This window comes from Pseudomonas sp. rhizo66 (assembly GCF_031931925.1).
Classification (GTDB): Bacteria; Pseudomonadota; Gammaproteobacteria; order Pseudomonadales; family Pseudomonadaceae; genus Aquipseudomonas.
The window spans coordinates 113,920-171,037 of record NZ_JAUJWZ010000013.1 but is presented as its reverse complement, the minus strand read 5'-3'; the positions used below and the strand labels follow the sequence as shown (position 1 = coordinate 171,037).

General features: G+C 60.4%; 51 protein-coding genes and 1 tRNA gene (1 of these 52 cut by a window edge). 39 read left to right on the top strand and 13 right to left on the bottom strand.

The features are described 5' to 3' along the window. The first annotated feature begins 14 nt into the window (after nucleotides 1–14). From QZR14_RS17140 to QZR14_RS17115, 6 genes are read left to right on the top strand one after another with little or no spacing between them, the layout of a single operon-like run. Complete coding sequence (locus tag QZR14_RS17140) at nucleotides 15–860, top strand: sulfotransferase family protein (RefSeq protein ID WP_250606506.1); 846 nt, start codon at nucleotides 15–17, stop codon at nucleotides 858–860. Between the two features lie 56 nt (nucleotides 861–916). Beyond that, nucleotides 917–7,306, top strand: a complete 6,390-nt coding sequence (locus tag QZR14_RS17135) for an Ig-like domain-containing protein (protein ID WP_311997198.1) — start codon at nucleotides 917–919, stop codon at nucleotides 7,304–7,306. A gap of 46 nt (nucleotides 7,307–7,352) precedes the next feature. Next, complete coding sequence (locus tag QZR14_RS17130) at nucleotides 7,353–8,870, top strand: TolC family protein (protein WP_250606504.1); 1,518 nt, start codon at nucleotides 7,353–7,355, stop codon at nucleotides 8,868–8,870. Further along, nucleotides 8,854–9,459, top strand: coding sequence for an adenylyl-sulfate kinase (cysC, locus tag QZR14_RS17125; RefSeq protein ID WP_311997197.1), 606 nt, complete (start codon nucleotides 8,854–8,856; stop codon nucleotides 9,457–9,459). The genes QZR14_RS17130 and cysC overlap by 17 nt, the downstream gene beginning before the upstream one ends. Continuing rightward, complete coding sequence (locus QZR14_RS17120) at nucleotides 9,456–10,241, top strand: aspartyl/asparaginyl beta-hydroxylase domain-containing protein (RefSeq protein ID WP_311997210.1); 786 nt, start codon at nucleotides 9,456–9,458, stop codon at nucleotides 10,239–10,241. Before cysC ends, QZR14_RS17120 begins: the two co-directional genes overlap by 4 nt. Then, on the top strand, nucleotides 10,229–11,191 hold the full coding sequence (locus tag QZR14_RS17115; RefSeq protein WP_311997196.1) for a sulfotransferase family protein: 963 nt from the start codon (nucleotides 10,229–10,231) through the stop codon (nucleotides 11,189–11,191). The genes QZR14_RS17120 and QZR14_RS17115 overlap by 13 nt, the downstream gene beginning before the upstream one ends. Here the strand turns inward: QZR14_RS17115 and QZR14_RS17110 are convergent. Both QZR14_RS17110 and QZR14_RS17105 read right to left on the bottom strand, forming a co-directional pair. Further along, nucleotides 11,186–11,944: a slipin family protein gene (locus tag QZR14_RS17110; protein ID WP_007917711.1), complete on the bottom strand. Its 759-nt coding sequence runs from the start codon at nucleotides 11,942–11,944 to the stop codon at nucleotides 11,186–11,188. The two genes, QZR14_RS17115 and QZR14_RS17110, sit on opposite strands and share 6 nt — an antisense overlap. 2 nt (nucleotides 11,945–11,946) lie before the next feature. Next, nucleotides 11,947–12,498, bottom strand: coding sequence for an NfeD family protein (locus QZR14_RS17105; RefSeq protein ID WP_250606500.1), 552 nt, complete (start codon nucleotides 12,496–12,498; stop codon nucleotides 11,947–11,949). A 153-nt stretch (nucleotides 12,499–12,651) separates the two neighbouring features. Between QZR14_RS17105 and QZR14_RS17100 the strand changes: the two genes are divergently transcribed. Continuing rightward, nucleotides 12,652–13,113 carry an aminoacyl-tRNA deacylase gene (locus QZR14_RS17100; RefSeq protein WP_311997195.1) on the top strand — a complete coding sequence of 154 codons (462 nt, stop codon included), beginning with the start codon at nucleotides 12,652–12,654 and terminating at the stop codon, nucleotides 13,111–13,113. Nucleotides 13,114–13,241: 128 nt separating this feature from the next. Then, nucleotides 13,242–13,487, top strand: coding sequence for a DUF2789 domain-containing protein (locus QZR14_RS17095; protein WP_311997194.1), 246 nt, complete (start codon nucleotides 13,242–13,244; stop codon nucleotides 13,485–13,487). A gap of 3 nt (nucleotides 13,488–13,490) precedes the next feature. On the opposite strand, the gene QZR14_RS17090 is transcribed toward QZR14_RS17095, so the two are convergent. Both QZR14_RS17090 and QZR14_RS17085 read right to left on the bottom strand, forming a co-directional pair. Beyond that, entirely contained in the window at nucleotides 13,491–13,772 is a 282-nt protein-coding gene (locus tag QZR14_RS17090) for a type II toxin-antitoxin system RelE/ParE family toxin (RefSeq protein ID WP_134176147.1), read from the bottom strand. Continuing rightward, entirely contained in the window at nucleotides 13,769–14,047 is a 279-nt protein-coding gene (locus QZR14_RS17085; RefSeq protein ID WP_311997193.1) for a CopG family ribbon-helix-helix protein, read from the bottom strand. The genes QZR14_RS17090 and QZR14_RS17085 overlap by 4 nt, the downstream gene beginning before the upstream one ends. Before the next feature lie 201 nt (nucleotides 14,048–14,248). Between QZR14_RS17085 and QZR14_RS17080 the strand changes: the two genes are divergently transcribed. From QZR14_RS17080 to pgaD, 11 genes are all read left to right on the top strand, one after another. Beyond that, entirely contained in the window at nucleotides 14,249–14,677 is a 429-nt protein-coding gene (locus QZR14_RS17080; protein WP_250606530.1) for a MarR family winged helix-turn-helix transcriptional regulator, read from the top strand. Next, the gene (locus QZR14_RS17075) at nucleotides 14,674–16,737 is read left to right on the top strand and encodes an FUSC family protein (RefSeq protein ID WP_311997192.1); all 2,064 of its coding nucleotides are present in this window, start codon (nucleotides 14,674–14,676) and stop codon (nucleotides 16,735–16,737) included. Before QZR14_RS17080 ends, QZR14_RS17075 begins: the two co-directional genes overlap by 4 nt. Beyond that, a complete protein-coding gene (locus QZR14_RS17070) occupies nucleotides 16,734–16,943 on the top strand; it encodes a DUF1656 domain-containing protein (protein ID WP_034151805.1) in 210 nt (69 codons plus the stop codon). Before QZR14_RS17075 ends, QZR14_RS17070 begins: the two co-directional genes overlap by 4 nt. Further along, nucleotides 16,940–17,842, top strand: a complete 903-nt coding sequence (locus QZR14_RS17065; RefSeq protein ID WP_250606494.1) for an efflux RND transporter periplasmic adaptor subunit — start codon at nucleotides 16,940–16,942, stop codon at nucleotides 17,840–17,842. Before QZR14_RS17070 ends, QZR14_RS17065 begins: the two co-directional genes overlap by 4 nt. After that, nucleotides 17,839–19,281 carry an efflux transporter outer membrane subunit gene (locus QZR14_RS17060; protein ID WP_311997191.1) on the top strand — a complete coding sequence of 481 codons (1,443 nt, stop codon included), beginning with the start codon at nucleotides 17,839–17,841 and terminating at the stop codon, nucleotides 19,279–19,281. The genes QZR14_RS17065 and QZR14_RS17060 overlap by 4 nt, the downstream gene beginning before the upstream one ends. A 93-nt stretch (nucleotides 19,282–19,374) precedes the next feature. Continuing rightward, on the top strand, nucleotides 19,375–20,010 hold the full coding sequence (locus QZR14_RS17055) for an NADH:ubiquinone oxidoreductase subunit N (protein ID WP_250606492.1): 636 nt from the start codon (nucleotides 19,375–19,377) through the stop codon (nucleotides 20,008–20,010). A gap of 248 nt (nucleotides 20,011–20,258) precedes the next feature. Further along, nucleotides 20,259–21,764, top strand: a complete 1,506-nt coding sequence (locus QZR14_RS17050; RefSeq protein ID WP_250606491.1) for a YdgA family protein — start codon at nucleotides 20,259–20,261, stop codon at nucleotides 21,762–21,764. A gap of 249 nt (nucleotides 21,765–22,013) precedes the next feature. Continuing rightward, nucleotides 22,014–24,494 carry a poly-beta-1,6 N-acetyl-D-glucosamine export porin PgaA gene (gene pgaA / locus QZR14_RS17045; RefSeq protein ID WP_311997190.1) on the top strand — a complete coding sequence of 827 codons (2,481 nt, stop codon included), beginning with the start codon at nucleotides 22,014–22,016 and terminating at the stop codon, nucleotides 24,492–24,494. 12 nt (nucleotides 24,495–24,506) lie between these two features. Continuing rightward, nucleotides 24,507–26,504, top strand: coding sequence for a poly-beta-1,6-N-acetyl-D-glucosamine N-deacetylase PgaB (pgaB, locus tag QZR14_RS17040; RefSeq protein ID WP_250606489.1), 1,998 nt, complete (start codon nucleotides 24,507–24,509; stop codon nucleotides 26,502–26,504). Nucleotide 26,505: 1 nt separating this feature from the next. Continuing rightward, nucleotides 26,506–27,861, top strand: a complete 1,356-nt coding sequence (gene pgaC / locus QZR14_RS17035; protein WP_311997189.1) for a poly-beta-1,6-N-acetyl-D-glucosamine synthase — start codon at nucleotides 26,506–26,508, stop codon at nucleotides 27,859–27,861. Continuing rightward, the gene (pgaD, locus tag QZR14_RS17030; protein ID WP_250606488.1) at nucleotides 27,858–28,391 is read left to right on the top strand and encodes a poly-beta-1,6-N-acetyl-D-glucosamine biosynthesis protein PgaD; all 534 of its coding nucleotides are present in this window, start codon (nucleotides 27,858–27,860) and stop codon (nucleotides 28,389–28,391) included. Before pgaC ends, pgaD begins: the two co-directional genes overlap by 4 nt. Nucleotides 28,392–28,487: 96 nt before the next feature. On the opposite strand, the gene QZR14_RS17025 is transcribed toward pgaD, so the two are convergent. Continuing rightward, nucleotides 28,488–30,011, bottom strand: a complete 1,524-nt coding sequence (locus QZR14_RS17025) for an FAD-dependent oxidoreductase (RefSeq protein ID WP_311997188.1) — start codon at nucleotides 30,009–30,011, stop codon at nucleotides 28,488–28,490. Nucleotides 30,012–30,150: 139 nt separating this feature from the next. Between QZR14_RS17025 and QZR14_RS17020 the strand changes: the two genes are divergently transcribed. The 5 genes from QZR14_RS17020 to QZR14_RS17000 all read left to right on the top strand — a co-directional run bounded on the left by QZR14_RS17020 (nucleotide 30,151) and on the right by QZR14_RS17000 (nucleotide 33,960). Then, nucleotides 30,151–30,711 (top strand): YbhB/YbcL family Raf kinase inhibitor-like protein, encoded by a 561-nt coding sequence (locus tag QZR14_RS17020; RefSeq protein ID WP_250606486.1) that lies wholly within the window; start codon nucleotides 30,151–30,153, stop codon nucleotides 30,709–30,711. An 86-nt stretch (nucleotides 30,712–30,797) separates the two neighbouring features. Continuing rightward, a complete protein-coding gene (locus QZR14_RS17015) occupies nucleotides 30,798–32,477 on the top strand; it encodes a vWA domain-containing protein (RefSeq protein WP_311997187.1) in 1,680 nt (559 codons plus the stop codon). A 30-nt stretch (nucleotides 32,478–32,507) separates the two neighbouring features. Continuing rightward, on the top strand, nucleotides 32,508–33,089 hold the full coding sequence (locus QZR14_RS17010; protein WP_250606529.1) for an RNA polymerase sigma factor: 582 nt from the start codon (nucleotides 32,508–32,510) through the stop codon (nucleotides 33,087–33,089). Next, nucleotides 33,086–33,673 carry a hypothetical protein gene (locus QZR14_RS17005; RefSeq protein WP_311997186.1) on the top strand — a complete coding sequence of 196 codons (588 nt, stop codon included), beginning with the start codon at nucleotides 33,086–33,088 and terminating at the stop codon, nucleotides 33,671–33,673. The genes QZR14_RS17010 and QZR14_RS17005 overlap by 4 nt, the downstream gene beginning before the upstream one ends. Nucleotides 33,674–33,693: 20 nt before the next feature. Then, nucleotides 33,694–33,960: a hypothetical protein gene (locus QZR14_RS17000; RefSeq protein ID WP_311997185.1), complete on the top strand. Its 267-nt coding sequence runs from the start codon at nucleotides 33,694–33,696 to the stop codon at nucleotides 33,958–33,960. 249 nt (nucleotides 33,961–34,209) lie between these two features. Here QZR14_RS17000 and QZR14_RS16995 read toward each other — a convergent pair whose 3' ends face one another. Beyond that, on the bottom strand, nucleotides 34,210–35,211 hold the full coding sequence (locus QZR14_RS16995; protein WP_311997184.1) for a restriction endonuclease: 1,002 nt from the start codon (nucleotides 35,209–35,211) through the stop codon (nucleotides 34,210–34,212). Nucleotides 35,212–35,498: 287 nt separating this feature from the next. Further along, nucleotides 35,499–35,575, bottom strand: a tRNA-Arg gene (locus tag QZR14_RS16990). A gap of 443 nt (nucleotides 35,576–36,018) precedes the next feature. Between QZR14_RS16990 and gabD the strand changes: the two genes are divergently transcribed. The 3 genes from gabD (at nucleotide 36,019) to QZR14_RS16975 (ending at nucleotide 40,270) form a co-directional block, all read left to right on the top strand. Further along, entirely contained in the window at nucleotides 36,019–37,461 is a 1,443-nt protein-coding gene (gene gabD / locus QZR14_RS16985) for an NADP-dependent succinate-semialdehyde dehydrogenase (RefSeq protein ID WP_093440380.1), read from the top strand. A gap of 185 nt (nucleotides 37,462–37,646) precedes the next feature. Then, complete coding sequence (gene gabT / locus QZR14_RS16980) at nucleotides 37,647–38,924, top strand: 4-aminobutyrate--2-oxoglutarate transaminase (protein ID WP_007917687.1); 1,278 nt, start codon at nucleotides 37,647–37,649, stop codon at nucleotides 38,922–38,924. Between the two features lie 134 nt (nucleotides 38,925–39,058). Next, nucleotides 39,059–40,270, top strand: coding sequence for a response regulator (locus tag QZR14_RS16975; protein WP_311997183.1), 1,212 nt, complete (start codon nucleotides 39,059–39,061; stop codon nucleotides 40,268–40,270). 143 nt (nucleotides 40,271–40,413) lie between these two features. Here QZR14_RS16975 and QZR14_RS16970 read toward each other — a convergent pair whose 3' ends face one another. After that, complete coding sequence (locus tag QZR14_RS16970) at nucleotides 40,414–41,403, bottom strand: GGDEF domain-containing protein (protein ID WP_311997182.1); 990 nt, start codon at nucleotides 41,401–41,403, stop codon at nucleotides 40,414–40,416. 218 nt (nucleotides 41,404–41,621) lie between these two features. Further along, a complete protein-coding gene (gene desA / locus QZR14_RS16965; RefSeq protein WP_250606479.1) occupies nucleotides 41,622–42,806 on the bottom strand; it encodes a delta-9 fatty acid desaturase DesA in 1,185 nt (394 codons plus the stop codon). A 146-nt stretch (nucleotides 42,807–42,952) separates the two neighbouring features. Between desA and dibA the strand changes: the two genes are divergently transcribed. From dibA to QZR14_RS16935, 6 genes are all read left to right on the top strand, one after another. Continuing rightward, nucleotides 42,953–44,872 (top strand): phosphodiesterase DibA, encoded by a 1,920-nt coding sequence (gene dibA, locus QZR14_RS16960; RefSeq protein WP_311997181.1) that lies wholly within the window; start codon nucleotides 42,953–42,955, stop codon nucleotides 44,870–44,872. 237 nt (nucleotides 44,873–45,109) lie between these two features. Further along, a complete protein-coding gene (gene oscA / locus QZR14_RS16955) occupies nucleotides 45,110–45,292 on the top strand; it encodes a sulfur starvation response protein OscA (protein WP_007917682.1) in 183 nt (60 codons plus the stop codon). A gap of 135 nt (nucleotides 45,293–45,427) precedes the next feature. Continuing rightward, the gene (locus tag QZR14_RS16950) at nucleotides 45,428–46,441 is read left to right on the top strand and encodes a sulfate ABC transporter substrate-binding protein (RefSeq protein WP_250606477.1); all 1,014 of its coding nucleotides are present in this window, start codon (nucleotides 45,428–45,430) and stop codon (nucleotides 46,439–46,441) included. A 155-nt stretch (nucleotides 46,442–46,596) separates the two neighbouring features. After that, nucleotides 46,597–47,415, top strand: coding sequence for a sulfate ABC transporter permease subunit CysT (cysT, locus tag QZR14_RS16945; RefSeq protein ID WP_007917680.1), 819 nt, complete (start codon nucleotides 46,597–46,599; stop codon nucleotides 47,413–47,415). 13 nt (nucleotides 47,416–47,428) lie between these two features. Continuing rightward, nucleotides 47,429–48,301, top strand: coding sequence for a sulfate ABC transporter permease subunit CysW (gene cysW / locus QZR14_RS16940; protein WP_007917679.1), 873 nt, complete (start codon nucleotides 47,429–47,431; stop codon nucleotides 48,299–48,301). A 3-nt stretch (nucleotides 48,302–48,304) separates the two neighbouring features. Next, nucleotides 48,305–49,294, top strand: coding sequence for a sulfate/molybdate ABC transporter ATP-binding protein (locus QZR14_RS16935; RefSeq protein ID WP_110720850.1), 990 nt, complete (start codon nucleotides 48,305–48,307; stop codon nucleotides 49,292–49,294). Nucleotides 49,295–49,381: 87 nt separating this feature from the next. Here the strand turns inward: QZR14_RS16935 and QZR14_RS16930 are convergent, their stop codons facing one another. Further along, nucleotides 49,382–49,909: an Mpo1 family 2-hydroxy fatty acid dioxygenase gene (locus tag QZR14_RS16930; RefSeq protein WP_311997180.1), complete on the bottom strand. Its 528-nt coding sequence runs from the start codon at nucleotides 49,907–49,909 to the stop codon at nucleotides 49,382–49,384. 84 nt (nucleotides 49,910–49,993) lie between these two features. Here QZR14_RS16930 and QZR14_RS16925 point away from each other — a divergent pair, with 84 nt between their 5' ends. Continuing rightward, nucleotides 49,994–50,671: a Crp/Fnr family transcriptional regulator gene (locus QZR14_RS16925; protein ID WP_250606475.1), complete on the top strand. Its 678-nt coding sequence runs from the start codon at nucleotides 49,994–49,996 to the stop codon at nucleotides 50,669–50,671. Between the two features lie 195 nt (nucleotides 50,672–50,866). Here QZR14_RS16925 and uraH read toward each other — a convergent pair whose 3' ends face one another. Both uraH and QZR14_RS16915 read right to left on the bottom strand, forming a co-directional pair. Continuing rightward, complete coding sequence (gene uraH, locus QZR14_RS16920) at nucleotides 50,867–51,277, bottom strand: hydroxyisourate hydrolase (protein ID WP_250606474.1); 411 nt, start codon at nucleotides 51,275–51,277, stop codon at nucleotides 50,867–50,869. Nucleotides 51,278–51,289: 12 nt separating this feature from the next. Next, nucleotides 51,290–51,775, bottom strand: a complete 486-nt coding sequence (locus tag QZR14_RS16915) for a GlcG/HbpS family heme-binding protein (RefSeq protein WP_311997179.1) — start codon at nucleotides 51,773–51,775, stop codon at nucleotides 51,290–51,292. Nucleotides 51,776–51,911: 136 nt separating this feature from the next. Between QZR14_RS16915 and QZR14_RS16910 the strand changes: the two genes are divergently transcribed. From QZR14_RS16910 to QZR14_RS16895, 4 genes are all read left to right on the top strand, one after another. Next, on the top strand, nucleotides 51,912–52,592 hold the full coding sequence (locus QZR14_RS16910; RefSeq protein WP_016987597.1) for a heavy metal response regulator transcription factor: 681 nt from the start codon (nucleotides 51,912–51,914) through the stop codon (nucleotides 52,590–52,592). After that, nucleotides 52,582–53,970: a heavy metal sensor histidine kinase gene (locus tag QZR14_RS16905; RefSeq protein WP_311997178.1), complete on the top strand. Its 1,389-nt coding sequence runs from the start codon at nucleotides 52,582–52,584 to the stop codon at nucleotides 53,968–53,970. Before QZR14_RS16910 ends, QZR14_RS16905 begins: the two co-directional genes overlap by 11 nt. A gap of 112 nt (nucleotides 53,971–54,082) precedes the next feature. Then, the gene (locus QZR14_RS16900) at nucleotides 54,083–54,331 is read left to right on the top strand and encodes a helix-turn-helix domain-containing protein (protein ID WP_311997177.1); all 249 of its coding nucleotides are present in this window, start codon (nucleotides 54,083–54,085) and stop codon (nucleotides 54,329–54,331) included. Beyond that, nucleotides 54,324–55,547, top strand: coding sequence for a type II toxin-antitoxin system HipA family toxin (locus QZR14_RS16895; protein WP_311997176.1), 1,224 nt, complete (start codon nucleotides 54,324–54,326; stop codon nucleotides 55,545–55,547). The genes QZR14_RS16900 and QZR14_RS16895 overlap by 8 nt, the downstream gene beginning before the upstream one ends. Before the next feature lie 3 nt (nucleotides 55,548–55,550). On the opposite strand, the gene QZR14_RS16890 is transcribed toward QZR14_RS16895, so the two are convergent. Next, on the bottom strand, nucleotides 55,551–56,555 hold the full coding sequence (locus QZR14_RS16890) for an AraC family transcriptional regulator (protein ID WP_311997175.1): 1,005 nt from the start codon (nucleotides 56,553–56,555) through the stop codon (nucleotides 55,551–55,553). A gap of 100 nt (nucleotides 56,556–56,655) precedes the next feature. Here QZR14_RS16890 and QZR14_RS16885 point away from each other — a divergent pair, with 100 nt between their 5' ends. Continuing rightward, on the top strand, nucleotides 56,656–57,118 hold the start of the coding sequence (locus QZR14_RS16885; RefSeq protein ID WP_311997174.1) for a fatty acid desaturase. It continues 608 nt past the right edge of the window; the window shows 463 of its 1,071 coding nt (coding positions 1–463); the start codon lies at nucleotides 56,656–56,658; its stop codon lies beyond the right edge, outside the window.

Here is a 57,118-nt window from a genome sequence, read left to right as displayed (position 1 = left end):
GACTTTTGATCAGGGTGAAGGGATTGCAGCAGTTCCACTTTATCTCCGGCTTGCCGCGCTCAGGCTCCACCCTGCTTTCTGCGATTCTTTTGCAGAATCCGCGCTTTCACGCGGGCATGAGCAGCCCGGTCGGATCGCTCTTCTCCAGCGTCCTGGAGCAATGCAGCGCCGGCAGTGAATACGGCGCGGTGATCGACACCGACATGCGCCGTCGCCTGTTGCGCGGTCTGTTCGACTCCTACTATGCCGACAAGGCCGACAAACCGGTGGTGTTCGACACCAATCGGCAGTGGAGCTCGCGGCTGCCGGCGCTCAACGACCTGTTTCCGCAAGCCAAAGTCATCGCCTGCGTGCGCAACGTTGCTTGGGTCATGGACAGTCTCGAGCGCCTGTACCGCGCCAATCCTTTCGAAAACACCAAACTGTTTAGCGATGCCGTCGAGCGCAACACGGTGTACAGCCGTTGCGAAACCCTGGCTCAGCGCAACCGGCTGGTGGGTTTTGCCTGGGCGGCACTCAAGGAAGCCTATTACGGCGAGCACGCCGACTCGCTGCTGATCATCGATTACGACCTCCTGACTCAGGCGCCGGAGCGTGTGCTGCGGCTGGTCTACGAGTTCATCGGCGAACCGTGGTTCGAACACGATTTCGAGCATCTGGCCTATGACGCGCCAGCGTTCGACCAGGGCCTTGGCCTGGCCGGGCTGCACAAGGTCAAACCCAAGGTGGCCTTGCAGTCGCGCCGCAGCATTCTGCCGCCCGACCTGTTCAAGCAATACGCCGATTTGTCCTTTTGGCTCGATGGCTCAGCCAGCGCCGCCAATGTCATTCGTATGAAGTCCGACGCTGCGATCAACTGATCGCGGCATTTTTTATTGATGCGTCACGTACATTCGTTCGAGTTCGGGTGAGCAACATGTGGTGGTCTCTTTTTGGCAGTGCGAAGGTCAAGTCACGGACAACCGAGGGTCAGCGTTCGCTGGCATCGCCGATGATCATGTCTCTGGAACCGCGCATGCTGTTCGACGGCGCAGTGGCTGCCACCGTGGCCGATACGGCTGCACAGGCTGACAGCCACCCTGCGGCAGATGCCGCCAAGGCGCCGACCGCCGATCACCCGGTCGCCAGCAAGGACACCCATGGTCAGGCCGATGCCACGCCGGCCGCCAGCCCCGTGGCGGTGACGGGCCAGAGCGTGGTGTTCGTCGATTCGCGTGTGAAAGATGCCGACAGCCTGGTCCAGGGCGTCGCCCCTGGCACCCAAGTGGTGAAACTCGACGCCACCAAGGATGGTTTGCAACAGATCGCCGATTACCTCGATCAACATCATGGCGTCAGTTCAGTGCAGATCATTGCCCACGGCAACGCTGGCGATCTGTGGTTGGGCAACAGTTATCTGTCTGCGGACAACGTCGCGCAACGCAGCGCCATCCTCGGCGAAATCGGCAAGGACATGAACGCTGGCGGCGACATCCTGATCTACGGCTGCTACACCGCCGAGGGCGATCGCGGCTTGAGTTTCGTCGACTCGCTGGCGCAGTTGACCGGCCGTGATGTAGCCGCTTCGAATAACCGCACCGGTGTCGGCGGCGACTGGGACCTGGAAATTGCCACCGGCACCATCGAGAGCGCCAATGTCTTGTCGACCAAGGCGATGAGTGAATATCAATGGGGCCTTGCCACCTGGACCGCGACTAACAACCTCGACTCGGGCGTAGGCTCGTTGCGTACGACTCTGGCGTCTGCGCAAAACGGCGACATCGTCACGTTCAACGCCGGTATGACCGTGCAACTCAACTCCGAGTTATTGATCAACAAGAACATCACCGTCGATGGCGATCTGAACAACGACGGCGTGGCCGACGTGACCCTCGACGGGCAATACAAGACCCGCGTGGTGGAAATCACTTCCGGCGCCACCGTGACGCTGGACGGGCTGGTGATCACCAAGGGATTGGTGGCCGGCAATGGCGGTAATGGTGGCGCGGCGGCGGCAGGCGCCATGGGCGGCGGGATTTTCAACGCCGGCATTCTTACGCTCAATAACGTCACGGTCACTGCCAACGCCGCTTCCGGTGGTGGCGGCGGCGGTGGGGTGGCCGGAGGTTATTCCGGCGGCGGCGGCGGCGGTGGTGGCGGGATCGGCGGCGGTAACGGTGGCCATGGTGGTTCGACAGGCCCGGGCAACTCAACCTATGCCGGTGGGGTCGGCACAGCGAATACCGGTGGTTATGGCGGCGGCTACACCTCGAACGATATGGGCGGGCGCGGCGGTACCAGCACTGGCGGCCTCGGCGGCAATGGCGCCGCCGGTTACAGTCAAGGCGGCAACGGCGGCTCAGCGACCAATGGCACGTTGTCCATTGGTGGTGGCGGCGGTGGTTCGGGCTGGAACTCGGTTGGCGGCGTCGGTGGCAATGCGGCCGGCGGTATCTACAACGCCTCGACCGGCACCTTGAAAGTCATCGGCACATCGGTCATCAGCAATAACCTCGCGGCGGGCGGTGGCGGCGGCGGTGGTGGCAGCGGCGGCAACATTGCCAACGGCGGTGACGGTGGCCGTGGTGTCGGGGCTATCTGGAACAACGGCGGCACGGTACTGATCACCGCTGCCAACTTCGCGGCGATCACCGGAAACGCTGCGGCCAGTGGTGTCGGAGGCCCGTCAAACGGCGGCGCGACGGGTAGCTCGCCGAGTGCCACTGCTGCGGTTTACAGTGTCGGCGGCACGCTCAATACCAATTACGTCGAACCACCGACCGCGACCATCGTCCTGGCGGACAGTGCGCTGAAAATTGGCGAAACCTCGCTGGTAACCATCACCTTCAACAAGGCGGTCACTGGCTTCACCAATGCCGACCTGACCATCGCCAACGGAACGTTGACGGCCGTGAGCAGCAGCGATGGCGGGATCACCTGGACCGCGACTTTTACGCCGACCAACGGGATTACCGACACCACCAACGTCATCACTCTGGACAACACCGGTGTGGCGGCGGTCTCTGACGGTACCGTGGGTGTCGGTACCACCAATTCCAGCAATTATGTGATCGATACCCAGCGCCCGACGGCCACTATCGTTGTCGCTGACACGGCCCTGAAAATCGGTGAAACGTCGCTGGTGACCATTACCTTCAGTGAAGCGGTCAGCGGATTCACCAACGCCGACCTGACCATCGCCAACGGCACGTTGTCCGCCGTGAGCAGCAGCGATGGAGGCATTACCTGGACGGCGACGTTTACGCCCAGTGGCGGTGTCACCGACACCACTAACGTGGTGACGCTGGATAACACCGGGATCGCTGACCTGGCCGGTAACGCCGGCAGCGGTACAACCGATTCCAATAACTACGCCATCGACACCGTGCGCCCGACGGCCACCCTTGTCGTCGCGGACACCGCGCTCAAGGCAGGGGAAACCTCGCTGGTGACCATCACGTTCAGCGAGGCCGTGACCGGTTTCACCACCGCCGACCTGTCCGTGGCCAATGGCAGCGTGAGCGGTTTGAGCAGCAGTGACGGCGGGATCACCTGGACGGCCACCCTCACGCCAACCAACAACGTCAGCGATACTACCAACCTGATCACCCTGGCCAATACCGGCCTCTCCGATTTGTCCGGCAATGTCGGCAGCGGCACCACCGACTCGAACAATTACGCCATCGACACGCAGCGCCCGACGGCGACTATTGTGGTCGCCGACAACGCCTTGAGAATCGGCGAAACGTCGTTGGTGACCATCACCTTCTCCGAAGCCGTGACCGGCTTCACTAATGCCGACCTGACCATCGCCAACGGGACGCTGAGCGCCGTGAGCAGCAGTGATGGTGGCATCACCTGGACAGCAACCTTCACGCCGGCCGCCAACATTACCGATGCCACCAACCTGATCACCCTGGACAACAGCGGGGTCAGTGACGTCAACGGCAACCAGGGCAGCGGCACCACCGACTCCAATAACTACGCCATCGACAACCAGCGCCCAACGGCCACCATCGTGTTCACGGACACGGCCTTGAAAATCGGCGACACATCGCTGGTGACCATCACCTTCAGTGAAGCGGTCAGCGGTTTCACCAACGCCGACCTGACCATCGCCAACGGGACCTTGAGCGCAGTAAGCAGCAGCGACGGAGGTATTACCTGGACCGCAACGTTCACTCCGGGCGCCAGCGTCAGCGACACCACCAATCTGGTGACGCTGGACAACACCGGCATCGCTGACCTGGCCGGCAACGCTGGCAGCGGCACTACGGATTCGAACAATTACAGCATCGACACCCAACGTCCGACAGCGACCATCGTGGTCGCCGACACGAGCCTCAGCGCCGGTGAAACCTCGTTGGTGACCTTTACCTTCTCCGAGGCGGTGACGGGCTTCACCAACGCCGATCTGAACATACCCAACGGCACGTTGACCGCCGTGAGCAGCAGCGACGGCGGCATCACCTGGACGGCGACATACACGCCCACTCTCGGGATCAACGACACCAGCAACCTTATCAGCCTGAACAACACCGGCATCGCTGACCTGGCCGGTAACGCCGGCACCGGCGTCACCAACTCCGGCAATTTCGTGATCGACACAATGGTACCGACCGCCACTATCGTGGTTGCCGACAACAGCCTGAGCATCGGCGAAACCACCACGGTGACCATCACCTTCTCCGAAGCCGTGACCGGTTTCAGTAACGCCGACCTGACCATCGCCAGCGGCACGCTGAGCGCCGTGAGCAGCAGTGATGGAGGCATCACCTGGACGGCAACCTTCACGCCGACCACCAACATTACCGACGCGACCAACCTGATCACCCTGGACAATACCGGGGTGCAGAATGGGGCCGGCAACGTGGGGGTGGGCACCACTGATTCGAACAATTACGCCATCGACACCCAGCGCCCGACCGCGACCGTTGTGGTGGCCGACACGGCGCTGGGCGTTGGCCAGACCACCACGGTCACTATTACCTTCAGCGAGGCGGTGACCGGTTTCACCCTGGCAGACCTGACCGTCGAGAACGGCACACTTTCCGCGCTGAGCACCTCGGACAACATCACCTACACCGCGACGTTTACCCCATCGGCCGGCGTCACCGACACCAGCAACCTGATCACCCTGGACAACACTGGAGTGGTCGACGGGGCCGGCAACACTGGCAGCGGTACCACCGATTCGAACAACTACGCGGTCGACAGTCAGCGTCCGACCGCCACGATTGTCATGAGTGACAACGATCTGCGTCCTGGTGAAACAGCGACCGTGACCATCACCTTCAGCGAAGCCGTCACCGGTTTCGACAATTCCGACCTGAGCGTCGCCAATGGCACGTTGAGCAACGTCTCGTCCAGCGACGGCGGCATCACCTGGACGGCGACGTTCACGCCGACCATCGGCATCAGCGATACCACCAACCTGATTGTTCTGAACAACACCGGCATCAGCGATCTGGCCGGCAATGCTGGCACTGGCACCACCAACTCGGCCAACTACGCGGTGCAAACCGAAGTGCCGACCGCGACCATCGTCGTTGCGGACAGCTCGCTCAAGGCCGGGGAAACCTCGATCGTGACGATCACCTTCAGCGAGGCGGTCAGCGGTTTCAGCAACGCTGACCTGACCATCGCCAACGGCACCCTGAGCAACGTGGCCTCCAGCGACGGCGGCGTCACCTGGACGGCGACGTTCACGCCGACCGTGAACATTAGCGATACCACCAACCTGATCACCCTCGACAACAGCGGGGTCACCAACGCCTCTGGCAACAGTGGCGTCGGCACCACCGACTCCAACAACTTTGCCATCGACACCGCGTTGCCGACCGCCACTATCGTGGTCGCCGACAATCGCCTGGGCATTGGCGAAACCACCACGGTGACCATCACCTTCAGCGAAGCCGTGAGCGGTTTCGATCTGTCGGACATCAGCGTCGCCAATGGCACCTTGGCGAACCTGATCAGCAGCGACGGCGGCATCACCTGGACCGCCACGCTGACACCAACCGCCAACGTCAACGATGCGACCAACCTGATCATCGTCGACACTGCCGGCGTGCAGGATCTGGCCGGCAACCCTGGCGCGAGCATCGCCATTTCCAACAACTACGCGCTCGACGCGACCCGGCCAACGGTGGACATCGTGGTCGCCAACCCGCATCTGGGCATCGGCCAGACCACCACGGTGACCTTCACTTTCAGCGAGGCGGTGAGCAATTTCGATTTGTCCGACCTGAGCGTGACCAACGGGGATCTGAGCAACCTGAGCAGCAGCGATGGCGGAAAAACCTGGACCGCGACGTTCACGCCGACGGCCAACGTCAGCGATCCGAGCAACTTCATCGCGCTGGACACCAGCAACGTCACGGATCTGGCCGGTAACGTCGGCAGCACGGTGGCGGTGTCGAACAACTACGCACTCGACAGCGAACGGCCCACGGCGACAGTGGTGATTGCCAATCCGAATCTCGGTCTCGGCCAGACCTCACAGGTGATCATCACCTTCAATGAGGCGGTCAGTGGTTTTGATCTGGCGGACATCAATGTCGGCAATGGCACCTTGTCCAACCTGAGCAGCAGCGATGGCGGCAAAACCTGGACCGCGACCCTGACGCCGAATGCCAACGTCAACAGCGCCAGCAATGCCATCAGCGTCAACAGCGCAGGCGTCAGTGATCAGTCAGGCAACAGCGGCAGCGGCGTCAGCAACTCGAACAATTACGCGATCAACACCGTACCGCCGGTCGTTCCGCCAACGCCGTCCACCAGTGTGGTGATTCCCGATCCGCTGATTCGCAGCAGCGATCCGGTGGTGCCGCCACCGCCGCCGAACGTCCCGCTGCAACCGATCATTTTCACAGCGCCCACCGGCGATCTCGGTTCACCGCTGACCTTTGCACCACTGTTCGAGCAACGGGTGATCGGCAATGGCATCCGTCCGCTGGGCGATATTTTCATGAACCACGGCGCCCTCAGCCCGAGCTTCATCGCGCAGGTGTTCAGCAGTAGCGACAGCGGCGCTGATGGATCCGGCCACGGCTTCCTCGGTTTTGGCGGCGGTGACGGTGGCGTATTCGGGACCAGCACGCTGTCGAGCCTGTTCAATCAGGACAGCGCCGCCGACCGCGATTCGTTGAACGCGTTCGGCAGTCAGTCACTCAAGGCTGGCGATGTTTCTCAAGGCCTGCGCGGCGTGTTTGGCGCGCCGACGCTGGGCCAGCAACTGCAACAACTCAAAGACAACGAACAGCACCGGGTCGACAACCTGGCGGCAGCACTGCAACAGGTCGGCATCAGCGAAATATCGGCCTGAACCAACCATTACTCAACACTGTGCGGGACCTAGGGGCGATCCAGGGATGAAGAGAAGTCAGAAGTTGTTCGGCGCCAGCCTGCTGGCGCTGGCGATCAGCGGATGTGCAGTGACCAGTGAACCGATTGAGCGCAGCGTCAGTGAACAGCGTGCCAAAAGCGACCTGCAAGGCATGTACAAGGATCAGGAACCGCTGCGCGGTCCGTTGACCCTGCATCAGGCCATGGCCCGCGCGGTGAAATATAACCTCGAAGGCCGCTTGAAGATCATGGAGGAGGCGCTGGCCAAGCGGCAGCTCGACCTCGCCAGTTTCGACATGCTGCCGCGCATGGCGCTGGACGCCGGCTACGTCGGGCGCAACAACGTCAACGCCTCCAGCAGCCAGAGCGTACGCACCGGCACCCAGTCGCTGGAACCGTCGACCTCGCAGGATCGCGACCGCGAGGTCGCCGACCTGACCATGGTCTGGAACGTCCTCGACTTCGGCGTCAGCTACATCAGCGCCAAGCAGCAGGGCGATCAGCGCCTGATCGTCCAGGAACGGCGCCGCAAAGTGATCAACACCATCGTTCAGGATGTGCGTTCGGCCTATTGGCGAGCGATGGCTGCCGAGCGCCTGCTCAAACAGATCGACAGCCTGATGGCGCGGGTCCAGACCGCTCGGGACAACAGCCAGACCCTCAGCGATCAACGCATTGGCGACCCGGTGCAATCGCTCGGTTACCAGCGTTCGCTGATCGAAGCCACCCGGCAACTGGAAGAACAACGCCGTGCCTTGTCGCTGGCGAAAACCGAACTGGCGACGTTGATCAACTTGCCACTGGGCACCAATCTGACCTTGGCCACCGATGATGGTTATCAGATTCCTGAACTCAAGGTCGATCTGGCCAAACTGGAACAGGAGGCCTTGACCAGCCGCCCGGAACTGCGCGAGCAGGATTACCAGACGCGCATCAGCGCCGCTGAAACCCGCAAGGCCATGCTGCGCTTGCTGCCGGGCCTGGAGTTTTCCGCTGGCGGGCACTACGACAGCAACTCCTTTCTCGTCGAACAGGGCTGGGCCGACTACGGCGTCAAAGTCACCTGGAACCTGTTCAACGTGATCTCTGCTCCGGCGGCGATCAACGTCGCCAAGGCCGGCGAAGAAGTGGCCACTGCGCGGCGACAAGCAATGTCGATAGCGGTGCTCGCGCAACTGTATGTGGCGAATGCCAACTATCAAGAAGCCATGCGCCAGTTCAAGACCAACCAACAGTTGTCGGACATCGACGGGCAAATCGTTGGCCAGTTACGCAACCGTCATCAGGCTGCCGGGATTGGTGAGCTGGAGTTGATTCAGGGCGAGTTGAACAATCTGCAAGCCGACTTGCGCCGTGATTTGTCGTACGCCGATCTGCGCAATGCCTACGGTCAGATCTTCGCCAGTGCCGGCCTCGATCCGCTGCCGGATCAGGTGCAGTCGACCGAAGTGCAGTCGATCGCCACCGCGCTGGCCAACCGCGAGTCGGCGTGGGCGTCGGGGGATATTTCGGTGCCGGTGGTGGCGCATGCCCCTGCGCAGTGATGTGCTGGCGCCCGTTGCCAGCGTCAGCCGCACGCAACGCGAGGCCCGCAATGGTCATCGGGGTGCGGCGATCCTGCTGACCGGTTTGCCGGCGGCAGGCAAGTCGACATTGGCGCAAGCGCTGCAGGCCACCTTGTTCGGGGATGGCCTGCAAACCGTGGTGCTCGATGGCGACACTTTGCGTACCGGGTTCAACCGGGATCTGGGCTTCAGCGATGCCGATCGCCAGGAAAACATTCGCCGCGCCAGCGAACTCGCGGCGCTGCTGGTGGACAACGGCCAGATCGTGATTCTGGCGATGATTGCGCCGTTGGCCGAGCTGCGTGAGGTGTTTGCGCAACGCTTGGGGGACGATTATCGCGAAGTCTGGTGCAGCGCTTCGCTGGCGGTGTGCGAGCAACGTGATCCGAAAGGCCATTACGCCCGCGCCCGACGCGGCGACCTGCCCGGGTTTACCGGCATTTCCGCGCCCTACGAGCCACCGGCGCAACCGTCATTGGTGCTCGACACTGGCGCGCAGTCGGTCGATGCCTGCCTCGATCGGCTGCTGACCTGGCTCGGCGAGTGTTCGGTGTTGCCCAGGACATGAGCCGCCCGGCGTATTCGCGATTGCCGGTGACCGTGGATTTGCCCTTGCTGTTGCAGGCGCTGGCAGCGATTGCCGACGACGCCTGGCGCAGCCATTTCAATGTCGGTTATTTTTCCGGTGACTGGAGCGGGGTGGCGCTCATTTCGGCGGTCGATGCGCTGACCGAACTGTCCCCCGGACGCGGTGAACCGGTGCAGCGCGGCCCTTGGCTGCGTGATGAGCGCTGGCAACAAGGGCTGCAAAGTCTCTCACTGGACATCGTCAGCGCGCGATTGCTGCGCTTGGGGCCGGGCGGACGAATTCACCAGCATCGCGATTACGACCTTGATGGCCCGCAGGCCGATCGGCGTTTGCACATTCCATTGCTCAGTCCGCCGAGCGTCGATTTCTGGCTCGATGGGCAGCGCATGCCCATGCAGGCCGGGGAGTGCTGGTTTCTTGATCTCGCTCGCCCACATCGCGTGGATAACCGCGATACCTCGGCGCGGGTTCATCTGGTGCTCGATTGCCGGCCCGGTGCCTGGCTTGAACAGATGATCAGCGACGGATTGCACAGTACCCCTGAGCCTGGTTTGGCCGACACACCTTTGCAGCGCTTTCAGCGGCTGGTGGCTGAAGATGTTTCGCTGTCTCTGGCCTTGCGTACGCTGCACGATCCAGACGTCTTCATCAGTCGAGCGCTGGAATTGGGCGCTGAGCGTGGTTTGTCGTTCTCTTACGAGGAATTGCGTGCGGCGATGCGCGACGGCCGTCGACAATGGAACGAACAATGGAGCGGTTGAATTTCGACGGCTGGTTGCCGATTCGTGTCTGGCCGGTTGACGGGCAGTGGCAGGTGGATTGGTGCTGGTTCGGTGACACGGCGCTGCATCAGCCGTTCTTTCGCGATGCGGTCGAGGATGCATTACGGCTGCCGTTCAATCAGGCGTTTCGGCGCCAGACGTCTTTGGCAGCGCTGAGTGAATGGCAAACGCAGAGCCCTGGGCTTGCACCGAGTGCATTTGTGCTGCACGCCTCGCGTTGCGGTTCGACGCTGATCAGCCAGATGCTCGCCCGACTCGACGACCACATCGTCGTGTCCGAGCCACCGCCGCTGGACGCCTTGTTACGCAGTGATTTACCCGCCGCCGAACGCCGGGCCGCCATCGTCGGGTTGCTCTCGGCCTATGGTCAGCGCCGACGCGGTGTGGAACAGCGCCTGGTGATCAAACTCGACGCCTGGAACATCGGTGAATGGCCGCTGCTGCAGGACTGTTTCGCAGATACGCCGTGGCTGTTTCTCTATCGCGATCCTTTGGAAATTGCCGTTTCTCATCTGCGCCGGCCGGGGATGCACATGGTGCCGGGGATGCTCGGTGATTGCGTATTGGAGGATGGTTTGCCGTTCGAAGGGCGCGAAGAATTCATCGCCCGACGCTTGGGGCGATTGTTGGCGGCGGGGGTGATGCATTGCCGTGACTCGGGTGGTTTACCGGTCAGTTACAGCGAGTTGCCCGAGGCGATGGTGGGGCGGTTGGCCAGGTTTTTCCGCCTGAACGATGAACAGTGCAAACAGGTCTTTGCCGCGACCGCGCAGCATGCGAAACAGCCCTCGCAAGCGTTCATTGCCGATGGCGACGACAAACGCCGCGAAGCTTCAGCAATGTTGCGAATGCACGTACAGAATTACACTCGAGCGCCCTACGAGGCGTTGGAAAAGCTTCGTCTGTGCGCCACAGGGTTTGCTTCATGACTTGCCGGACAAATCCGCCATGCCTTTGAGCAATTCGATCGGCAGCGGAAAGACAATCGTCGAACTCTTGTCCCCGGCAATCGAACTCAAGGTCTGCATATAGCGCAACTGCATTGCCCCGGGCTGGCGACCGAGCATTTCTGCTGCCTGCATGAGTTTTTCCGAGGCTTGCAGTTCGCCTTCGGCGTGAATCACCTTGGCCCGACGTTCGCGTTCGGCTTCGGCCTGTTTGGCGATGGCGCGGACCATCGATTCGTTGAGATCGACATGCTTGATCTCGACGTTGGCGACCTTGATCCCCCAGGCATCGGTCTGCGCGTCGAGTACCTGCTGGATGTCGATGTTCAACTGTTCGCGTTCGGCCAGCAGCTCATCCAGTTCATGTTTGCCGAGTACTGCACGCAGGGTGGTTTGCGCCAATTGGCTTGTGGCTGACAAATAATCTTCAACCTGAATGATCGCCTTCTGCGGATCGAGCACGCGAAAATACAGTACGGCGTTGACCTTCACCGAGACGTTGTCGCGGGTGATCACGTCCTGCGGCGGCACGTCGAGCACCACGGTGCGCAGGTCGACCCGGACCATTTGCTGGACCACCGGGATCAGCAGGATCAGGCCTGGGCCTTTTACCTGCCAAAAGCGGCCGAGCTGGAACACCACGCCGCGCTCGTATTCACGCAGGATACGAAACGTCGAGCCGGCCAAGGCAATGACCAGTAACAGCAGCGCAACAAAACCGATTTGCAGACCCATGATCACTCTCCGAGTGGCGCCGCGTCAGTCGCGGCCACTTGCAGCAACAATCCCTTGCGCGCCACCACGCGTACCGGTTGCCCGGTGTGCAGCGGCGTGGCGCTGAGCACTTGCCAGCGCTCACCTTGCAGTTGCACCCAACCATTACGCGCATCGCCCGGTTGCACCGTGGTGATCGCGGTCACACTGCCGAGCAGGCCGGCGTCGCCACTGACGGCGTGGCGCGGACGAGTTTTCAGGGCGCGGATCAGCAGCGCGATCAACAGCAGGGCGCTGATCAGGCCGAGGCCGATCATCAGCGGCACGGGCAGTTCGGCGTTGCTGAGAATCAGCGCGCCGATGACGAACATGATGATCCCGCCCAGCCCGATCACTCCGTAGTTGGGCAGCGCGGCTTCGGCGATCAGAAGAACGATGCCCAACGTAATCAACCACAACCCGGCCGGACTCATCGGCGGCAACGAACTATCGGCGGCGAGGGCTGAGCCGCTGACCAGCAGGAGCAAGGCAAACGCACAACATCGACTGTTCACGTGACCCTCCGCGAGCGTCATGTCTGGTTCTTACAGTCTAGTTGAGGGTGGCACTGGCTGAATGTTGATCAATGTGCGGATGTGTCCAGTGAGCGGAATTTCCTGCGCCACCCCCTCGCCGAACTAGACTCAAAGACACGGCAACCACCGTTCAGCGCAACACCGAGGTGCATCATGCGTATGGCTAAAAAGGTGCAGAGCAGCCTGAACCGGGCGCACTGCGAATACGACATCGTCGCCCACCGACATTCGTCCAGCAGCCTGGAAACCGCACGGGTCGCCGGGGTGCCCGCCGAGCGCGTGGCCAAATCGATCATCCTCGACGATCACCACGGGCACTACTTGATGGCCGTGCTGCCGGCCAGCCGTCATCTGGACCTGAGCAAGGTACGCGCCCGCGGCGAATGGCAACTGACCCGCGAAAGCAATCTGGCGCACATCTTCGATGACTGCGAACGCGGCGCGGTACCGCCGCTGGGTGGCTCCTACGGCCTGGACATGGTCATCGACCCGTTGCTGACGCGGCAGAAGGATATTTATCTGGAGGCGGGCAACCACAATTATCTGCTGCACATGAGCATGCCGGAGTTTCTGAAAATGGTGCCGCATGCCGAGGTGCGGGAGTTGAGTGATTAGGCTCTGTGGCGCCGGCACTGACGCCTTCGCGAGCAGGCTCGCTCACACAGGTTGATCGCATTCCCCTGTGGGAGTGAGCCTGCTCGCGAATAATCTTCCACACACCAGGATTTTGAAGGAATAGCTCAATGGAAAACCCAAATCACAGCCTGCCCTCCCTGTTCAAACAACTCGGCCTGGACAACGACCCGACCAGCATCGAGCAATTCATTGCTACCCATTCCCCGCTAAAACCCGAATTGCATTTGGCTGATGCGTTTTTCTGGTCGAAGAGCCAGTCGCAGTTTTTACGGGACGAAATTCTGGATGACGCCGATTGGGCGGAGGTGGTGGATCAGTTGGATGTGTTGTTGCGAAAGGGGAGAGCGGGGTAATCGCTACTTTGGAAAAGGCCAGGCCCGTGCTGTATGAACCAGCGCCATAATCCAGATCACATCCTGATCTGACTGGTAGACAAGACGGTAGCTGGGATGGGGAATTAATTCGCGAGTGCCAGCAATGATGCCGACCGGGCCAATCTTGGGGTTCTGGGATAGGCGCGAAGCCGCTTCGGTGAAGCGGCGATCCATGTCGAGCGCTGCGCCTGGATTTTTTGCGTGAAGGTAGTCCCAGATTTTTTCGCGATCCTGTACGGCATTTTTACTCCAGATAATCTTCATCCTTGATTTTCTACCTGGCTGCGCCTGGCGGCGAATTGTGCTTCAACTTCCTCGTTGGACACACCTTCACCGGCTGCCATCGATTCTCTTGCAAGGTCGACTTTTCGTTGCAGGAAGGCTTCGTACTCTCGGGCTTCCTGTTGTGTGCGAACAAACTGACGCATCATTTCTCGCATGATCTGCGAAGCAGGACGATGGGAGGCCTCTGCCTCCGCCATGAACTGCTCACGCAGCTCTGGTTCAAGCTTCATTGTAAAAACGGCTTGTTTTGACATCTGCAGATTCCTTCAAGGTTCTCGGTACTGACGAGGTATATACATCGTCATCACATGAATTAGAAAGCTTCAGTTCGTGCGAGCGACCAGTGGAGCAATTTGTTTCAAAACTTGACTGAAATTCCCCTCCAATGCGATATTGATAGTTAGCAAACTAACAGTGTGCATTGTCTCGTGCCGAACGATCTCGACGCTCTCCAGATGAACATCAGCAGTGCCATGGTGGTGGCCGCCAGGCATTGGCGGAAGATCTGCCAGACCACGCTGGTCAACTATGGAATCTCCGAAGCCTGCGCCGTGCCGCTCTTGATGATCGGGCGTTTGGGTGAGGGTGTGCGCCAGGTGCAAGTGGCGCAGGCCGCCGGGATGGAGAGTCCGTCGCTGGTGCGTCTGCTCGATCAGTTGTGCCATTCCGGCTACGTCTGCCGCACCGAAGATGCCCAGGATCGCCGCGCCAAATGTCTGAGCCTCACCGACACCGGTCGCGAACTCGTGCAAGCGGTCGAGATCGAACTGGTGCGCTTGCGTCATGAGGTGCTCGAAGGCATCGAGCAAAGCGATCTGGAAGCTACGCTTCGGGTACTCAGGGCTTTTGAAGCGGCTCATTCGCCTGTGGTGATTAATTCTTGAACGGTTTTTTCTCCGGCATTCCGCCCGCCCGTGACTGGTTCTACGGGATCCGCACGTTTGCAGCGTCGATGACCGCGCTGTACATCGCTCTGCTCATGCAAATGCCGCGCCCGTATTGGGCGATGGCCACGGTGTATATCGTCTCCAGCCCGTTTCTCGGGCCGACCAGTTCCAAGGCGTTGTACCGGGCAATCGGTACGTTTCTTGGTGCGGCGGCAGCGGTACTGTTTGTGCCGATGTTCGTGCAGAGTCCGTATGTGTTGGTGGTGGTGATCGCCTTGTGGACGGGGATTTTGCTGTTCATGTCCCTGCACCTGCGCACGGCCAACAGTTATGCGTTGATGCTCGCCGGTTACACCTTGCCGCTGATTGCCTTGCCGACGGTGGATAACCCGCTGGCGGTGTGGGACGTGGCGGAAGCGCGCACGGAAGAGATTTTCCTCGGCATCGCCGTTGCTGCCGTGGTCGGTGCGATGTTCTGGCCGCGACGGCTGGCGCCGGTGTTCAACGACGCCGTGGGCAAGTGGTTCGCCGACGCCACGACGTACAGCCTGAAATTTCTCAGTCGCGACGTGCAGCCCGAAGAAGTCACCGCGCTGCGCATGGCCATGGTTGCCAATTTCAACAGCCTTGAGCTGATGATTGGCCAACTGCCCCACGAAGGTGCGCGGCCGCAAACCGTGCGCAACACCAAGGAACTGCGTGGGCGGATGATTCACCTGTTGCCGGTGATCGATGCGCTGGAAGATTCGCTCTATGCCCTTGAGCGACGCACGCCCGAACTGGTGGAAAAATTCTCACCGCTGCTCGCCGCGACCCGGGAATGGCTCGGCCATCAGGATGCCGATCTCCAGCGCTGGCAAGCACTGAAAGACCAGCTCGAAGCCCTGCAACCGAGCGCCGAGGCGCTGGAAGATCGCAAGCAACTGCTGTTCTCCAACTCGATCTACCGCCTCGGCGAATTCATCGATCTGTGGCAGGACTGCCGCAGTCTGCAGGACGCCATTCTCTGCGAGCGCCAAGGCAGCTGGCGCGCGGTGTATCGCCACTGGCGCCTCGGTCGCCTGACACCGTTTATCGATCGCGGGCTGATGCTGTATTCGGTGGTCTCGACGATTCTGGCGATCATCGTCGCCTCAGTGCTGTGGATTCTGCTGGGCTGGCCCGACGGCGGCAGCGCGGTGATTCTGGCGGCGGTGGCGTGTAGCTTCTTTGCGTCGATGGACGACCCGGCACCGCAGATCTACCGGTTCTTTTTCTGGACCGGCATGTCGGTGCTGTTCGCCAGTCTTTATCTGTTTCTGATTCTGCCCAACCTGCACGATTTCCCGATGCTGGTGCTGGCGTTTTCCATCCCGTTTATTTGCGTTGGCACGTTGACCGTGCAGCCGCGCTTCTACCTCGGCATGCTACTGACGCTGGTTAACACCTCATCGTTCATCAGCATTCAGGGCGCTTACGACGCGGACTTTTTCGCCTTCGTGAACTCGAACCTGGCGGGGCCGATAGGTCTGTTGTTCGCGTTTATCTGGACGCTGGTGGCGCGTCCGTTCGGTGCGGAGTTGGCGGCCAAGCGCCTGACCCGTTTCAGCTGGAAAGACATTGTCCACATGACCGAGCCGGCCAACCTCGCCGAGCACCGGCAATTAGGCGTGCAGTTGCTCGATCGGTTGATGCAGCACCTGCCGCGTCTGGCCCTCACCGGCCAAGACACCGGCATCGCCATGCGCGAAGTGCGCGTTGGCCTGAACCTGCTCGACTTGCTCGCCTACACCCCAAGGGTGACGGGCGCACCGAACGCTTTGTTGCAGCAAGTGGTCAGTGAAGTCGGCGCGTATTTCCGCGCCTGCCTAAAGGCCGGCGAACGCTTGCCGGCACCGCCAGCGTTGCTGATGACCATGGACCGCGCGCGCCGTGCACTCAATGGCCAGGGCGATGATGAAACCCGTCTGAACCTGTTGCACGCCTTGAGCGGTTTACGTCTGGCGTTGTTGCCCGGCGTCGAATTCGTCTCCAGTGCCGAGCCCGAAGAACCGCTGCCCGAAGGAGCGCCCCTATGATCGGTGATCTGGACATCAGCGGCATTTTCCTGCCGACCCTGCTGGTGTTGATGGGCATCACTTATGTGCTGTTTCTGTTAGTGCATGGCGTACTTCAGCGCGTGCACTTTTACCGTCTGGTCTGGCACCGGGCATTGTTCAACGTGGCTCTCTACGCGGTACTGCTGTACGGCGTGGACTCACTCAGTCGATACCTGATGACATGAAAAAACCGTTTTTGACCATCGGTCGCGTGGTACTGACCCTGCTGATCGTGACTTTTGCCGTTGTCCTCGTCTGGCGCATGGTCATGTATTACATGTTCGCGCCATGGACCCGCGACGGCCACATTCGCGCCGACATCATCCAGATCGCCCCGGACGTATCCGGGTTGATCCAGCAGGTTGAAGTGAAAGACAACCAGTTGATCAAGCGCGGCCAGGTGCTGTTCAGCATCGACCAGGACCGTTTCAAACTGGCGCTGCGTCAGGCCAAAGCCGCAGTCGCCGATCGCGAAGAAACCCTCGCCCAGGCCCAGCGTGAAGCCAAACGTAATCGTGGCCTCGGCAATCTGGTGCCGGCCGAGCAACTGGAAGAAAGCCTGTCGAAGGTCGCCCGGGCCCAGTCGGCGCTGGCCGAAGCGGTGGTCGCGGTGGACAGCGCGCAGCTCAACCTCGACCGCTCGGTGATCCGCAGCCCGGTGGACGGTTACGTCAATGATCGTGCGCCGCGTCCGCAGGAATTCGTCACCGCCGGGCGTCCGGTGTTGTCGGTGGTCGACAGCAATTCATTCCACATCGATGGCTATTTCGAAGAAACCAAACTCGACGGCATTCACGTCGGCCAGTCGGTGGATATCCGGGTGATCGGTGACCGCGCCAAACTGCGCGGGCATGTCGAAAGCATTGTTGCCGGTATCGAAGACCGCGACCGGACCAGCGGCAGCAACCTGTTGCCCAACGTCAACCCGGCGTTCAGCTGGGTGCGGCTGGCGCAGCGGATTCCGGTGCGGATTGCCTTTGATGATGTGCCGGCAGACTTCCGCATGATCGCCGGGCGTACCGCCACCGTTTCGATCATCGACGACCAGAAAGCCGACGACCGCAAGCAGGAGCCCGCGCAATGAACCGGGCGCTGATGATCGCCGGGTTGGGCGTGATGCTCTCGGCCTGTCAGATGGTCGGGCCGGATTATCATGTGCCTGAGGATGCTGCAGTGCAGCGCAAGGATTTTCAGGGCGAACTGGCAGTGGCCGGCAAACCGGTGGTGTCGGCGCCCGTACCGGCGGACTGGTGGCGTCTTTATAAGGATGCGCGGCTGGATCAACTGGTGCAGCAGGCCATGGCCTCCAACACCGATTTGCGCGTCGCGGCGGCGAACCTGCAACGGGCTCGAGCTCAGGTCGATGAGGCCGAAGCAGCGGGCGGCTGGAGCGCTGGTGTGAAGATGGGCGCGCAGCGTTTGCAAGAGTCTGGTCAGGCCTTCTTGCTGCCGGAAAAAGTCCCGGTCGATAACGTCGGCGACATCGGCATCAGCGCTTCTTATCAGTTCGATCTGTGGGGCACCTTGCAGCGTGGCATCGAAGGCGCCAAGGCCAATGCCGATGCGACCCAAGCCGCGGCAGACACAGCGCGGATCACTTTGGTGGCGGACGTCGTCCGTGCCTACACCCAGGTCTGCGCGGCCAACGAAGAACGCGAAATCGCCGAGCATTCCCTCGATCTGCAATCGCAAAGCACCACGCTGATCCAGCGCCTGCGTGACGCCGGGCGTGGCGACGAAACCCAGGTCACCCGCTCGCAAACTCAATTCAAATCCCTGCGCGCCGACCTGCCGCGTTATGAAGCGGCGCGTCAGGCCGGGCTGTTCCGTCTGTCGATGCTGCTGGCGAAACCGGTCGATCAATTGCCGGCCGGTACCGCCACCTGCGCCGAATTGCCGAAAATCGCCCAATTGGTGCCGGTCGGCGATGGCGCTGCGCTGCTCAAACGTCGCCCGGACATTCGTCAGGCCGAACGTCGTCTGGCCGCTGCGACCGCCGGGATCGGCGTCGCCACTGGCGAGTTGTATCCGGACATCAGTATCGGCGCGACCATCGGCACTGTTGGTCTCATCGATGACCTCGGTGATCCGTCGACCAACCGCTGGGGCTTCGGCCCGTCGCTGAGCTGGAAAGTACCGACCAACGGCGCCCGCGCACGCATCCGCGAGGCTGAAGCCACGACCCAAGGCGCTTTGGCGCACTTCGACGGCGTGGTGCTCAACGCCATTCGCGAAACCCAGACCGGTCTGGCCCAGTACAGCGCACTCCTGCAACGCCGCGATGCGCTGGCCGATGCCGAGCAGTCGGCGAAACTGGCGGCCGACCAGACCCACCGCTTCTTCCAGGCCGGTCGCGAGTCGTTCCTCGCCGACCTGCAGGCGACTCGCACCTACACCGATGTCACCGCGCAACTGGCCGCCGCCAACACTCAGGTTGCCATGAGCCAGATCGATTTGTTCCTCGCCTTGGGCGGCGGTTGGGAAAGCGGACGAACGCACGCCACAACCGCCAGCAAACCCTGAGGCCGTTGCTATGCTTTGAAGTGTTGGAAGGGTGCCCCGAGCAAGGCGCCCTTTCAGCGCACATTGCTAGCGCTGGTCTAGGGGAAACCAATAATGAAAAACCCTTACGCTCTCGGCTTCTGGTGCGCCCTCACAGCGCTGGTGCTGCTCTCGGCCACCTATTTCTACGGCATCATGCTGGCTCATCAGATCGACAAGGCCATGGTTTTCCTCGATAGCGCCGTCGCGTTGATCGCGGTCATGGCAATCGTCGTCGTGGCGTGGGCGTCGGTTCAGGTGCAGCGGGTCAAGAAAAAACACCTCGAACAGGGCAAGACCCTGGTGCTGATCTGGGACACCAAAGTTGCCCTGCGCCGGGTCGAAACCGTGTTCGACCGATATTTCTGGGGCAGTTACTGGCAGCCGGGACGGACCTTCGCCGAAGTCATGGGCGAACTCACCGGCACGCCGCTGGAAAAAAGCCTCGAAGCGCTGAAAAAGCAGTGCCTGGAACTCGACAAGCAGATTGAAGGCGAGGGCTGGCATTGGTTGAACAACGCCCGCGAATTGTCGGATGTCGCCACGGCCATGGCCCGCGAGCGCTATCAACTGGACTTTTGCGACCCGCGCGCCGACGGGCCGGGTGGGGCGGTGATCGATCGGGATTTTGAGGTTCTGGTTTACACCTGGACCGCGCGGCTCAAAAGCTTTGATCATCAGCTGGATGAGATTGAGGTTCAGTATTCCTGAACAGCAAAAGATCGCAGCCTGCGGCAGCTCCTACATTGGAACGCGTTTCTCTGTAGGAGCTGCCGCAGGCTGCGATCTTTTTGCTTTCCCGAGTGTCCATAGACACTCTTTAACCTTTAAACATTGGGCCAGCTCGCGCGCCCGGTGCTAATCTCCACCGCTGAATTCAGCGCAGTCGAGCCGCGACCCGGTCACGGGTTCAGGGAAGACGACCACACTCACAGCCACGGAAATCGATCAGGTCATTCATGAATAAATCAGCAGGCGTGCTTCTCGGAATTGTTGTTGCCATCGGCGCGATCAGCGCAGGCGGGGCCTGGTACACCGGGACCAAGATCGAAGGCGTGTTGAACAACGCCGTCAGCAATGCCAACCAAGAGCTGCAAACCGCCATGGCCGGCTCCAACGGCACCGCGTCGCTGGAACTGGTGTCGCTGGAACGCCACACCTTCACCAGCACCGCGCACTACCGCCTCAAAGGTGAAGGCGAGATGTTCGGTGATGCGCCGGTCGAGCTGCTGTTCGTAGACCACATCGAACATGGCCCGCTGCCGTTCTCGCGTCTGGTTTCACTGAAGTGGCTGCCGGTCATGGCCACCAGCAACTATGAGCTGGAAAAGAATCCGGCCACCGAGAAATGGTTCGCCGCGACCAAGGGCGCCGCGCCGCTCAAAGGTGTGACCAGCATCGGCTACGACGAATCGACCACCAGCACCCTCGACCTGCTGCCGTTCGAAACCGCGCTGGATGAACAGTCGAGCCTGAAATTTTCCGGCCTGACCATGAACATCTCCGCCAACGCCAAAGCGCAGAAGGTCAAGGCAGACGGCTACATGGACAACCTGAAACTGGTGACCGTGGCTGAAGACCAGGCGCCGGTGCAGGTCGAGCTCAACGGTCTGACCCTGGCCAGCAACCTCGCCAAGAGCAGCTACGGCTACTACACCGGCGAAAACACGCTGGAACTGAGCAACAGCAAGACCACCTTCGGCATCAAGCAATCGGTACTCGGCGTGAAGAACTTCGAAATGAAGAACCTCACCGAAGAAACCGGCAGCAATGCCTCTGGTCGTGCGGACTACAAGATTGGCGAAATCAGCCTCAACGACAAGAAAATCGGCTCGGCAAACATGGCCATGAGCCTGAAAAACCTCGACATCCCGTCGACGATGTCGCTGATGCAGATCTACCAGACCAAATTGCAGCCGTATGAAAAGGCTGCCGCCGAGGCTGCAGCTCAGGGCTTGCCAGCGCCGGAGTTGAACCTCACCGAAGCTGAAAACGCGCAAGTCAAAGCCGATCTGCAGAAACTGCTGGCTGCCGGCCCGCAGATCGCGCTGGAAAATCTCTCGTTCAATACCGCCAACGGTGAGAGCAAGGCCAATCTGGTCATTGACCTGACCAAACCGCAATCGATGGATCTGCCACCGGATCAACTGGGCAAGCAACTGATCGCGCTGCTTGACCTGAACATTAAGGTGTCCAAGCCTATGCTGGTCGATCTGCTCAGTGTGCAGGCGCAACTCGACGGTCAGACCGATGCCAAAGCCATTGTCGATCAGTCCAAGGAAGCGGCCGACATGTTCGCCGGGATGGCGGTCGGTTCGCAGTTGGCCGTTGTCGATGGCACCAACGTGGTGACCAAGCTGCATTACGCCGCCAATCAGGTCGAATTCAACGGCCAGAAGATGACCGTTGAGCAGTTCGTCGGCTTCCTGATGAGCAAGTTCGCAGGCGTCACGCAAGTGCAGTAATCCTGCGCTCTTAATAGCAACGCCCGGCCTCTGTATCGCACAGACGCCGGGCGTTTTGCTGTCTGGCGTTCGGGTTTTCAGCGTTTCCGGAGCACGATTCTGAACAATTATTGTGTTCCGGAGATTGGTCTACGCTTGCGTGCAAGACTGCCTGACTAAGCTTGGCCGTTGCATGTGCATTGGCGGCCACCGTTACGAATGGGCAAGGAGGGCATTGCGACCCGGCTGGCCATGTAAGGATGCTGACGAATGCCGCGTATTGATGTTCCTGTATTACATCGTGGTTTACGCCCTTTGTTCCGAGTCGCGCTGTGCAGCCAATTGCTCTGGCCGGCACTGGCGTTTGCCGACACCCCCTACGATCAAATGGTGCGCGACGCCCGTGCCGGGCAGTACACGCCGGCGCTGACGGTCTTGCGTCAGGTGCCACCGGGCCAGTCGACCACCGGGCAGATCAGCGATCATCTGCAAATCGCCAGTTGGGCCGGCCTCGATGCCGAAGTGGTGCAGGTTTATGAAACCCAGGGCCGCGACCGCGCCCTGCCGGTTCAGGCGCTGACCGCCACCGCCCGCGCCTATCGCAACCTCAAACGCTGGGATCAAGCCACGCAGGTCTACAACAAGGCCTTGGCGCTGGAGCCGGATAACGCCGACTTGCAACTGGGCCTGGCCTTGACCCAGGCGGATGCCGGCAAACCCGACGAAGCGGTGACCCGCGCCAAAGCGCTGGTCGCGGCCAAGCCAGATGATCCTGCCCGGCGCCTGGCTCTGGGCTACGCCCTGACCCGCAACAACAAACCTTACGATGCCCTGTTCGAATACGATCAGGCCTTCAAGCGCGCCGGCACTAAACCGGAAGTCGCTCGCGAATACGTGGTCGCCCTGCAAAAGGCGCGTCTGCCGGAACCGGCGCTGCGTCTGGCCAATCAACGTCCGGGGTTGATCGATCCGGTCACGTTGCGTCGCCTCGAGGGCGATCTCGCCGCCGAGCGTGTGCGTCTCGCCGAACTCGCCACCCGCAGCGAAAAAGAACGCTACGTCATTGCCGACCGCGCGCTGGCCGATTACGACAAACTGCTCGCCACCTGGACGCCGGATGCCACCGCTCACGACGACGTCATTCGCTGGCGCATCGACCGCATGGGCGCACTCAAGGCCCGGGCGCGCACTGCTGACGTCATCACCGAATACCAGAAGCTGCAAGCCGAAGGCGTGAAGATTCCGACTTACGCCCTGCGCTGGGTGGCGGCGTCGTATCTGGATCAACGCCAGCCGGAAATCGCCACCGACCTGTATCGCCAAGTGCTGGCGGCGCCGGACGCCGATGTCGGTGATCGCCTCGAAGACAGCACCGCGCTGTACTACGCGTTGCTGGAAAGCGACCGCGCCGATGAAGCGCGCAAAGTCGCTGAAGACGCCGCCAGGTCCCAGCGTCCGCGTGTCGAACTGAAAGGATTGCCAATCGGCAACCCCAACGATGAATGGATGGACGCCCAGCAACTCGCGGCGCAGGCCGGCACCTACGGTTCCGACCTGCCGCACGGCGAGGAACGCTTGCAGACTCTGGTCGATCAGGCCCCCGGCAACATTGGTTTGCGTCTGGCTCAGGCTGATCTGTACCTGGCCCGACAATGGCCGCGCCGCGCAGAAATGCAGCTCAAGGAAACCGAGAGCATGGTGCCGCGTGACATGGGCCTGGAAATTGGCCAGGCCCACACAGCCATGGAACTGCAGGAATGGCGGCAAATGGATGCGCTGACCGACGACGTCGTCGCCCGTTATCCGGATAACCGCCAGGTTCAGCGTCTGGCCCGTGAACGCGAAGTGCATGACATGTCCGAACTGCGCGTCGAAGCCTACGGCGGCAAGGCCAACGGTGGCGGCAGTGGCGATACCGGCGCCGTCAGTGGCAGCCGCGATTTTGGCATCCAGACCACCCTGTACAGCCCGCCCATCGATGAGGACTGGCGCGTGTTCGCCGGGGCCGGCTATGCCACCGGCGACTTCGCCGAAGGCACCGGTCACCACCGCTTCCAGCGTGTCGGTCTGGAGCGGCGCACCCGCGACATGACCCTCGAAGCCGAAGTCTCCAACCACTCCTATGGTTTCGGCGACAAACAAGGCGCGCGGCTGGCGATCGCCCGTGACATCAACGACCACTGGCAATACGGCGGCAGCCTCGAATACTTGTCGGCCGAGACGCCGTTGCGCGCGCTCAACAGTGACATCAAGGCCAATGGTGGCAGCGGTTTTATCCGCTGGCGCGCCAACGAAAGCCGCGAGTGGCGTCTGTCGGTGAGCCCATCGCACTTCAGTGACGGCAACAACCGCGTCGAGGCCTTGCTCACCGGTCGCGAGGGCGTCTACAGCGCGCCGAACGTGCAGGTCGATGCCGGTCTGGAAGTCGGCACCAGCCACAACTCCAAGTCCGATGACGTGCCGTACTTCAACCCCAAATCCGACTTCAGCGTGATGCCGCTGGTCAACGTCAATCACGTGCTCTACCACCGCTACGAAACCTCCTGGAGCCAGCAGTTCCAGGCCGGTGCGGGGACGTACAGCCAGCGTGATCACGGCACAGGTGGCATGGCCCTGCTCGGTTACGGTCAGCGTTATGCCTGGAACGACGTATTCGAAGTGGGCGGTTTGTTCAGTGTGATCAACCGGCCTTACGACGGTGATCGGGAGACCGATCTGCGTCTGCTCGTCGACCTCACTTTCCGCTTCTAGAAGAGTTTGAAGATGCCTTTGATTTCGCGTTGCATCCTTCTGCTGGGAGTGCTGCTGGTCAGCGCCTGTGCCCAGCAAGCTCCGGCCTTCGCGCCGCCGTCCGAGCGTCCGCTGGCGGCCAGTGAAAAACCCTGGCCGAAAAATCACGTGCTCGGCATCGCCTATCACGATGTTGAAGACCGCGATCCCGATCAGGCCGTGGTGGCGGTGCGCACCGAGCGCATGATCGAGCAGCTCGCCTGGTTGCGCGAAAACGGCTACAAACCGGTGACGGTCGACCAGATCATGGCCGCGCGCAAGGGCGGCCCGGAGCTGCCGGCGAAAGCGATCCTGCTCAGTTTCGACGATGGTTATGCGAGTTTCTACACCCGCGTGCTGCCGGTACTGCGCGCCTATAACTGGCACGCGTTGCTGGCGCCGGTCGGCGTCTGGATCGACACGCCGCTCAATCAACCGGTGGATTTCGCCGGCGCTCCGCGCGCACGTTCCGATTTCCTGACCTGGGATCAGGTGCGCGAGATCTCGCAATCCGGTCTGGTGGAAATCGCCGCGCACACCGACGCCAACCACAAAGGCATTCTGGCCAACCCGCAGGGCAACCTGCAGCCTGCTGCCGCGACCCGGCGCTACGATCCGCTGACTAAGCGTTATGAATCCGAGGCCGAATTCCAGGCACGGATCCGCACCGACGTGAACAACATCTCGGAAAAAATCCGCAAGGTCACCGGCAAGAAACCCCGCGTCTGGGTCTGGCCGTATGGCGCGGCGGACGGCACATCGCTGACCGTGGTCGGCGAGCAGGGCTATGAAATGGCCCTGACCCTGGATGACGGCCTCGACGCTCTCGACAACCTGATGAGCAGCCCGCGTTTCCTCGTCGCCTCTGACCCTGATGGTCAGCATTTCGCCAACAGCGTCGTCGGCGTGCAGTCGGATTTCGCCATGCGCGTGGTGCATGTCGATCTGGACAACGTCTACGACCCGGACCCGGCGCAACAGGACATCAACCTCGGCAAACTGGTGCAGCGCATGGCCGACATGGGCGCCAACACGGTGTTCCTGCAAGCCTTCGCTGATCCCAAGGGCGACGGTCTGGTGCACTCGCTGTACTTCCCGAACCGTCACTTGCCGGTACGTGCGGATATTTTTAACCGCGTCGCCTGGCAGCTACGTACCCGCGCTAACGTGAAGGTCTTTGCGTGGATGCCGGTGCTGAGTTTTGGTCTCGACTCGAAACTGCCGCGCGTGACCCGTTGGGACCCGAAAACCGGCATCACCTCGGTGGATCCGGATCAGTACCAACGCTTGTCGCCGTTCGATCCTGAAGTGCGACGGATCATCGGTGAAATCTACGAAGACTTGGCGCGCCTGACCTCGGTCAACGGCATCCTTTATCACGACGATGCGATTCTGTCGGACTTTGAAGATGCCAGTCCTGCGGCGCTCAAAGCTTATGCGGCCAGCGGCTTGCCGGGTTCGATCGCGGCGTTGCGCGATGATCCGGCGGCCCTGCAGCGATGGACGCGGTTCAAGAGCCGCTACCTGATCGACTTCACCAACGAGCTGACTGCCAAAGTTCGCGCCATCCGTGGCCCGCAGGTGCTGACCGCGCGCAACATTTTCGCCGAGCCGATGCTCAATCCCGACAGTGAAGCCTGGTACGCACAGAACCTCGACGATTTCCTGCAGACCTACGACTGGACCGCACCAATGGCTATGCCGCTGATGGAAAAACAGACCCAGGCCGAGTCCGGCCCGTGGCTGGAAACCCTGGTGCAAACCGTCAGCAAGCGTCCCGGAGCCCTGAACCGCACGGTGTTCGAATTGCAGGCCCGCGACTGGACGAAAAAGGATCAGGCCGACATCGACGGTGCGCATCTGGCGGACTGGATGGGCCGTCTCAAGCGTCAGGGCGCGACCAGTTTCGGCTACTACCCGGACAACTTCCTCGACAACCTGCCGGACCTGAAAACCGTAAGGCCTGCCCTCTCCAACAAATGGAATCCATAACATGCTGGATAGACTGTTAGCCCTGCTTGTTCTGGCGCTCGTCCTCGGCGTGCCGCTGGGGCTGATCTTCCTGGTCACCGGGCAGTTCCTGATGGACTTCGTGTTCTTCTACCCGTTGTTCATGTCCGGGTTGTGGATTGCCGGTGGCCTGTACTTCTGGCTGCACTGGGAGCGCCACTGGCCGTGGAAGGACGACACCCTGCCACCGCCACTGGAAGGCGAGCCGCTGATCTCGATCCTGATCCCTTGCTACAACGAAGGTGACAACGCCGCCGATACGATCCACGCGGCGCTGGCCCAGCATTACCCGAACATCGAAGTCATCGCGATCAACGACGGCTCCAAGGACAACACCGCGCAAGTGCTCGATGCGCTGGCCAAGGAAGATCCGCGTCTGCGCGTGCTGCATCTGGCGGAAAACCAGGGCAAGGCTGTCGCTCTGCGCATGGGCGCGATTGCTGCGCGCAGTGAGTATCTGGTGTGCATCGACGGTGACGCGCTGCTGGCACCGAACACGGCTGCGTATCTGGTCGCGCCGATGCTGGATAACGCACGCCTTGGCGCAGTCACCGGTAACCCGCGGATACGTACGCGCTCGACGCTGGTCGGGCGGGTGCAGGTCGGTGAGTTCTCCTCGATCATCGGCCTGATCAAACGCACACAACGGGTGTTCGGGCGGATTTTCACCGTGTCCGGCGTAATCGTCGCGTTCCGCCGTACCGCGCTGAACCGCGTCGGTTACTGGAGCCCGGACATGATCACCGAAGACATCGACATCAGCTGGAAGCTGCAACTCGACCACTGGAGCATTTTCTACGAGCCGCGCGCGCTGTGCTGGATCCTCATGCCGGAAACCCTCGGCGGACTGTGGAAGCAGCGTCTGCGCTGGGCTCAGGGCGGCGCCGAAGTGCTGTTCAAGAACATCCGTGGCATCTGGCAGTACCGTCACCGGTATCTGTGGCCGCTGCTGTTCGAATACTGCCTGTCGACCGGTTGGGCATTCACCTTCCTGTTGTCGGTGATCTTCTGGGGTGTCGGCAAGTTCGTGGTCATGCCCGAAGCCATCGCGGTGGATCATTTGACGCCGCCGGCATTCACCGGGTTGCTACTGGCGTTTGTCTGCCTGGTGCAGTTCGCCGTCAGCATCATCATCGACCGGCGCTACGAGCCGGGGTTGGGCAAGACCATGTTCTGGGTGGTCTGGTACCCGATCGCATTCTGGTTTGTCAGTTTGCTGACCACGCTGGTCAGCTTCCCGAAAGTCTTGTTCGGCCAACATCAGAAACGTGCGCGTTGGGTCAGCCCTGACCGCGGCATCAAACCGATCGGCGACGACGAAGAGGAGGTCATCAAATGAAAATCATCCGGACCCGCCAGCGGCCGTTTCTGGTCGTGGTCGATGTGATTCTCACCGTGGTGGCGTGGGTGGGGCTGCTGTTTTTGCTGATACGCGGACTGTGGCCGTTGATCGAAACTCACGCGGGTGGGCCGCGCATCGACAATTCAGCGTTCGAAGCGCTGGGCACCTTGCAGATCTATCTGTGGGTGGCCTTGGTCAATGCAGTGATTCTGATTGGTTGGGCGCGTTATCAGCAGCGCAAAAGCCGCAGCTTCGCCCAGCGCCGTCTACCATCGCCGGTGATCGACGATGCGGGGCTGAGCAAGAGCTTCAAGCTTTGCGACGATCGCTTCCAGAAACTGCGCACGCCTGGGGTGATGACCATTCACAACGATCAGGAGGGCGACATCAGCCATGTGGTGACGCATTTCTGGCCGGTTCAACCGCAGGAATTGCCACCGCCGCTGGCACCGCTGGAGCACCCGCGGGTGATCTTTCTGCATGCTGAAGATGACGATAATCGCGAACCGGTGAATCGTATTACCTGAATGGTGAACCCTGTGTAGGAGCTGCCGAAGGCTGCGATCTGTTGATCTTTAAAGTCAAAAGATCGCAGCCTTCGGCAGCTCCTACACGGGTTTGTTTCAGTCGCGGATCAATGTCCAGGCCTCTTCCATTGCCAGCGGTTGCTTCATTCGCTCGGCCAGCAGCGCCATCGCCCGTTCCTTCTCGCAAGCGACTGCAGCGACCAGCACACCGTTTCTACCGAACAGACCAATAAATGGCGGATGTTCAGGCTCGCCGAGAAACTCGACCTCATCCCAGTGTTCGGCGTGGCCGAGGTAGTCGTAATTCTTGCCGAAATGCCAGGTCCAGAAAAACGGTACGTCGAGGTAACGCTCTTCGCCACCGAGCATATTGGCAGCGGCGATGCGTGCGTGTTGCTGGGCCAGGCGCCAGTGTTCGATGCGTTGCGGCTGGCCGTTCAGCGGAAACGTGGCGATGTCACCGATGGCCCATAGGCCTTCGGTGACGCGCAGGCCGCCATCAACGCGCAATGACCGATCTTTTTCTTTCGGCAGTGCCGCGAATGCCTCGGTGGCCGGGTGCACGCCGACCCCGGCCAGCACCAGATCTGCCGAAAGACGCAGGCCATTGTCCAGCAGCACGGCCTCGACCTTGCCATCGCCGATGATCTCCGTGGCTGAGTGTTCGGTGATGAATTTCACCCCGTTCTGTTCGTGCAGTGCGCGGATCGCCTGGCCCACGGCTTCACCGAATTGCGCAGCGAAGGGAATCGCGTGGCGAGCCAGTACCGTGACGTCGAGGCCATATTGGCGCAGGGCCGATGCGCATTCGAGGGCGATGAAGCTGTCGCCGATGATGACGGCGCGCTGGTCCGGTCTGGCAGTGTTCATGATCTGTTCGGCCTGGGCTTTTGAGCGCAGGACGAACACGTTGGGCAGCTCAGCCCCAGGCAAATCCAGCGGGTTGGGCTCGCCACCCGTGGCCAGTACGGCGGTGTCGTAGTTCAGGCTCTGGCCGTCGTTGAGCTGCAGGGTTTTGGCCTGGGCGTCCAGTGCGGTGATTTCGCTGTGCAGGCGTTCGATGCGTTGCTGTTTATAGAAAACTTCGTCGCGCAACGCCGGGGTTTCTGCCGCCGGCATTTCCCCGGCGAGAACAAATTTGCTCAGTACCGTGCGGTCGTAGCCGGCAGCCTCCTCGCGATCGATCATCACAATCCGGCCACCGAAACCCTTTTCCCGTAACGCCGCCGCGCACGCCGTACCTGCAGCTCCGGCACCGACAATCACGAACGTACGCGAATCATCCGCTGGAGGCGTATGCGGATCGGGCAATGGCTGTTCATCGACCCAAACCTCGTCGCCACGCAGTTCCAGCGGATAGCGCTTGAGACTGTCGAGCGCAGGGGGCTCACACAACGCGCCATCCTCGGCGCGAAACGCAGCTTTGTGCCAAGGGCAGATCAGGCGTCCGTGACACAACGCACCCTCGGCCAACGGCGCGCCGGCATGTGGACATTCGCCCTGAAACGCGCGTAGCTGGCCGTTGATACGCAACAGCACAAGCTTGCAGTCGCCGATTTCAACTTGCAGGCCACGGTCTTCAGGGACATCGGCGATACGGGCGACACGGTGCAGGGGCATGAGCGGCTTCCTCGCGGGCATTTCTCTTGTGAGTTTGCGCCGTAGTGCGAGGTTCAGCCATTTGCTACTGCCACGGCACGAACGGTACAGCTATAGTTTGCAGGCCGACGACGGCCCCACTGCACAAGGTGCTCCCGGAATGACCCGATTGACCTCTCTCAACCCCTGGCTGGCGGCCCTCGCCGTCACCCTTTGCGTGCAGCTCCCGGCGCAGGCCCAAGAGCGTTTCACCCTGAGCATTCCGGGGGTTTCCGATAACCGCCTGTTCACCTCGGCCGCGGCCAGCGATGCGCCCGGTTGCGGCGGCAAGAACCAGTCGCCGGCGCTGAGCTGGAACGCCGGGCCTGCCGGCACCCAGAGCTACGCGATCGTCATGCACGACCCTGACGGCCAGAAAGGCCTGGGCGTCGATCACTGGATTCACTACGGCATCAAGTCCACCACGCACCAGATTGCGGCAGGCGTCGGTGCCAAATCCGCATTCGAAGGCGTTGGCGGCACCAACAGCAAAGGCAACACCCATTACATGGGGCCGTGCCCGCCAGTGGGCGACAGTGCGCACCACTACATCATCCAGATTTACGCGCTGGATCTGGCGCCAGACGCCTTGCCGGCCGGTCTGACCCGCGCCGAGCTGATGGAAAAAATCAAAGGCCATGTGCTGCGCAACAGCAGTGCGGTGCGCCGTTATCATCGCTGAAAATTTTTTCGCGGCGTTTAACCCGAACTGAAAGGGCTGCCCGTCTCACGGGATGAATGATCAACTTCATCCCGAGGTCAGCCCCCATGTCTCTTTCTCTTTTGCGTCCTGTTGCGGTTGGTGTGCTGCTGGCGCTCGCCGGTTGCGGTGCGTCTTCCACACCCGATTCTGCGGTTGTGCCACCGGCGGCACAGCCTGAAGTGCTGGTTCAGCAGGAAGCCGCAATAGCGGGTGGGGCGATGGCCAAGCGCATGGTCCGGCCGGCGCCCATCGCCCGTTTCGCCGCGATGCCCAGCGCAGACAGTTATCCACAGGGCTACCGTGACGAGTCGCGCGAGCAGTATCAAAAACTGGCCGACAACCCGATCCACAATGTCGCCGAAACTCCGGTTTCAACCTTCAGCGCTGATGTCGACACGGGCGCCTACGCCAATGTCCGCCGCTTGCTCAACCAAGGTCGGCTGCCACCGGAAGGTGCCGTGCGACTGGAGGAAATGGTCAATTACTTCCCCTACGATTACGCGTTGCCCAGCGATGGCTCGCCGTTTGGCGTGACCACCGAACTGGCCGCTTCACCGTGGAACCCGCATACGCGTTTACTGCGCATCGGCATCAAGGCCTCCGACCGCGCCGTGGCGGAACTGGCCCCGGCCAATCTGGTGTTTCTGGTCGACGTGTCCGGCTCGATGGATCGCCGCGAAGGCCTGCCGATGGTCAAAAGCACGCTGAAACTGCTGGTTGATCAGTTGCGCGATCAGGATCGCGTGTCGCTGGTGGTGTATGCCGGTGAATCGAGAGTGGTGCTGGAGCCGACTTCCGGACGCGACAAAGCGAAAATTCGTACTGCCATCGAGCAATTGACCGCCGGTGGTTCGACCGCTGGCGCTTCGGGCATCGAGTTGGCCTATCAAATGGCGCAGCAGGCTTTCATCCCCAAAGGCATCAATCGCATCCTGTTGGCCACCGACGGTGACTTCAATGTCGGCATCAGTGACTTCGACAGCCTCAAGCAAATGGCTGTGGATAAACGCAAAACCGGGATTTCGCTGACAACCCTGGGTTTCGGTGTGGATAACTACAATGAACACCTGATGGAACAATTGGCCGACGCCGGCAATGGCAACTATGCCTACATCGACAACCTGCGCGAGGCGCGCAAAGTGTTGGTGGATCAGTTGAGTTCGACCCTCGCCGTTGTGGCGCAGAACGTCAAACTGCAGGTGGAGTTCAACCCGGCGCAGGTCAGCGAATATCGCCTGCTCGGCTACGAAAACCGTGCGTTGAAGCGTGAGGATTTCAGCAATGACAAAGTCGATGCCGGCGAAATCGGCGCAGGACATACGGTGACCGCGTTGTACGAAATTGTCCCGGCGGGCGAGAAAGGCTGGCTGGAACCGCTGCGTTACGGCAATTCCGACGCCGCTGTTTCGGCAAAGAGCGGAGAATTGGCGATGCTGCGTGTGCGTTATCAGCGTCCCGAAGGTGGGAAAAGTCTGCTGATCGAACGGCCCATCGCCAATCAGGTTGCAACCGCCAGCGAGGATCTGCGTTTTGCCGCCGCCGTCGCCGCGTTTTCCCAGCAACTCAAGGACGCTCGCTACACCGGCGACTTCAGCCTGAAAGACACCGAAGCGCTGGCCCGTGGCGCTCGCGGCGATGACCGCTTCGGTTTGCGCAACGAGTTCGTGCAATTGGTCGAGCTGGCACAAAGTCTGCGTACCGCGAGCGCTTCGAACGCGCTGGCCACTGAACGACGGATTGAATAAGTGAGTCGTCTGAAAGGCTTTATCAGTCAGCTGTTTGCCTCGGCAGACAGCTCAACCGCCAGCAGCGATGAATCGCTGCTCGCGCGTTACCGCGAGGGCGACGGCGCGGCGTTCGAGATCTTGTACGCCCGCCATCGCCAAGGCTTGTACCGATTTTTACTGGGGTTGAGCGGCAAACCGGAACTGGCCGACGAAGTGTTTCAGGAAACCTGGCTCAGCCTGATCCGCAGCACCAGTCAGCCACAAGGGCGGGCGACATTTCGTACATGGCTGTTTCAGATTGCCCGCAATCGCCTGATCGACCACTGGCGCAAACACGGCGCCCGCCAACCGCTGCACGACAGCTACGACGAGCAAAATCACGCGGTCAGCGATGAGACGAACGATCCCGAACAACTGCTTAGCCTCAGCCGTGACAGCCAACGCCTGGAAAGCGCCCTGCAAACCCTGCCCGCCGACCAACGCGAAGTGTTCCTGCTGCGCGCCCACGGCGACCTCGACCTGGCACAAATCGCCAGCCTCACTGAAACACCGCTGGAAACCGTCAAAAGCCGCTTGCGCTACGCCCAGCAAAAACTGCGTCGGCTGCTGGCCGAGGAGGTACTGACATGACTGACGCCCGCCAGAATCCCGAAGAACAACTGCTCAAGCATTACCGTGAGCAGCATGCCGAGCCACCTGCACACCTTGATGCATTCATTCTTGAGGCGGCCCGCCGCGAAACCCCGTCACCACAGCCAGGTCTGTGGCAACGCTGGCTCGACGCCTGCCGCAAACCACGCTGGCAAGTGGCGTTCGCCAGCCTCGTTGGTGTCGCCCTGATGTTATCGCTGGTACAACGCGCGCCCGAGCCGCAAGGGCAATACGACTTCGCCCCGGCTGCCAAACTTGCCGCACCGCTGATGCGTAAACAAGCCCCCGAAGCATTGCCAGCACCCGCCGGCGGCATGGCCGCACCCGCGCCAATGGCGGAAATGGCCGCACCGCAGCAAAGCGAAGCCATCAGCGCCGACGAAGCCAAACTGAGTAAACGCAGCGCCGCCCCGGCCAATGGCCTCGACGCGCAACTGCGCGAAGTCCTGCGTCTGCGCGAATCCGGCCAATCGCAGGCCGCCGACAGCCTGTTCAACAACCTGCACAAACGCTACCCGAACGCCGATCTCGACGCCCGACTCCTACAGTTGCAGAAAAAATGACCGACTGATGCCCCAGCCATTTGGCATTGCCCCGCAAAAACGCGCACTATCGGGGCATTGCCAATACGCTGGAGGACAACGTGGCAGCAAAAATTGACCGCATCGCCCAACTGCTCAACTGCCCGGACAAGGGCGAAGAGATGCGGCGCGCGATTACTGAAGCGCGTAAGGAATTTCTGCTTAACCAGCCGGAAGAAGATGTCGTTGAGGAAGACGATGTTTTTGAGGAAGTTGAGGAGGAAGAAGTCGACGATGATTACGACGAGTTTGACTGGACGACGGAGTGACATTCATCGCGTAGCTCCACCACCCTCTAATTACCGAGCGTTGAGGGTGGTCGGACAGTGATGCTAGAGGAACAACGGTCAATTTTCTTGGGGCTACCCAAGAAACTACCCAAGAACTGCCTCAGAAACTACCCAAGAAGCTATCTGACCCGACTCAAGTACAAGGCTCGAACCGTCAAGTTTTACTTGATGGTTGCCCAGTTTTGAAACTCTGGTCGGGTATCGTTCGAGAGTTAGAACATCAGCGTGTCAGACAGCAACAGGCAGGTACGTCATCTTTAGCGGTATCAACCGCTTGGTTTCCGAATCCGTCTGCCCATAATGCTCAATCAACGCGCGCACCAGGTTGTCCAGCGTCCAAAGCGTCAGCGGTACATTGGCACGCTCGGCTTCGTAGTAAGCGTCCTTGCTGAAACCGCCGGTACTGACATAAAGCCCCCGATCATCCTTGTGCCGTCCACCAAGGAAGCTACGGATTTGCTGACTGCCCATCTGCTCTTTGCGGTGCTTAACCTCCACGATGATTCGTGGATTCTCGAATCCGAAGCCATCCGGTGATGCGATGATGTCCTTCCCGCGATCAGGGCCGGCCGGGGAAACCTGTGTCTTGTAACCCATCGCTCGCAAAATCCCGGCAACAAGGTGCTGCATATCGTCCCAAGGTAAGGCGCTGATCAAATCCTTGATACGTTCGAGCGCCAGACTTTCCATTCCTGCCAGAGGATCGCTGTCCGGATATTCTTCTTCAACTGGCGGTAGCGCAGGAGGCTTGTTTCCAGCGGCCATCGCTTTCAATTCTTGGAGCGCAAAGTCCGGAACGACGAACACCGTAAGTGTTGAGCCGAGACTGTTTTTGCTCGAAGAGGTGAGGCTATCTCGGTCGACTTCTTGATCGATCCACTGCACTGGGCGTGTCAGTGACATGCCGAGGTCGGCCAAATCAGGGTTATGTTTGAAATCACCGATGATCTTGCCGACGAGATAGGTGCGGTTGGCGGGAGAGTACGTAACGACCCAATCGCCGGGCTGAATTTCATTGATAAAGCGCCAAACCTGCGATGCACCTGATATGGCTGTGCCGGGTTTGATGTTGGGCTCAATGTCTTGATAGAGGCGAGTGACTTCCTTGCGCGACATCCCTGGCTTGGCAAGCGGTGCGAGCTGCGACCATCCGATTGCGACCACGCCGCGCTCTCGGAAATCATCGTACAGGCGACCAGACTCGCCACGGATCATCCACATCTTGGTCATATCACCTCCTTGGTTTTTGATTTTCGTATGCGATTGCTAGTTTTCCCGAGCGACATCTCGTCGCGCATCGCAAGAATCGCAGAGTAAGGTAGATACTTTAGTCATGGGCGGCAAATGCTGAAAATATCTTCGATAACGTTTAGTCCTTGGACAGATGGGGCAGTTGTCAACTCTAAGTTGACAACTGCCCCATCTGTCCAAGCCTTGCGAATCATTTGCCAGAAAAAACCAACGCCCACAAAAAAGCCCCGAACCATCACAGTCCGGGGCTTTCTCGTTTAAATCAATGGTGCACCAGGCGGGATTCGAACCCACGACCCCTGCCTTCGGAGGGCAGTACTCTATCCAGCTGAGCTACTGGTGCAGCGGGCGACATCATACCTAGGTCGGCTCGGGGCGTCCATGCTGGGTTTGAGCAGGTATTGTCAGTACGCGTGTCCGCGCAAATCGCGGTATTCCATAAAGCGGTAACGTCCTGCAAAACCCTCGCTTGGCGCTTTTGCGGGACTGTTCTATGGTTTTGCTGCGGCTGAGGCTTTAGGCGCGTTGATCTGAAAAATTCCACAAACACGCCGTTTTTGTTCTTTTTTTCGAACGACCTATTGTCCTTTAACCCCTTTGATCCTACGATCCGTTTGAGATTTCAAACGCTCGTTGACCGGGCGTTGAAGCGCCGGTGTTTCGAATCGTGCACGGTTGATGCGCCACGCCCGGTCTCTGATTTCCCTGACGGCAGCCTTGCGAGGCGCCTTTCTACAATCATAATTTTGCTCCGCGCAGGCCGCGGTGCTGTTAAGGAAAGCCGACATGCAGCTTAAAGACACCCTGTTGTTCCGCCAGCAAGCCTTCATTGATGGCGCTTGGGTCGATGCGGACAACGGTCAGACGATCAAGGTCAACAACCCGGCCACCGGCGAAATCCTCGGTACCGTGCCAAAAATGGGCGCCGCCGAAACCCGCCGTGCCATCGAAGCCGCTGACAAAGCGCTGCCGGCCTGGCGTGCACTGACCGCCAAAGAGCGTGCCGGCAAGCTGCGTCGCTGGTTCGAACTGATGATCGAGAACCAGGACGACCTCGCGCGTCTGATGACCCTCGAGCAGGGCAAGCCGCTGGCCGAAGCCAAAGGCGAAATCGTTTACGCCGCTTCGTTCATCGAGTGGTTCGCCGAGGAAGCCAAGCGCATCTACGGTGATGTGATTCCGGGCCACCAGCCAGACAAGCGCCTGATCGTGATCAAGCAGCCAATCGGCGTGACCGCGGCAATTACCCCGTGGAACTTCCCGGCCGCGATGATCACCCGTAAGGCCGGCCCTGCGCTGGCTGCCGGTTGCACCATGGTGCTCAAGCCTGCTTCGCAAACGCCATTCTCCGCTTTCGCCTTGGCCGAACTGGCTCAGCGCGCGGGTATTCCTGCGGGCGTGTTCAGCGTGGTCTCCGGCAGCGCTGGCGACATCGGCAGCGAGCTGACCAGCAACCCGATCGTGCGCAAGCTGTCCTTCACCGGTTCGACCGAAATCGGTCGTCAGCTGATGTCGGAATGCGCCAAGGACATCAAGAAAGTTTCGCTGGAACTGGGCGGCAACGCGCCGTTCATCGTGTTTGACGACGCGGACCTGGATAAGGCCGTCGAAGGCGCGATCATTTCCAAGTACCGCAACAACGGGCAGACCTGCGTCTGCGCCAACCGTCTGTACATTCAGGATTCGGTCTACGACGCGTTCGCCGAGAAGCTGAAAGTGGCCGTGGCCAAACTGAAGATCGGCAACGGTCTGGAAGACGGCACCACCACTGGCCCGCTGATCGACGAAAAAGCCGTGGCCAAGGTGCAAGAGCACATCGCTGACGCCGTAGCCAAAGGCGCCACCGTGCTGGCTGGCGGCAAGCCAATGGAAGGCAACTTCTTCGAGCCGACCATCCTCACTAACGTGCCGAAAAACGCTGCTGTGGCCAAGGAAGAAACCTTCGGTCCGCTGGCGCCGTTGTTCCGTTTCAAAGACGAAGCCGAAGTGATCGCCATGTCCAACGACACCGAGTTCGGTCTGGCCTCCTACTTCTACGCTCGCGACCTCGGTCGTGTGTTCCGTGTTGCTGAAGCGCTGGAATACGGCATGGTCGGCGTCAACACCGGGCTGATCTCCAACGAAGTCGCGCCATTCGGCGGCATCAAGGCCTCGGGCCTGGGCCGTGAAGGCTCCAAGTACGGCATCGAAGATTACCTGGAAATCAAATACCTCTGCCTGGGCATCTAAGCCCTGTAAGAGATCGCTGTAAACGCAAAGGGCACGAGAGCGCTGTCCCTTTGCGTCGTTTCAAACCGGAATTTTCTCTGCGGCCAGGAACGCCGTGGCAGTCGATCATCGCATGCTGCCACCGTCGATTTCTCCCGCTTAATCCTTGAACCACGCCGCCCGATGAGCGGCGAATGAGGACTGTAATGAGCAAGACTAACGCAGAACTGATGGCCCGTCGTACCGCAGCAGTTCCACGTGGTGTTGGCCAGATTCACCCGATCTTCGCTGAATCGGCGAAGAACGCTACCGTGACTGACGTTGAAGGTCGTGAGTTCATCGACTTCGCTGGCGGCATCGCGGTGCTGAACACCGGCCACGTGCACCCGAAAATCATCGCCGCCGTGACCGAACAGCTGAACAAGCTGACCCACACCTGCTTCCAGGTGCTGGCTTACGAGCCGTACGTTGAGCTGTGCGAAAAGATCAACGCCAAGGTTCCGGGTGATTTCGCCAAGAAAACCCTGCTGGTGACCACCGGTTCCGAAGCCGTGGAAAACGCCGTGAAAATCGCCCGTGCCGCCACTGGCCGCGCTGGTGTGATCGCCTTCACTGGCGCTTACCACGGTCGCACCATGATGACTTTGGGCCTGACCGGTAAAGTCGTGCCGTACTCGGCTGGCATGGGCCTGATGCCAGGCGGCATCTTTCGCGCGCTGTACCCGAACGAACTGCACGGCGTGAGCATCGACGATTCGATCGCTTCCATCGAGCGCATCTTCAAGAACGACGCCGAGCCGAAAGACATCGCCGCGATCATCATCGAGCCTGTGCAGGGTGAAGGTGGTTTCTACGTTGCGCCGAAGGAATTCATGAAGCGTCTGCGTGCTTTGTGCGACCAGCACGGCATCCTGCTGATCGCTGACGAAGTACAAACTGGCGCTGGCCGTACCGGTACGTTCTTCGCCATGGAGCAGATGGGCGTTGCTGCCGACCTGACCACCTTCGCCAAATCCATCGCTGGCGGCTTCCCGCTGGCCGGTGTCTGCGGCAAGGCTGAATATATGGACGCCATCGCCCCAGGCGGCCTGGGCGGTACCTACGCCGGTAGCCCGATCGCTTGCGCCGCGGCCCTGGCCGTGATGGAAGTGTTCGAAGAAGAACAACTGCTGGATCGCTGCAAGGCTGTCGGCGAGCGTCTGGTCACTGGCCTGAAAGCCATTCAGGCCAAATACCCGGTCATCGGCGAAGTCCGTGCCCTGGGCGCGATGATCGCGGTCGAGCTGTTCGAAAACGGCGACAGCCACAAGCCAAACGCGGCTGCAGTGGCGTCTGTTGTGGCCAAGGCGCGCGACAAGGGCCTGATCCTACTGTCCTGCGGCACCTACGGCAACGTTCTGCGCGTACTGGTACCGCTGACTTCGCCGGACGAGCAGTTGGACAAAGGTCTGGCGATCATCGAAGAGTGCTTCTCCGAGCTCTGATCTGCCTGTGATCTGATCGACAAAAAACCCGCTGCGGCGGGTTTTTTTACGCCCTTTGAAACTCATCTGCGCATTCGCACTGTATCGAATGGCCAGCATTGGCTAAGGTTCAGGCATTGCAAGGGAGCGCGCGCATGACTGCCGTTGAATTACCCGCTGTACCGCGAGTGTTGATTGCCGAGGCCGATCCGTGGTCTCGCGATCTGATCAAACAAGTGTTGCTGAACGTGCGTTGCGACGCACGGCTGGATCTGTGTGCCGATGGCCAGCAAGCCATGTCGATGCTCAGTGAGGTGCCGTATGACCTCGCTATCGTTGATTGGGAGTTGCCCGGCATCGACGGTTTGAGCGTGCTGCGCAGCGTGCGGCAGCGCAAACGCAACCCGCCGTTGCCGTTCATTCTGATGAGCAGCCGCAACGACAGCGCCAGCGTGCGCGAAGCGATTCCGTTGGCGCCTACGGCCTATCTGACCAAACCACTGAACATGGAGAGCCTGACCGAGCGTTTGCAGGGTTTGCTGCTCAATGCCGGTGAAGAGGTGTCCTGTGAGGTGCCGACATTGGCGCCGGGTATGACCTTGTCGGTGTTTCTCGAGCGCCGTCGCGAGCAGGCCGATGGTGCGCCACTGATGACCGATGTGCAGGTGGCGGTTAAACGCAGCCTCAACCCCAACGGGCTGGATCTGAAGCTGCTGGAAGAAGAGATTCGCACCGACCCACAAATCACGGCGGTGCTGATTGCTGCGGCCAACAGCGCGGCGCAGCACCATGGCGAGCCGGTGCAAACACTGGCGCAAGCCCTGCATCGGCTGGGCACCGGGCAGAGCATGAACCTGATTCTGGGTCTGGCACTCAAGCGCAGCGCCAGGCTCAGCGATCCATGTCTGGCGGATTACGCTGAGCGTTACTGGGGCCTGTCGCTGCATACCGCTGAATACGCGCGCACCCTGGCGCGCCTGCTCGATCTGGATCAGGAACGCTGTTACTGCGCGGGCATGCTGCATCGTCTGGGTGATCTGGCGCTGTTGCGTTGTCTGCAGGAGTGGAAACAGGCCGGCGGAGAGCTGGATGAGTGGGAGGAGGTGGGCGAGGCGCTGGCGGAGTTTGGCGCCGCTTATGGTTCGGCCTTGCGCACCCGCTGGCGATTGCCGCTGGAGCTGCGCGAGTTGATCGCGTCGGTCTATCAGCTCGGTGGCGGGGTGTATTCCCGTGAGGCGCTGGTGATGAACATGGCGGCGCAGATGGCGCGTCTGACCGAGCATGAGGGCATTGAGGAACTGGCGAAGAGCCGCACGGCGCGGTTGCTCAAGATCGGGCTGCCAGAATTGATGCGGATGCGTAAATAACCCGGATTCACCGGCATTCCAAATGTGGGAGCGAGCCTGCTCGCGAAGACGGATTGTCATTCAGCACATCATTGCCTGATACGACGCCTTCGCGAGCAGGCTCGCTCCCACAGTGGGTTTGTGTTGAGGCGGGAGGACAGGGATCAGGCAGAGATAATCCGATTCTTGCCCTGCCGTTTTGCCTCATACATCGCCCCATCCGCGCGGGCGAACAGGCTGTCGAGGCTCTCGTCTGCTTCGGTAAGACAGGTCAAGCCCTGACTGACGGTGATGCCGAATGTCTGGCCATCATGGCTGAAGCTCAATCGCTGAATCTCCTGCTGCAGCCGTTCAGCCACTTGCATGGCCATGTCCGGGGCACAACCGGGAAACACCGCCGCAAACTCTTCGCCGCCAATCCGCCCGAACAGATCGCCCCGGCGTAACGAGCCGCGTCCGCACTCGGCAATCCGCTGCAGCACGTTATCGCCTTCCGGGTGGCCGTAGGTGTCGTTGATCATTTTGAAATCATCGATATCCAGCAGCAGAAAGGCCATTTGCGCGCCCTGCACCCGCGCTTCTTCGAACGCGCGGTTGGCGCACTCGAAGAAGTGCCGACGATTGCTGCTTTGCGTCAGCACGTCGGTGGTCGCCAGACGGTGCAGCTCGGTTTCCATCTGCTTCTTGTCAGTAATGTCTTCGGCGATGCCGACGATGATCACCGGTTGCCCGGGTTCGTCCTGACGGTTGATGAAGCATTTGTCGCTGAGCCAGCGTACCTGGCCGTCGGCGGCGATGATCCGGTATTCGCGATCTTCAACCGCGCCTTTGTGCAGCACTTCGGCGAGGCTGCGTTCGGCGTAGTCGAGGTCGTCGGGGTAGATGCTGTCGCGCCACTGGTTATAGTCAGCGAGCAGCAGGCCGGCGGAGCGGCCGAAAATCCGTTCATAGGCGGGGCTGACGTACAGCACTTGCCGGGTTTCCCAGTTGAAGGCCCAGAGCACGGCATTGACGCTGACCAGCAAGGAACTGAACAGCTGCTCACGTTCGCTCAGACGGGCGACTTCGCCCTGGGCGTGCATCAACGCCATGAGGGTTTGCGCGGCCTCGGGCCACTGCGGGAAGGATGAGTCTTTTTGATTGTTGTTGACCATCGGCACAGATCTCAAAGGACGTGCCGCAATTCGACAACGGCCCCAATACAGCCCGCCGGGATGGCGAAGTGTCTTTGAGATAGGCGATTTTTGGCGAAGTTCCCACCGATGGCGGGGTTCCGCCGGGCGGTGAGTGGCGACGCGTTTTAGCTGTTAAAACGCGTCGTCAGGTTTTGCGACTGCTGCGCAGCCGCACGGGAGCAGGCTCCCTCGCCACATCAGACCGCTGCAGGACGCAGCGAGTAGGTTTTCAACTGGTCAGCAAATTCGCGCAGGGACTGGATGCCACTGGCTTCTGCCTCGTGAATCCACTCTTTGATGGCCGCGAGCATGTCGTGGCCATTTGCGCTGGTCTTGACCCAGATCTGCTGCAGGGCCAGGCGTTTTTCGTAAATTACCTTCAGTGCGTGGCTGTGCTCGAGCATGGTCTGGATGCGCAAGTGATGACGATCTTCCAGCAGGCTGGTTTCCCGCGACAGCAGACGTTTGGCGCGGTGGAACTGGTGACGCACCGAATGATCGACCTTGGCCAGCTCTTGCTTGACCAGCGGGCCGATCACCAATTTGCGGTACTGGGCCATGATCTGGAAGCGGTTGTTGAGGATGGCCATGGCGGTGTCCATGTCCAGATTGCCCTTGCCTTCGACACGGTGGGCGATCGGCGCCACACGCTGAACCTTGGCCAGACGCAGGAAACAGAAGACTTTGATCCACGCCCAACCGAGGTCGAACTCCCACTTTTTCACCGAAAGCTTGGCCGAATTAGGGTAGGTGTGATGGTTGTTGTGCAGTTCTTCGCCGCCGATCAGGATGCCCCATGGCACCAGATTGGTCGCCGCGTCGCGGCATTCGAAGTTGCGATAGCCGACCGCATGGCCCAGGCCATTGATCACGCCAGCAGCCCACACCGGGATCCACATCATCTGGATGGCCCAGATGGTGATGCCGATGGTGCCGAACAGCAGCAGGTCGATAACGCCCATGATCGCCACGCCCAGCAGCGGGTAGCGGCTGTAGACGTTGCGTTCGATCCAGTCTTCGGGGCAGTTCTTGCCGTAGATGCGCAGGGTTTCCGGGTTCTGCGCTTCGGCGCGATACAGCTCGGCGCCGGTACGCAGCACGGTGGAAAGACCTTTGATGACCGGGCTATGCGGGTCGTCTTCGGTTTCGCACTTGGCGTGATGTTTACGGTGGATGGCGGTCCACTCGCGGGTGTTCTGCGCCGTGGTCAGCCACAGCCAGAAACGGAAAAAGTGCTTCAGGCCGGCATTCAGCTCCAGCGAGCGATGGGCCGAGTAGCGGTGCAGATAGACCGTGACGGCAACAATTGTCACGTGGGTCATCAGCAGGGTGACTGCGACCAGAGACCAGGCCGACAAGCCAAGAAAACCTTCGTACCACATAGGCTATAGGGCCCTCGATAAAGATAAAAACAGCCGTTGCATTATCACCAAGCACACAGATAAAACCAGTCGCCCTTTCAGATAAGAGTCGCTGGATGTTTCTTGACCTATAATTCCAACCTTTTTGTGGGGACATGGATAGCCGAATGCGTGCCACTTACCGCGATGCCTTGCGTGCAGCGCTGCTCTATCTCATGCTTGCCGCTGTCTGGCTGCAGGGTACTGATCATTTATTAAACAATTTCTTCGATAACTCCGTCGATCTTGCCCGATGGCAACTGATCAATGGTTACGTGTTTGCGGTGCTCAGCGCCGGGCTGATCTTCCTCGCGCGAGCACGCTTGTGTGAGTTCCTCGGGATTGGTGCACGTTTGCGCGAGCGCCACGCTGATCGCGAACGCCTGCGTCAAGCGGCAGCCGTGTTCGATTGCACTCGCGAAGGGGTGTTGGTCACCAACCACCAAGGGCTGATCGTGCACGTCAATCGCGCGTTCATCGAGATCACCGGTTATCAGCGCGAAGAAGTCCTCGGGCAGCAGCCGAGTCTGTTCAAGTCCGGCCATCATCCGCCGGGGTTCTATCAAGCGATGTTCGCCACTCTGGAATCGCAGGGCGAATGGAGCGGCGAGATCTGGAACCGGCGCAAAAGCGGCGAGATTTATCCACAGTGGCAAACCATCCGGGTCATTCATGATGATCAGCGCCGGCTCAGCCATTACGTCGCGGTGTTTTCCGACATCAGCGCAATCAAGGATTCCGAACACGAGCTCAAACACCTTGCGCACCACGATCCGCTGACCGATCTGCCCAATCGCCTGCTGTTCAGCGACCGTGCCGAACAGGCACTGGCCTCGGCGCAGATCCACAAGCGCGGCTGTGCGTTGCTGATGCTCGATCTCGATCATTTCAAAATGATCAACGACAGCCTCGGCCATAACGTCGGCGATCGCTTGCTGAAGGCGGTGGCGGCGCGCCTGCAAGCGCTGTTTGGCCCCGGCATTACCCTGGCGCGCCTGGGGGGCGACGAGTTCGCGGTGCTCGCGGAAAGTTGTCCACAGCCGGTGCAGGCAGCGGCGCTTGCGCAACGGATTCTCGATGCGCTGAAGGAGCCGTTCTACATCGATGGCCATCAGCTGTTCATCAACGCCAGCCTCGGCATCAGCCTGTTCCCCAGTGACGCCTTGAGCGCAGAGCAACTGTTGCGCAATGCCGATGCGGCGCTGTTCAAGGCCAAGAGTAGCGGGCGTAACGGCTACGCCTTGTACACCGAAGAACTCACCGCCCACGCCCAGCAACGTGTGGAGATTGCATTCGAGCTGCGCCGCGCGCTGGAGCAGCAGGAACTGCGGGTGTACTACCAACCGGTGCATGACTTGAAAACCAGTCGCCTGATTGGCGTTGAAGCGCTGGTTCGCTGGCAGCACCCGCAGCGTGGCCTGGTGTCGCCGGCGGAATTCATCCCGATTGCCGAACGCACCGGGTTGATCGCCGATATCGACGCGTGGGTGATGCAGCAGGCGTGCCGGCAGATGTGCCAATGGCAGCAGGCCGGGGTGGTGCTGTCATTTGTCGCGGTGAACGTGTCGTCGCGCCTGTTTGCCCGGCGCGAGTTGTACCAGCAGGTGGCGCAGGTGCTACATGAAACCGGACTGGATCCGGCGTATCTGGAGCTGGAAGTCACTGAAAGTGCGGTCATGGATGATCCGGAAGTGGCGCTGGAGCAGATGCACCGTTTGCGCGAGTTGGGTATTCGCCTGGCCATCGATGATTTCGGCACGGGCTATTCCTCATTGCTGCGGCTCAAGCGGCTGCCGGTGCAGAAGCTGAAGATCGATCAGGGTTTCGTCGCCGGGTTGCCGTGGGACGAGGATGACGTGGCGATTGTCCGGGTGATCATCGCGCTTGCGCGGAGCATGGGCATGCAGGTGCACGCCGAGGGTATCGAGCAGGTTGAGCAGGCGGCGTTTTTGCTGGGGCAGGAATGTGGTCTGGGGCAGGGGTATTGGTTTGGGCGGCCGGTTCAAGCGCAGGAGATTGATTGGGCAAGAACACCGGTGATTGGTTAAAAGATCAAAAGATCGCAGCCTCCGGCAGCTCCTACACCGATCCCTGTAGGAGCTGCCGAAGGCTGCGATCTTTTGCTCCACCAACGCGCAAACCCTTGCCGTGCCACATAATGTTTTCTGGTTATATAAACATTCTTAAATAGTCTTTTTAAGAATATATGTGCCTCTCTTATATTGCTCCCACGCCGAACGCAGTGCCGCCCACTGCCAGGCATATCCCATTCAAGGAGCAGCACCATGAGCGCATCCCTTCGCAGCGTTGACGGTCAGGACGAAAGCACCATCTTGCGTGAAATCCAGAGCGCTCTGCGCGATCTGCGGTTCGGCGCGGTGGAGATCACTGTGCACAACGCGCAAGTCGTACAGATCGAACGCAAAGAGAAATTCCGTTTGCAGCAACCGGGCAAACAACCGGGCTAAAAGATCGCAGCCTGCGGCAGCTCCTACAGGGGGCTGTGCATAGGAGCTGTCGAAGGCTGCGATCTTTGAACCGACAACACGATTCCCGAAATACATAAGAAAAAGCCACCATCCAGAATTCCAGGAGCTTTCACCATGTCGTCGATTCGCCGTTACGCTTTGGCCGCACTGGCCAGTGCTGTGTTTGCCGGTTCCGCCGTTGCCAAGGATTACGAACTGCTCAACGTCTCGTATGACCCGACGCGCGAGCTGTATCAGGACTACAACGCTGAATTCATCAAGTTCTGGCAGAAAGATCACGCCGGCGACACCGTGAAAATCCAGCAATCCCATGGTGGTTCGGGCAAGCAGGGCCGCGCAGTGATCGACGGTCTGCGCGCCGACGTTGTGACCCTGGCGCTGGCCGGCGACATCGACGAAATCGCCAAACTCGGCAAAACCCTGCCCGCCGATTGGCAGAAACGTCTGCCGGACGCCAGCACCCCGTACACCTCGACCATCGTGTTCCTGGTGCGCAAGGGCAACCCGAAAGGCATCAAGGACTGGGGCGATCTGGTCAAGAACGACGTCTCGGTGATCACCCCGAACCCGAAAACCTCCGGCGGCGCCCGCTGGAACTTCCTCGCCGCTTGGGCCTACGGTCTGAAAGCCAACGGCGGTGACGAAGCCAAAGCCAAAGAATACGTACAGACCCTGTTCAAACACGTGCCCGTGCTGGACACCGGCGCTCGCGGTTCGACCATCACCTTCGTCAACAACGGTCAGGGCGACGTGCTGCTGGCCTGGGAAAACGAAGCGTTCCTGGCGTTGAAAGAAGATGGCGGCGCCGACAAGTTCGACATCGTCGTGCCTTCGCTGTCGATCCTCGCGGAGCCACCGGTGGCCGTGGTCGACAAGAATGCCGAGAAGAAGGGCAACGCGCAGATCGCCGAAGCCTACCTGAAACATCTGTACAGCCCGGCCGGTCAGGAGATTGCCGCAAAGAACTTCTACCGTCCGCGTGACAAGGACGTGGCCGCGAAGTACGCCCAGCAGTTCCCGAAACTGGAACTGGTGACCATCGACAAGGACTTCGGCGGCTGGAAAACCGCGCAGCCGAAATTCTTCAATGATGGTGGCGTGTTCGACCAGATTTATCAGGCGCAGTAATCTCACCCTTAACCAGCCTGATGTTTGGGCACATGACATGTGGGAGCGAGCCTGCTCGCGAAGGCGGTATTTCAGGCGACAAGGATGTTGACTGATACTCCCTCTTCGCGAGCAGGCTCGCTCCCACATTGATGCGTTTTTAACCAGGGACTTTTATGTCGCGTCGTATCTCCCCCGTCATACCCGGCTTCGGGCTGACGCTGGGCTACACCTTGGTGTACCTCAGCCTGATTGTGCTTATCCCGCTGGCGGCGATGTTCGTCCACGCCGCCCAACTCACCTGGGATCAGTTCTGGACGATCATCTCCGCGCCGCGTGTGCTGGCCGCTTTGAAGCTGAGCTTCGGCACTGCGCTGTGTGCGGCGATCATCAACGGCATCATCGGCACGCTGCTGGCGTGGGTGCTGGTGCGCTACACCTTCCCCGGGCGCAAGGTGATCGACGCGATGATCGATCTGCCGTTCGCCCTGCCGACTGCGGTGGCCGGTATTGCGCTGACCGCGCTGTACGCGCCGGCCGGTCTGGTCGGCCAGTTCGCCGCCGACCTCGGTTTCAAAATCGCCTACACGCCGTTGGGCATCACCCTGGCGCTGACCTTCGTCACCCTGCCGTTCGTAGTACGCACGGTGCAGCCGGTGCTGGCCGATATTCCCCGTGAAGTCGAAGAAGCCGCCGCGTGCCTCGGTGCGAAGCCATGGCAGGTGTTTCGCCACATTCTGGTTCCGGCCTTGCTGCCCGCCTGGCTGACCGGGTTTGCCCTGGCCTTTGCCCGTGGCGTCGGCGAGTACGGCTCGGTGATTTTCATCGCCGGCAACATGCCGATGAAAACCGAGATCCTGCCGCTGCTGATCATGGTCAAACTCGACCAATACGATTACACCGGCGCCACCGCCATCGGCGTGTTGATGCTGGTGGTTTCCTTCGTCCTGTTGCTGCTGATCAACTTGCTGCAGCGGCGCATCGAAACCCCATAAGGAGGCGCGAACAATGTCCCAATCGTCTATTGCGGCCGCCTCTTCGGCCAACGCTGCGCGCCGTGGCAGTGCCACTTCGCGCAGAATCCTGATCGGTCTTGGCTGGCTGATCTTTTTCCTGTTTCTGCTGCTGCCATTGTTCATCGTGGTATCGCAGGGTTTGAAGAATGGCCTCGGCGCATTTTTCACCGCGATCTTTGAACCGGACGCACTGTCGGCACTGAAACTCACCGTGTTCGCCGTGTTGATTTCGGTGCCGCTGAACCTGGTGTTCGGTGTCAGCGCCGCGTGGTGCGTGAGTAAATACTCGTTCCGTGGCAAGAGCATGCTGGTGACGCTGATCGACCTGCCGTTTTCGGTGTCGCCGGTAATCGCCGGTCTGGTCTACGTGTTGATGTTCGGCGCACAAGGCCTGTTCGGGCCGTGGCTGCAGGATCACGACATCCAGATCGTCTTCGCCCTGCCGGGCATTGTGCTGGCGACGATCTTCGTCACCGTGCCGTTCGTGGCCCGTGAGCTGATCCCGCTGATGCAGGAACAAGGCACGCAGGAAGAGGAGGCCGCGCGCCTGCTCGGTGCCAACGGCTGGCAGATGTTCTGGCACGTCACCGTGCCCAACATCAAATGGGGCCTGATCTATGGCGTGGTGCTGTGTACCGCACGGGCCATGGGCGAGTTCGGTGCGGTGTCGGTGGTCTCCGGGCATATTCGCGGGGTGACCAACACCTTGCCGCTGCACGTCGAGATCCTCTACAACGAATACAACCACGTGGCCGCGTTCGCCGTGGCGAGCCTGTTGCTGATCCTGGCGCTCTTCATCCTGCTGCTCAAGCAGTGGAGCGAAAACCGTATCAACCGCCTGCGCGCCAGCGCCGCGGAGGAATAATTCATGTCGATCGAAGTGCGTAACGTCAGCAAGAATTTCAACGCGTTCAAGGCGCTGGACAACATCAGCCTGGACATTCACAGCGGTGAGCTGGTCGCGTTGCTCGGCCCGTCCGGCTGCGGCAAGACCACCCTGCTGCGGATCATCGCCGGCCTGGAAACCCCGGATAACGGCAACATCGTGTTCCATGGTGAAGACGTTTCCGGCCACGACGTGCGTGATCGCAATGTCGGTTTCGTGTTCCAGCATTACGCCTTGTTCCGCCACATGACCGTGTTCGACAACGTCGCATTCGGCCTGCGCATGAAACCGAAAAACCAGCGCCCGAGCGAAAGCCAGATCGCGACCAAGGTTCACGAACTGCTGAACATGGTGCAACTGGACTGGTTGTCGGATCGCTACCCGGAGCAGTTGTCCGGTGGTCAGCGTCAGCGCATCGCATTGGCCCGTGCCTTGGCGGTGGAACCGAAAGTGCTGCTGCTGGACGAGCCGTTCGGCGCCCTCGACGCCAAGGTGCGCAAGGAGCTGCGTCGCTGGCTGGCGCGCCTGCACGAAGATATCAACCTGACCTCGGTATTCGTGACCCACGACCAGGAAGAAGCGATGGAAGTCGCCGACCGTATCGTGGTGATGAACAAGGGTGTGATCGAGCAGATCGGCTCACCGGGCGACGTTTACGAAAACCCGGCCAGCGATTTCGTTTATCACTTCCTTGGTGATTCGAACCGCTTGCTGTTGAGCGACGACAACCACGTGCTGTTCCGCCCGCATGAAGTGTCGCTGTCCAAACATGAGCTGGAAGATCACCACGCCGCTGAAGTGCGCGATATCCGGCCGTTGGGTGCGACCACGCGGGTGACGCTGAAAGTCGAAGGGCAGACGGATCTGATTGAGGCCGAAGTGGTGAAAGACCATGACAGCCTGATCGGCCTGGCCAAGGGTGAAACCCTGTTCTTCAAGCCGAAGGTCTGGCAGAAAGTCGCCAACCTCTAAGATCAAAAGATCGCAGCCTTCGGCAGCTCCTACAGGGAAACGCATTCCAATGTAGGAGCTGCCGCAGGCTGCGATCTTTTAAGCGGCCTAAGCCGCCGCTTTGCGATTCGGATTGACTCGCACCACCCCCGCCCGCGCTTCGATCTGTTCTTTCAATTCATGGCGCATCCCGAGGATGAACGCCAACTCGGCGACGACAAACAACGGCCCGACAATCAGCCCCGATAAATCATCGACAAACGCCGGTTTGCGTCCTTCATAGTGATGCCCGACAAACTGGATCACCCAGCCGATCACAAACATCGCCAGGCCACTGCTTAGCCAGACCAGGGTGCTTTGCTGCGCCAACGCATGCCCGGCCCAGACCGATAGCCCCATCAGCACCGTCATCAAGACCCCCAGCTTCACTTCCAGCCGCAGGTAAAACCACGCCGAGGCCAGCGCCACGACAACGGCCGGAGATAGCCACAACACGCCCAGCGACCATTCCGGCCGCGACAACAAAACTGCCACGGCCACCACAATCAGCGGAATGCCGATAAAGTGGCTGGCGATGTTGCGCGGATCACGGTGGTAGGCGGCGTATTGACTGAGATGGTCGACGAGGCTTTTCATTGTTGTTCCTCCGGTAGGGTTGATCGCATCATCCCTCGGGATCAGGGTTCGCTCTGTCAGGCAGGCGACAGTCCAGGAGTGTTTATGCAAATACGTTCGCGGCTGATGCATGGCCAGTGGTTCAGTCATCTGCCGGCATCCTTTCAGGATAGTCTGCTGGCGACAGCGCGAGAGCGGCGGCTGACGGCGGGGCAACGCCTGTTCCAGCGTGGCGATGCGCCGTGTGGCTTGTACGCGGTGCTCGATGGCGCCGTGCGTATAGGCGCGGTGAGTGAGCAGGGCAAAGAGGCGTTGTTGAGTCTGGTGGAGGCGCCGCACTGGTTCGGCGAAATCTGCCTGTTCGATGGCCAGCCGCGCACCCATGACGCCTACGCGGTCGGGCCGTGCACCTTGCTCAATATTCCTCAGCCGACGTTACTGAAACTGCTCGACGAGCAGCCGGTGTACTGGCGACATCTGGCGCTGCTGATGAGTCATAAACTGCGTCTGGCCTTCATCAACCTCGAACAACTGAGCCTGCTGCCGGCCCCGGCACGTCTGGCCCATCGACTGCTGATGATCGCCGAAGGCTACGGCGAACTCGACGCGCCACGCCGCGTGCTGCAACTGCCGCAGGAGCAGTTGGCCTCGATGCTGTCGCTGTCGCGGCAGACCACCAACCAGATTCTCAAGGATCTGCAGGGGCAGGGGATTATCGGGCTCGGGTACGGCGAGATTGAAATCCTCGACGCCGCGCGATTGCGCAGCCTCGCCACGATCTAAAAACACCCATTCCAGACACCACGAACTTGTGGGAGCTGGCTTGCCAGCGATAGCGGAGCATCAATCGACATTGATGTTTGCTGAACGGCCGCCATCGCTGGCAAGCCAGGCTCCCACAGGGTTTCGGGCTTTCGTGACATCTCAGGCAAAGCACAGAACCTGTAGGAGTGAGCCTACAGGGGATTTTTATGGCGATCAGGAACCGCGATAGGTCGAGAAGCCGTACGGGCTGAGCAGCAGCGGGATGTGGTAGTGCTGATCGGTCTGCTTCACTTCGAAGATCACCGGAATCTCCGGGAAGAACGTGTCGTGCTTGACCTTCTTGAAGTACTCGCCGGTCTTGAACACCACCCGGTATTCACCTGCTTCGAAAGGCTGTTTGGCCGGGAACAGTTCGGCAATCCGCCCTTGTTCATTGGTTGTGCCTTGAGCCAGGGGCTGCCAGTTCTGGCCGACGTGTTTCTCCAGTGTCACGTCGATGCCCGGCGACGGCAGGCCGTTTTCCAGGTTGAGCACGTGCACGCTCAACGGGTTGCCGGCGGCGAGGGTCAGACTTGAAAAAGCGCTCAGGCCGAGCGCAGCGAGGGTCATGCGCAAAGTCGTCATGGATGAAACTCCTTATTGGGAACGGGTAGTGGCCAGACCGGTTTTCTCGGCCGCCTTGATTGCACAGTTTTCGTCTTGCTCACCGCCGCCGGAACCGGCCACGCCCATGGCGCCGACCAGTTCCGTGCCGAGGAACAGCGGAATGCCGCCGCCGAGTAACAGCAACTCGTCGAGGGTGTTGAGGTTGGTGGTTTCCGGGTTGCTGCGAGCACGCTCGGCAAACAAACGGGTGGCGGTTTTGCTCGACAGCGCGGTGTAGGCCTTGCGTTGGCTGGCGGCGGTGTTGTGCGGACCGATGCCGTCGCCGCGAAGGGTTACCAACAGATTGCCGCCCCGGTCGAGCACCGACACCGTGCCGGTGCAGTTGGCCAATGCGCTGTCAGCGAGCAGCCGTGCGGTTTTCAGGTCGAGGTCAGCGTGACGCGGCAGTTCCGGGCTGGCGACAGCGGCACCACTGAGGCCGATCATCAGGCTTGCAACGAAGTATTTGACGGTCATGGACAGGCTCCAAAAGCGAAGGTCGTCACCTTAATCGCCGGACTTCGTCAGAACCTCGTCAGTCTGATTACAAGTTTGTAATGGGCAACGCCGCCGAAGGCGCCTAGCCTGTACGCCTGATCAATCGAGGTGTGCCATGCGTTTGCTGGTCGTAGAAGATGAAGCCAAAACCGCGAATTTCCTCGCCAAAGGCCTGGGCGAGTCGGGTTTTGCCGTAGACGTGGCGCTCAATGGCCTCGATGGGCGCTATTTTATCGAGCAGCAGGAGTACGACCTGATCATCCTCGACGTGATGCTGCCGGGCCTCAACGGTTGGCAATTGCTGCAACTGATCCGCCAGCGCGGCGCCACGCCGGTGTTGTTTCTCACCGCCAAGGACGCCATTGAAGACCGCGTGCGCGGCCTCGAGCTGGGCGCTGACGATTACTTGCTCAAACCCTTCGCCTTCGCCGAACTGCTCGCGCGGGTACGCACCTTGCTGCGGCGTGGGCCGATGCGCGAAGCGGAGTCGTACACCATCGCCGATCTGGAAATCGACGTCCTGCGCCGCCGCGTCAGCCGTGGTGGCCAGCGCATTGCCCTGACCAACAAGGAATTCGCCCTGCTGCAATTGCTCGCCAGTCGCCAGGGCGAAGTGCTGTCGCGCACGCTGATTGCCTCGCAGGTGTGGAACCTGAATTTCGACAGCGACACCAACATGGTCGAAGTCGCGGTGCGGCGTTTGCGCGCGAAAGTCGATGACCCGTACATGCCGAAACTGATTCACACCGTGCGCGGTGTCGGTTATCAACTGGAAGCCCCCGACGATGCGCTCTAGGTCGATCGCCTGGCGCTTGGCGCTGGCGTTCGCGATGGTTTGCGCGTTGGTGTTGAGCGCGATTGGCGTGTTTCTTTACCGCTCGCTCGCCTCGGAAATCGCCTGGCGCGACGACCTCGCATTGCTCGGACGACTCGAACAAGTGCGCGCCTTGCTCGCCGACAGCGACAGCCTCGACGCCCTGCAGGCGCGGCCACGGTTGTATCAAAACATGCTCGGCAATCTCGACAGTTTGTTGCTGGTGCGCCGCGCCGATGGTTCCAGCGTGATCGCCATCAATCCCCGTCAACGCGATTTGCCGACACTCAACGCAATCCCCCGCGAGCAAGCGCCGCAGCGTCGTGACGTGTTGACGTGGCAAGCGCCGGACGGTGCTGCGCTGGCGCTGCTATCCGGTGCGGCGCAGGGGCCGAACGGCGAGCCGCTGACCGTCATCGCCGGCAAGGTACTGAGCGAACGCGAGCAGATGCTCGCCAGTTACCGTTTGCGCTTGTATCTGGCAGTCGGCCTCGGTGCGTTGCTCGCTTTTGCCTTGGGCTTGCTGTTGCTGCGCCGGGGCTTGCGACCGTTACGGCAGTTGAGCGCAGCCGTGCGTGGCATTGATCTGCGCAGTCTCGATCAACGCTTGCCCGCCGCCGGTACGCCGACTGAGCTGCTCGAACCGGTGCAGGCGCTCAACGGCATGCTGGCACGGCTGGACGACAGCGTGCAGCGCCTGTCGCAGTTCTCCGCCGACCTCGCCCACGAGATCCGGACGCCGTTGCACACCTTGTTGGCGAGCAACGGGCAGGCGCTGAATCATCCGCGCAGCACCGAGGAATATCAGGAAGTGCTGGCGTCGAACATGGAAGAATTCGAACGGCTCAAGCGCATGGCGGAAAACCTGATGTTTCTTGCCCGCGCCGAGCAGGCCGAGCGCGCGCTTAACCTGCAAGCGCTGGACTTGCACAGCGTTGGCGGTGAACTGTGTGATTACTTTGAAGCCTTGGCCGATGACCGCGATCTACGGCTGGAGAATCAATTGCACGGCGAACTGTTTGCCGATCAGCAACTGTTGCAGCGTGCGCTGGGCAATCTGCTGGCCAATGCCGTGCGTCATGCCGATCCCGGAACCGTGATCAGCCTGCGTCGCCGCGATGAGTCAGGTTGCTGCTGGTTGCAGGTGCACAACCACGGCCCGGCCATTGCGCCAGAGCACCTGGGCAAACTGTTCGACCGTTTCTACCGCGTCGATCCTGCACGGGCAGAGCCGGGGGATTCCGGTGGGTTGGGGTTGGCGATCGTGCAGTCGATCATGCAATTGCATGGCGGGCAGGTGCGGGTGAACAGTGATGCTGACGGCAGCGTTTTTGAGTTGGGCTTTGCGGTGATCCGGTGACAGCTTCTTGATCATTCCAAATTAGGCTAAGCTTGATCAATGATTGCATTAAATATGATGCAAAATTAAGAAATAGTTTAGATTTGCATCGTAAATAATGCAGGATTTCGTCATGGAACAGCTTGGTGAGTTGATTAGAGCTTTGCGCAAGGCAAGCAAATTGTCGCAGCAGGCGCTGGCCCAGCAATACGGCATGAGTCGCGCGACCATCTCGGGAATCGAAAACAACACGGTCTCGGAAATCGGTTTGCGTAAGGTGGAAGCGATCCTGAACGGGTTCGGCCATGAGTTGACGGCGGTTCCCCGTCAGTCTCGCCGCCCGACGCTTGATGCGCTGCAAAAGGTAAATTTCCATGACTGAACCGACGGATCGATTGAACGTCTGTGTCGGTGGGCAAATAGTGGGAACACTGGGGCGCGGGCAGGATCGCGCGGATAGCGTCTTCAGTTACCGCGAAGAGGCCAGTGACAAAAACGCCGTGTCACTGACAATGCCGCCCCGTCTGGAAACTTATGGTTGGGAGCATGGCATCCATCCGGTCTTCGAGATGAATTTGCCTGAGGGTGCGCTGCGTGATGAGCTGGTCCGGCGCTTCAGTAAAGCGGTTCGTGGTTTCGATGACTTTGCATTGTTGGCGATCGTCGGTCCTTTTCAACTCGGTCGTTTGTCAATTGCCAACGCATCGCCGGCGGACTGCCCGCCCGAAACGTCTCTGGCCGATCTGCTGGTGCACGATGGCGCGCAAGGCTTGTTTGAGGATCTGTTGCAAACCTATGGTCAGTATTCCGGGGTGTCAGGTGTGCAGCCCAAAGTGCTGGTACGTGACAGTACTGCTGCGATTGATCGCCTGACTCATCGAGGGTCAACCCATCTGGTCAAAGCGTTTCGTGCCGATGAATATCCGCAGTTGGCAACCAACGAATACTTCTGCATGCGTGCCGCGCAGCACTGCGGGCTTGAAGTGCCAAAGTTCGAGCTCAGCGAGCAGGGCAAATTTCTGGTCATCGAGCGCTTTGACTTGAGCTCTACGGGCTACCTCGGTTTCGAGGACTTTTGCGTACTCAATGGTTGGTCATCGAAGGCCAAATACGACGGCTCTTACGAAGGTGCGGCCCGGCAGATCAAAGCGTTTGTGTCACCCGCGCTGCTCAATCAGGCGCTGGAAGCATTTTTCAAAATAGTGGCTTTGTCCGCAGGCCTGAAAAACGGCGACGCGCATCTAAAAAATTTTGGCGTGCTTTACGAAAACTGCGGTGAGGAATCAGTAATCAGGCTCGCCCCCGCATACGACATCATCACCACCTCGGTCTACATAAAGAACGACAGTATGGCGTTACTGTTGGGTGGTTCGAAGGCCTGGCCAAAGCACAAAATGCTGGTGCGCTTTGGTCGAACTGCCTGCAATCTGACCGAAGCGCGTTGCAATGAATTACTGCAGCAAGTCGCTAATGGCATGCAGATAACGATGGGCGAAATGGCCGAGTACAGCGCAGGTCATCCAGCGTTCGCTGAGATGGGTGCTGCGATGATCGAACAATGGTTGTCTGGTATGGCGCGCAGCCTGAGTAAAAGCTGACGATCAGCGCAAGCCATCGCGAAACTGCCCCGGCGTCAGCCCCGTCCAGCGCTTGAACGCGCGGCTGAAGCTGCTGGTGTCGGCAAAACCCAGCAAATAACTCACCTCACTCAACGAGCACTGCGGATCGCGCAGGTGCAGCAGCGCCAGATTCTCGCGGCTCTCGTTGAGCAACGTATCAAAGCGACAACCTTCATCCGCCAGATGCCTTTGCAGACTGCGCAGACTCAGGTGCAACGCCTGGGCAATGCGTTCTGCACTCGGCTCGCCTTCCGGCAATTGTTCTTCAATGGCATCGCGCACCTTGCGCTCCCAGGTCAGCGGCTGGAGCTGGGCCATCGTGCGATTGAGCACCGCTTCATTGTGTTCGGCAAGTTCCGGGTTGGCGTCGTCGAGGTGGCTGTCGAAGTCGGCGAGGGCGAACTCCAGGCGATCCTCGACGCAGCCGAAGTGCACCGGCGCGCGGAAGACTTTGTGCCATTGCTGCGCATCGCTCGGTTCCGGGCGGCGCAGGTACACGGCCAGCGGCGCGTAGTCGCGGCCGAGGCGATTGCGGCAGGTACGCACGTAGATCGCTGTGAAGGCATCGATGGCTTCGAAGGCTGGCGCCGGATTGCCTGACGGAATTTTCAGACGGAATTGGTAGCGGTCGTCGCCGCGGCTCAGCTCCAGCTCCAGCGCATCGCTGACCACCGGGTGATAGCGCACGATGCGTTCGAACACTTCGCGCAAACTGCCGCTGGCCACCAGCGCATAACCGAGTGCATGAAAAGTAGTCGGGCTGACGAACCGCGATACGCGCAAACCAATCGCCGGGTCGCCGCTGATCTGCACGGCAATTTCCCACAGGCGCGTGGTGCCGGACAGTGGATAACGCGCGTTGGGGTCGTCCATCAAGCTCGGATCGAGCCCGGCCTGTTGGCACAGGGCAATGCTGTCCAGCCCCAACGCATCGAGTTGCTTGCGCAAGGCACGGGTCCAGCTGGCGAGAGAGGTCGGTTCCTTCATGCTGATTGGCGCTTCCGGTCAACAGGTTGGCGTTCTCGGCTACCGCGAAACAAGGTCTGACGAGGCACGATGCGAGCATCCATAAACAGAGGATGGAAGCATGGACGGTACTTCTGCAAGTCCCCAGCGACACAATGCTGCCCAGCGATCAGCGCATATTCGCGAAGTGGTGCTGGCCAGAGGCGTCGAGCTGCGTCAGCGCTACCCGATTCTCCAGCATCAGGATGCGCTGGGCGCGGGGATTCTGGCCTTTGCCCTGGCGGGGATGATCGGTTCGGCAGCGTTGTACATCAGCGGCCATATGGCGTGGTGGGTGTGCCTGCTGCTCAACGCGTTTTTTGCTTCGCTGACCCATGAGCTGGAGCATGACCTGATCCACAGCATGTACTTCCGCAAGCAGCGTGTGCCGCACAACCTGATGATGGGCCTGGTCTGGCTGGCGCGGCCGAGCACGATCAACCCCTGGATCCGCCGGCATCTGCACCTCAATCACCACAAGGTCTCCGGGACTGAAACCGACATGGAGGAGCGCGCGATCACCAACGGCGAGCCGTGGGGGTTTG

Coding starts and splice junctions, on each gene's coding strand:
- QZR14_RS17105 (WP_250606500.1), bottom strand. CDS start 12,498: ATGACGCTCGCGGAGGGTCACGTGAACAGTCGATGTTGTGCGTTTGCC.
- gabT (WP_007917687.1), top strand. CDS start 37,647: ATGAGCAAGACTAACGCAGAACTGATGGCCCGTCGTACCGCAGCAGTT.
- QZR14_RS17135 (WP_311997198.1), top strand. CDS start 917: ATGTGGTGGTCTCTTTTTGGCAGTGCGAAGGTCAAGTCACGGACAACC.
- oscA (WP_007917682.1), top strand. CDS start 45,110: ATGAGCGCATCCCTTCGCAGCGTTGACGGTCAGGACGAAAGCACCATC.
- QZR14_RS16975 (WP_311997183.1), top strand. CDS start 39,059: ATGACTGCCGTTGAATTACCCGCTGTACCGCGAGTGTTGATTGCCGAG.
- QZR14_RS17025 (WP_311997188.1), bottom strand. CDS start 30,011: ATGCCCCTGCACCGTGTCGCCCGTATCGCCGATGTCCCTGAAGACCGT.
- QZR14_RS16905 (WP_311997178.1), top strand. CDS start 52,582: ATGCGCTCTAGGTCGATCGCCTGGCGCTTGGCGCTGGCGTTCGCGATG.
- QZR14_RS17050 (WP_250606491.1), top strand. CDS start 20,259: ATGAATAAATCAGCAGGCGTGCTTCTCGGAATTGTTGTTGCCATCGGC.
- QZR14_RS16935 (WP_110720850.1), top strand. CDS start 48,305: ATGTCGATCGAAGTGCGTAACGTCAGCAAGAATTTCAACGCGTTCAAG.
- QZR14_RS17110 (WP_007917711.1), bottom strand. CDS start 11,944: ATGGGTCTGCAAATCGGTTTTGTTGCGCTGCTGTTACTGGTCATTGCC.
- pgaD (WP_250606488.1), top strand. CDS start 27,858: ATGAAAATCATCCGGACCCGCCAGCGGCCGTTTCTGGTCGTGGTCGAT.
- QZR14_RS17095 (WP_311997194.1), top strand. CDS start 13,242: ATGGAAAACCCAAATCACAGCCTGCCCTCCCTGTTCAAACAACTCGGC.
- QZR14_RS16915 (WP_311997179.1), bottom strand. CDS start 51,775: ATGACCGTCAAATACTTCGTTGCAAGCCTGATGATCGGCCTCAGTGGT.
- QZR14_RS17080 (WP_250606530.1), top strand. CDS start 14,249: ATGAACATCAGCAGTGCCATGGTGGTGGCCGCCAGGCATTGGCGGAAG.
- QZR14_RS17100 (WP_311997195.1), top strand. CDS start 12,652: ATGCGTATGGCTAAAAAGGTGCAGAGCAGCCTGAACCGGGCGCACTGC.
- QZR14_RS17085 (WP_311997193.1), bottom strand. CDS start 14,047: ATGTCAAAACAAGCCGTTTTTACAATGAAGCTTGAACCAGAGCTGCGT.
- QZR14_RS16900 (WP_311997177.1), top strand. CDS start 54,083: ATGGAACAGCTTGGTGAGTTGATTAGAGCTTTGCGCAAGGCAAGCAAA.
- QZR14_RS17070 (WP_034151805.1), top strand. CDS start 16,734: ATGATCGGTGATCTGGACATCAGCGGCATTTTCCTGCCGACCCTGCTG.
- QZR14_RS17005 (WP_311997186.1), top strand. CDS start 33,086: ATGACTGACGCCCGCCAGAATCCCGAAGAACAACTGCTCAAGCATTAC.
- QZR14_RS17130 (WP_250606504.1), top strand. CDS start 7,353: ATGAAGAGAAGTCAGAAGTTGTTCGGCGCCAGCCTGCTGGCGCTGGCG.
- QZR14_RS16890 (WP_311997175.1), bottom strand. CDS start 56,555: ATGAAGGAACCGACCTCTCTCGCCAGCTGGACCCGTGCCTTGCGCAAG.
- QZR14_RS17015 (WP_311997187.1), top strand. CDS start 30,798: ATGTCTCTTTCTCTTTTGCGTCCTGTTGCGGTTGGTGTGCTGCTGGCG.
- dibA (WP_311997181.1), top strand. CDS start 42,953: ATGCGTGCCACTTACCGCGATGCCTTGCGTGCAGCGCTGCTCTATCTC.
- QZR14_RS16910 (WP_016987597.1), top strand. CDS start 51,912: ATGCGTTTGCTGGTCGTAGAAGATGAAGCCAAAACCGCGAATTTCCTC.
- cysW (WP_007917679.1), top strand. CDS start 47,429: ATGTCCCAATCGTCTATTGCGGCCGCCTCTTCGGCCAACGCTGCGCGC.
- uraH (WP_250606474.1), bottom strand. CDS start 51,277: ATGACGACTTTGCGCATGACCCTCGCTGCGCTCGGCCTGAGCGCTTTT.
- QZR14_RS16930 (WP_311997180.1), bottom strand. CDS start 49,909: ATGAAAAGCCTCGTCGACCATCTCAGTCAATACGCCGCCTACCACCGT.
- QZR14_RS16970 (WP_311997182.1), bottom strand. CDS start 41,403: ATGGTCAACAACAATCAAAAAGACTCATCCTTCCCGCAGTGGCCCGAG.
- cysT (WP_007917680.1), top strand. CDS start 46,597: ATGTCGCGTCGTATCTCCCCCGTCATACCCGGCTTCGGGCTGACGCTG.
- QZR14_RS17115 (WP_311997196.1), top strand. CDS start 10,229: ATGGAGCGGTTGAATTTCGACGGCTGGTTGCCGATTCGTGTCTGGCCG.
- pgaA (WP_311997190.1), top strand. CDS start 22,014: ATGCCGCGTATTGATGTTCCTGTATTACATCGTGGTTTACGCCCTTTG.
- QZR14_RS17055 (WP_250606492.1), top strand. CDS start 19,375: ATGAAAAACCCTTACGCTCTCGGCTTCTGGTGCGCCCTCACAGCGCTG.
- QZR14_RS17090 (WP_134176147.1), bottom strand. CDS start 13,772: ATGAAGATTATCTGGAGTAAAAATGCCGTACAGGATCGCGAAAAAATC.
- QZR14_RS17065 (WP_250606494.1), top strand. CDS start 16,940: ATGAAAAAACCGTTTTTGACCATCGGTCGCGTGGTACTGACCCTGCTG.
- pgaC (WP_311997189.1), top strand. CDS start 26,506: ATGCTGGATAGACTGTTAGCCCTGCTTGTTCTGGCGCTCGTCCTCGGC.
- QZR14_RS16995 (WP_311997184.1), bottom strand. CDS start 35,211: ATGACCAAGATGTGGATGATCCGTGGCGAGTCTGGTCGCCTGTACGAT.
- QZR14_RS17120 (WP_311997210.1), top strand. CDS start 9,456: ATGAGCCGCCCGGCGTATTCGCGATTGCCGGTGACCGTGGATTTGCCC.
- gabD (WP_093440380.1), top strand. CDS start 36,019: ATGCAGCTTAAAGACACCCTGTTGTTCCGCCAGCAAGCCTTCATTGAT.
- pgaB (WP_250606489.1), top strand. CDS start 24,507: ATGCCTTTGATTTCGCGTTGCATCCTTCTGCTGGGAGTGCTGCTGGTC.
- desA (WP_250606479.1), bottom strand. CDS start 42,806: ATGTGGTACGAAGGTTTTCTTGGCTTGTCGGCCTGGTCTCTGGTCGCA.
- QZR14_RS17020 (WP_250606486.1), top strand. CDS start 30,151: ATGACCCGATTGACCTCTCTCAACCCCTGGCTGGCGGCCCTCGCCGTC.
- QZR14_RS16895 (WP_311997176.1), top strand. CDS start 54,324: ATGACTGAACCGACGGATCGATTGAACGTCTGTGTCGGTGGGCAAATA.
- cysC (WP_311997197.1), top strand. CDS start 8,854: ATGCCCCTGCGCAGTGATGTGCTGGCGCCCGTTGCCAGCGTCAGCCGC.
- QZR14_RS16925 (WP_250606475.1), top strand. CDS start 49,994: ATGCAAATACGTTCGCGGCTGATGCATGGCCAGTGGTTCAGTCATCTG.
- QZR14_RS16950 (WP_250606477.1), top strand. CDS start 45,428: ATGTCGTCGATTCGCCGTTACGCTTTGGCCGCACTGGCCAGTGCTGTG.
- QZR14_RS17060 (WP_311997191.1), top strand. CDS start 17,839: ATGAACCGGGCGCTGATGATCGCCGGGTTGGGCGTGATGCTCTCGGCC.